Annotated in this window: 59 protein-coding genes (1 of these 59 cut by a window edge); 15 read left to right on the forward strand and 44 right to left on the reverse strand. The window is 63.8% G+C overall.

The genetic code is table 11. The features are described from left to right. Positions 1 to 63: 63 nt before the first annotated feature. Positions 64 to 600 (reverse strand): L,D-transpeptidase, encoded by a 537-nt coding sequence (locus FJ978_RS11090; protein ID WP_181176875.1) that lies wholly within the window; start codon positions 598 to 600, stop codon positions 64 to 66. Positions 601 to 744: 144 nt separating this feature from the next. Here FJ978_RS11090 and FJ978_RS11095 point away from each other — a divergent pair, with 144 nt between their 5' ends. Further along, positions 745 to 1,428, forward strand: a complete 684-nt coding sequence (locus tag FJ978_RS11095) for a response regulator transcription factor (protein ID WP_013892300.1) — start codon at positions 745 to 747, stop codon at positions 1,426 to 1,428. 122 nt (positions 1,429 to 1,550) lie between these two features. Further along, a complete protein-coding gene (locus FJ978_RS11100; protein ID WP_140572167.1) occupies positions 1,551 to 2,006 on the forward strand; it encodes a Crp/Fnr family transcriptional regulator in 456 nt (151 codons plus the stop codon). Position 2,007: 1 nt separating this feature from the next. On the opposite strand, the gene FJ978_RS11105 is transcribed toward FJ978_RS11100, so the two are convergent. The 7 genes from FJ978_RS11105 to tesB form a co-directional block, all read right to left on the reverse strand. Further along, positions 2,008 to 2,814, reverse strand: a complete 807-nt coding sequence (locus FJ978_RS11105) for an exodeoxyribonuclease III (RefSeq protein ID WP_140572168.1) — start codon at positions 2,812 to 2,814, stop codon at positions 2,008 to 2,010. 345 nt (positions 2,815 to 3,159) lie between these two features. Continuing rightward, positions 3,160 to 3,840, reverse strand: a complete 681-nt coding sequence (locus tag FJ978_RS11110; protein WP_013892296.1) for an outer membrane lipoprotein carrier protein LolA — start codon at positions 3,838 to 3,840, stop codon at positions 3,160 to 3,162. 134 nt (positions 3,841 to 3,974) lie between these two features. After that, positions 3,975 to 6,635 (reverse strand): DNA translocase FtsK, encoded by a 2,661-nt coding sequence (locus tag FJ978_RS11115; protein ID WP_140572169.1) that lies wholly within the window; start codon positions 6,633 to 6,635, stop codon positions 3,975 to 3,977. Positions 6,636 to 6,846: 211 nt separating this feature from the next. Beyond that, entirely contained in the window at positions 6,847 to 7,125 is a 279-nt protein-coding gene (locus FJ978_RS11120; protein WP_013892294.1) for a hypothetical protein, read from the reverse strand. A gap of 327 nt (positions 7,126 to 7,452) precedes the next feature. Next, positions 7,453 to 8,796, reverse strand: a complete 1,344-nt coding sequence (locus FJ978_RS11125) for an ammonium transporter (protein ID WP_013892293.1) — start codon at positions 8,794 to 8,796, stop codon at positions 7,453 to 7,455. Between the two features lie 31 nt (positions 8,797 to 8,827). After that, positions 8,828 to 9,166, reverse strand: a complete 339-nt coding sequence (locus FJ978_RS11130; RefSeq protein WP_023765926.1) for a P-II family nitrogen regulator — start codon at positions 9,164 to 9,166, stop codon at positions 8,828 to 8,830. 321 nt (positions 9,167 to 9,487) lie between these two features. After that, positions 9,488 to 10,348, reverse strand: coding sequence for an acyl-CoA thioesterase II (tesB, locus tag FJ978_RS11135; protein WP_140572170.1), 861 nt, complete (start codon positions 10,346 to 10,348; stop codon positions 9,488 to 9,490). Positions 10,349 to 10,446: 98 nt separating this feature from the next. On the opposite strand from tesB, the gene FJ978_RS11140 reads away from it, so the two are divergent. After that, positions 10,447 to 11,706 carry a ubiquinone biosynthesis hydroxylase gene (locus tag FJ978_RS11140; RefSeq protein ID WP_140572171.1) on the forward strand — a complete coding sequence of 420 codons (1,260 nt, stop codon included), beginning with the start codon at positions 10,447 to 10,449 and terminating at the stop codon, positions 11,704 to 11,706. Positions 11,707 to 11,745: 39 nt separating this feature from the next. Here the strand turns inward: FJ978_RS11140 and FJ978_RS11145 are convergent, their stop codons facing one another. The 3 genes from FJ978_RS11145 to FJ978_RS11160 form a co-directional block, all read right to left on the reverse strand. Then, a complete protein-coding gene (locus FJ978_RS11145) occupies positions 11,746 to 12,273 on the reverse strand; it encodes a hypothetical protein (protein WP_140572172.1) in 528 nt (175 codons plus the stop codon). Positions 12,274 to 12,495: 222 nt separating this feature from the next. Next, on the reverse strand, positions 12,496 to 12,852 hold the full coding sequence (locus tag FJ978_RS11155; protein WP_140572174.1) for a YciI family protein: 357 nt from the start codon (positions 12,850 to 12,852) through the stop codon (positions 12,496 to 12,498). Next, on the reverse strand, positions 12,849 to 13,076 hold the full coding sequence (locus FJ978_RS11160) for a hypothetical protein (RefSeq protein ID WP_013892287.1): 228 nt from the start codon (positions 13,074 to 13,076) through the stop codon (positions 12,849 to 12,851). The genes FJ978_RS11155 and FJ978_RS11160 overlap by 4 nt, the downstream gene beginning before the upstream one ends. Before the next feature lie 236 nt (positions 13,077 to 13,312). Here FJ978_RS11160 and FJ978_RS11165 point away from each other — a divergent pair, with 236 nt between their 5' ends. After that, positions 13,313 to 13,738: an OsmC family protein gene (locus FJ978_RS11165; RefSeq protein WP_140572175.1), complete on the forward strand. Its 426-nt coding sequence runs from the start codon at positions 13,313 to 13,315 to the stop codon at positions 13,736 to 13,738. A gap of 200 nt (positions 13,739 to 13,938) precedes the next feature. On the opposite strand, the gene FJ978_RS11170 is transcribed toward FJ978_RS11165, so the two are convergent. The 7 genes from FJ978_RS11170 to FJ978_RS11205 all read right to left on the reverse strand — a co-directional run bounded on the left by FJ978_RS11170 (position 13,939) and on the right by FJ978_RS11205 (position 19,350). Further along, positions 13,939 to 14,568: a DUF480 domain-containing protein gene (locus FJ978_RS11170; RefSeq protein WP_140572176.1), complete on the reverse strand. Its 630-nt coding sequence runs from the start codon at positions 14,566 to 14,568 to the stop codon at positions 13,939 to 13,941. A 238-nt stretch (positions 14,569 to 14,806) separates the two neighbouring features. Beyond that, positions 14,807 to 15,586, reverse strand: a complete 780-nt coding sequence (locus tag FJ978_RS11180; RefSeq protein ID WP_140572177.1) for a succinate dehydrogenase iron-sulfur subunit — start codon at positions 15,584 to 15,586, stop codon at positions 14,807 to 14,809. After that, positions 15,587 to 16,024: a DUF3052 family protein gene (locus FJ978_RS11185; protein ID WP_013892283.1), complete on the reverse strand. Its 438-nt coding sequence runs from the start codon at positions 16,022 to 16,024 to the stop codon at positions 15,587 to 15,589. Positions 16,025 to 16,026: 2 nt separating this feature from the next. Further along, entirely contained in the window at positions 16,027 to 17,862 is a 1,836-nt protein-coding gene (gene sdhA, locus FJ978_RS11190; protein WP_140572178.1) for a succinate dehydrogenase flavoprotein subunit, read from the reverse strand. A 1-nt stretch (position 17,863) separates the two neighbouring features. After that, entirely contained in the window at positions 17,864 to 18,259 is a 396-nt protein-coding gene (gene sdhD, locus FJ978_RS11195; protein WP_140572179.1) for a succinate dehydrogenase, hydrophobic membrane anchor protein, read from the reverse strand. 2 nt (positions 18,260 to 18,261) lie between these two features. Further along, a complete protein-coding gene (gene sdhC / locus FJ978_RS11200; protein ID WP_013892280.1) occupies positions 18,262 to 18,681 on the reverse strand; it encodes a succinate dehydrogenase, cytochrome b556 subunit in 420 nt (139 codons plus the stop codon). 243 nt (positions 18,682 to 18,924) lie between these two features. Continuing rightward, positions 18,925 to 19,350, reverse strand: a complete 426-nt coding sequence (locus FJ978_RS11205) for a hypothetical protein (protein ID WP_140572419.1) — start codon at positions 19,348 to 19,350, stop codon at positions 18,925 to 18,927. A 327-nt stretch (positions 19,351 to 19,677) separates the two neighbouring features. On the opposite strand from FJ978_RS11205, the gene FJ978_RS11210 reads away from it, so the two are divergent. Continuing rightward, entirely contained in the window at positions 19,678 to 20,040 is a 363-nt protein-coding gene (locus FJ978_RS11210; protein WP_013892278.1) for a hypothetical protein, read from the forward strand. An 87-nt stretch (positions 20,041 to 20,127) separates the two neighbouring features. Here FJ978_RS11210 and FJ978_RS11215 read toward each other — a convergent pair whose 3' ends face one another. Together FJ978_RS11215 and FJ978_RS11220 are read right to left on the reverse strand one after the other, a co-directional pair. Continuing rightward, complete coding sequence (locus tag FJ978_RS11215; protein WP_140572180.1) at positions 20,128 to 21,339, reverse strand: GGDEF domain-containing protein; 1,212 nt, start codon at positions 21,337 to 21,339, stop codon at positions 20,128 to 20,130. A 75-nt stretch (positions 21,340 to 21,414) separates the two neighbouring features. After that, complete coding sequence (locus FJ978_RS11220; protein WP_140572181.1) at positions 21,415 to 22,611, reverse strand: GGDEF domain-containing protein; 1,197 nt, start codon at positions 22,609 to 22,611, stop codon at positions 21,415 to 21,417. Positions 22,612 to 22,756: 145 nt separating this feature from the next. Here FJ978_RS11220 and FJ978_RS11225 point away from each other — a divergent pair, with 145 nt between their 5' ends. Next, positions 22,757 to 23,074, forward strand: coding sequence for a hypothetical protein (locus FJ978_RS11225; RefSeq protein WP_013892275.1), 318 nt, complete (start codon positions 22,757 to 22,759; stop codon positions 23,072 to 23,074). Between the two features lie 39 nt (positions 23,075 to 23,113). Here FJ978_RS11225 and leuC read toward each other — a convergent pair whose 3' ends face one another. The 7 genes from leuC to rplS form a co-directional block, all read right to left on the reverse strand. Then, complete coding sequence (gene leuC / locus FJ978_RS11230; RefSeq protein ID WP_013892274.1) at positions 23,114 to 24,523, reverse strand: 3-isopropylmalate dehydratase large subunit; 1,410 nt, start codon at positions 24,521 to 24,523, stop codon at positions 23,114 to 23,116. 558 nt (positions 24,524 to 25,081) lie between these two features. Then, positions 25,082 to 25,717 carry a class I SAM-dependent methyltransferase gene (locus FJ978_RS11240; RefSeq protein ID WP_013892272.1) on the reverse strand — a complete coding sequence of 212 codons (636 nt, stop codon included), beginning with the start codon at positions 25,715 to 25,717 and terminating at the stop codon, positions 25,082 to 25,084. A 55-nt stretch (positions 25,718 to 25,772) separates the two neighbouring features. After that, complete coding sequence (locus FJ978_RS11245; RefSeq protein ID WP_140572182.1) at positions 25,773 to 26,582, reverse strand: amino acid ABC transporter permease; 810 nt, start codon at positions 26,580 to 26,582, stop codon at positions 25,773 to 25,775. Between the two features lie 228 nt (positions 26,583 to 26,810). Then, positions 26,811 to 27,608: a transporter substrate-binding domain-containing protein gene (locus FJ978_RS11255; RefSeq protein ID WP_140572183.1), complete on the reverse strand. Its 798-nt coding sequence runs from the start codon at positions 27,606 to 27,608 to the stop codon at positions 26,811 to 26,813. Between the two features lie 178 nt (positions 27,609 to 27,786). Then, complete coding sequence (locus FJ978_RS11260; RefSeq protein ID WP_140572184.1) at positions 27,787 to 28,323, reverse strand: MarR family winged helix-turn-helix transcriptional regulator; 537 nt, start codon at positions 28,321 to 28,323, stop codon at positions 27,787 to 27,789. Then, positions 28,320 to 28,733, reverse strand: coding sequence for an organic hydroperoxide resistance protein (locus FJ978_RS11265; protein ID WP_140572185.1), 414 nt, complete (start codon positions 28,731 to 28,733; stop codon positions 28,320 to 28,322). The genes FJ978_RS11260 and FJ978_RS11265 overlap by 4 nt, the downstream gene beginning before the upstream one ends. A gap of 157 nt (positions 28,734 to 28,890) precedes the next feature. After that, a complete protein-coding gene (gene rplS, locus FJ978_RS11270; RefSeq protein ID WP_013892267.1) occupies positions 28,891 to 29,442 on the reverse strand; it encodes a 50S ribosomal protein L19 in 552 nt (183 codons plus the stop codon). 328 nt (positions 29,443 to 29,770) lie between these two features. Here rplS and FJ978_RS11280 point away from each other — a divergent pair, with 328 nt between their 5' ends. Next, complete coding sequence (locus FJ978_RS11280) at positions 29,771 to 30,523, forward strand: sulfite exporter TauE/SafE family protein (protein WP_013892266.1); 753 nt, start codon at positions 29,771 to 29,773, stop codon at positions 30,521 to 30,523. Here FJ978_RS11280 and trmD read toward each other — a convergent pair. Together trmD and rimM are read right to left on the reverse strand one after the other, a co-directional pair. Then, entirely contained in the window at positions 30,505 to 31,203 is a 699-nt protein-coding gene (gene trmD / locus FJ978_RS11285; protein ID WP_140572186.1) for a tRNA (guanosine(37)-N1)-methyltransferase TrmD, read from the reverse strand. The genes FJ978_RS11280 and trmD overlap by 19 nt on opposite strands. Beyond that, on the reverse strand, positions 31,200 to 31,799 hold the full coding sequence (gene rimM / locus FJ978_RS11290; protein WP_013892264.1) for a ribosome maturation factor RimM: 600 nt from the start codon (positions 31,797 to 31,799) through the stop codon (positions 31,200 to 31,202). The genes trmD and rimM overlap by 4 nt, the downstream gene beginning before the upstream one ends. A gap of 235 nt (positions 31,800 to 32,034) precedes the next feature. Between rimM and FJ978_RS11295 the strand changes: the two genes are divergently transcribed. Then, the gene (locus FJ978_RS11295) at positions 32,035 to 32,973 is read left to right on the forward strand and encodes a tyrosine recombinase XerC (protein WP_013892263.1); all 939 of its coding nucleotides are present in this window, start codon (positions 32,035 to 32,037) and stop codon (positions 32,971 to 32,973) included. Positions 32,974 to 33,035: 62 nt separating this feature from the next. Then, positions 33,036 to 34,106 carry a TraB/GumN family protein gene (locus tag FJ978_RS11300; RefSeq protein WP_140572187.1) on the forward strand — a complete coding sequence of 357 codons (1,071 nt, stop codon included), beginning with the start codon at positions 33,036 to 33,038 and terminating at the stop codon, positions 34,104 to 34,106. Between the two features lie 3 nt (positions 34,107 to 34,109). Here FJ978_RS11300 and FJ978_RS11305 read toward each other — a convergent pair whose 3' ends face one another. The 12 genes from FJ978_RS11305 to mdh form a co-directional block, all read right to left on the reverse strand. After that, a complete protein-coding gene (locus FJ978_RS11305; protein WP_348640306.1) occupies positions 34,110 to 34,442 on the reverse strand; it encodes a DUF2867 domain-containing protein in 333 nt (110 codons plus the stop codon). 845 nt (positions 34,443 to 35,287) lie between these two features. Further along, positions 35,288 to 36,694, reverse strand: a complete 1,407-nt coding sequence (gene lpdA / locus FJ978_RS11315) for a dihydrolipoyl dehydrogenase (RefSeq protein WP_140572189.1) — start codon at positions 36,692 to 36,694, stop codon at positions 35,288 to 35,290. 23 nt (positions 36,695 to 36,717) lie between these two features. Then, entirely contained in the window at positions 36,718 to 37,473 is a 756-nt protein-coding gene (locus FJ978_RS11320; RefSeq protein ID WP_013892259.1) for an SDR family oxidoreductase, read from the reverse strand. Continuing rightward, the gene (locus FJ978_RS11325; RefSeq protein ID WP_140572190.1) at positions 37,470 to 37,979 is read right to left on the reverse strand and encodes a hypothetical protein; all 510 of its coding nucleotides are present in this window, start codon (positions 37,977 to 37,979) and stop codon (positions 37,470 to 37,472) included. The genes FJ978_RS11320 and FJ978_RS11325 overlap by 4 nt, the downstream gene beginning before the upstream one ends. After that, positions 37,979 to 38,695: a DUF4241 domain-containing protein gene (locus FJ978_RS11330; RefSeq protein WP_140572191.1), complete on the reverse strand. Its 717-nt coding sequence runs from the start codon at positions 38,693 to 38,695 to the stop codon at positions 37,979 to 37,981. Before FJ978_RS11330 ends, FJ978_RS11325 begins: the two co-directional genes overlap by 1 nt. A 16-nt stretch (positions 38,696 to 38,711) precedes the next feature. Next, positions 38,712 to 40,004 (reverse strand): 2-oxoglutarate dehydrogenase complex dihydrolipoyllysine-residue succinyltransferase, encoded by a 1,293-nt coding sequence (odhB, locus tag FJ978_RS11335; protein WP_140572192.1) that lies wholly within the window; start codon positions 40,002 to 40,004, stop codon positions 38,712 to 38,714. Positions 40,005 to 40,049: 45 nt separating this feature from the next. Then, positions 40,050 to 43,037, reverse strand: coding sequence for a 2-oxoglutarate dehydrogenase E1 component (locus tag FJ978_RS11340; RefSeq protein ID WP_013892255.1), 2,988 nt, complete (start codon positions 43,035 to 43,037; stop codon positions 40,050 to 40,052). Between the two features lie 130 nt (positions 43,038 to 43,167). Next, on the reverse strand, positions 43,168 to 44,070 hold the full coding sequence (sucD, locus tag FJ978_RS11345; RefSeq protein ID WP_013892254.1) for a succinate--CoA ligase subunit alpha: 903 nt from the start codon (positions 44,068 to 44,070) through the stop codon (positions 43,168 to 43,170). A gap of 12 nt (positions 44,071 to 44,082) precedes the next feature. After that, positions 44,083 to 44,580 (reverse strand): DUF1579 family protein, encoded by a 498-nt coding sequence (locus FJ978_RS11350; protein ID WP_140572193.1) that lies wholly within the window; start codon positions 44,578 to 44,580, stop codon positions 44,083 to 44,085. Positions 44,581 to 44,583: 3 nt separating this feature from the next. Beyond that, positions 44,584 to 44,955 (reverse strand): cupin domain-containing protein, encoded by a 372-nt coding sequence (locus tag FJ978_RS11355; RefSeq protein WP_013892252.1) that lies wholly within the window; start codon positions 44,953 to 44,955, stop codon positions 44,584 to 44,586. A 4-nt stretch (positions 44,956 to 44,959) separates the two neighbouring features. Then, complete coding sequence (gene sucC / locus FJ978_RS11360; protein WP_140572194.1) at positions 44,960 to 46,153, reverse strand: ADP-forming succinate--CoA ligase subunit beta; 1,194 nt, start codon at positions 46,151 to 46,153, stop codon at positions 44,960 to 44,962. 30 nt (positions 46,154 to 46,183) lie between these two features. Then, complete coding sequence (gene mdh, locus FJ978_RS11365; RefSeq protein ID WP_013892250.1) at positions 46,184 to 47,152, reverse strand: malate dehydrogenase; 969 nt, start codon at positions 47,150 to 47,152, stop codon at positions 46,184 to 46,186. A gap of 235 nt (positions 47,153 to 47,387) precedes the next feature. On the opposite strand from mdh, the gene FJ978_RS11370 reads away from it, so the two are divergent. Beyond that, the gene (locus FJ978_RS11370; RefSeq protein ID WP_140572195.1) at positions 47,388 to 47,816 is read left to right on the forward strand and encodes a GNAT family N-acetyltransferase; all 429 of its coding nucleotides are present in this window, start codon (positions 47,388 to 47,390) and stop codon (positions 47,814 to 47,816) included. 25 nt (positions 47,817 to 47,841) lie between these two features. Here the strand turns inward: FJ978_RS11370 and zapE are convergent, their stop codons facing one another. The 3 genes from zapE to FJ978_RS11385 form a co-directional block, all read right to left on the reverse strand. Beyond that, a complete protein-coding gene (zapE, locus tag FJ978_RS11375) occupies positions 47,842 to 49,020 on the reverse strand; it encodes a cell division protein ZapE (protein ID WP_140572196.1) in 1,179 nt (392 codons plus the stop codon). 95 nt (positions 49,021 to 49,115) lie between these two features. Next, positions 49,116 to 49,655, reverse strand: a complete 540-nt coding sequence (locus FJ978_RS11380) for a protease inhibitor Inh/omp19 family protein (protein ID WP_013892247.1) — start codon at positions 49,653 to 49,655, stop codon at positions 49,116 to 49,118. A gap of 138 nt (positions 49,656 to 49,793) precedes the next feature. After that, entirely contained in the window at positions 49,794 to 50,237 is a 444-nt protein-coding gene (locus tag FJ978_RS11385) for a hypothetical protein (protein ID WP_140572197.1), read from the reverse strand. A gap of 121 nt (positions 50,238 to 50,358) precedes the next feature. Here FJ978_RS11385 and FJ978_RS11390 point away from each other — a divergent pair, with 121 nt between their 5' ends. From FJ978_RS11390 to mtaB, 5 genes are all read left to right on the forward strand, one after another. Further along, entirely contained in the window at positions 50,359 to 51,399 is a 1,041-nt protein-coding gene (locus tag FJ978_RS11390) for an MBL fold metallo-hydrolase (RefSeq protein WP_181176803.1), read from the forward strand. A gap of 96 nt (positions 51,400 to 51,495) precedes the next feature. Then, positions 51,496 to 52,062 carry a hypothetical protein gene (locus FJ978_RS11395; protein ID WP_140572198.1) on the forward strand — a complete coding sequence of 189 codons (567 nt, stop codon included), beginning with the start codon at positions 51,496 to 51,498 and terminating at the stop codon, positions 52,060 to 52,062. Between the two features lie 99 nt (positions 52,063 to 52,161). Beyond that, positions 52,162 to 52,323 (forward strand): DUF1328 family protein, encoded by a 162-nt coding sequence (locus tag FJ978_RS11400; protein WP_013892243.1) that lies wholly within the window; start codon positions 52,162 to 52,164, stop codon positions 52,321 to 52,323. Positions 52,324 to 52,396: 73 nt separating this feature from the next. Continuing rightward, positions 52,397 to 53,281, forward strand: coding sequence for a diaminopimelate epimerase (gene dapF / locus FJ978_RS11405; RefSeq protein ID WP_140572199.1), 885 nt, complete (start codon positions 52,397 to 52,399; stop codon positions 53,279 to 53,281). Further along, positions 53,281 to 54,004, forward strand: partial view of a tRNA (N(6)-L-threonylcarbamoyladenosine(37)-C(2))-methylthiotransferase MtaB gene (mtaB, locus tag FJ978_RS11410; protein WP_181176804.1) — the 5' portion only. Its footprint extends 617 nt past the window's final position; 724 of the gene's 1,341 nt are visible here — the first part of the coding sequence; it begins with the start codon at positions 53,281 to 53,283; its stop codon lies beyond the right edge, outside the window. The genes dapF and mtaB overlap by 1 nt, the downstream gene beginning before the upstream one ends.

Here is a 54,004-nt window from a genome sequence, read left to right on the forward strand (position 1 = left end):
CTACTGCCTACTGCCTACTGCCTACTGCCTACTGCCTACTGCCTACTGCCTACTGCCTACTGCCTACCTCACCACCCTGACCACCGTCCTGTCCGACAGCAGTGGCAGCAGCCGCGCCATGGTCCGCGCCGTCACCGCGACGCAGCCTTGCGTCGGCGTGAAGCCTGGCCGCGCCAGATGGAAAAAGATCGCGCTGCCGCGCCCGCGGCGGCGCGGGGCGATGTTCCAGTCGAGCACCAGGCAGGCGTCATAGAGCCGGTCGTCGCGCCGCATGCGCTCGTGGCTGGCGCCATAGGGAATCTTGACCGGACGGTTGTAGTTGCGGTCATCAGGCACCTCGCACCAGCCGAGATCGGGCCCGATCGGCGTCATCGCCAGCCGGGTCCGGCGCGCGCCGGCAAACTGATCCCCCCGGAAATAGCCTGACAGCACCCGCATCGAGCCGAGCGGCGTGGCGCCATCGCCCTCACGCTTGTCGGCCGAGATGCCGCCACGCCCCAGCGCGCAGGCAAACACCGTGTTTCCGGCCTGCACGAGGCCCTGGGTTGGGTGCCCGGGCCTCGCCCGCACGGTCAGCACACGCAGCCGTTTTACCAAAATTGCGCCGGCTGCATTGCGATCGTGTTTTTTCTTGTATGATCGTGCCACGGAACAAATCACTGTGATCGGCTGTTGTGCCGGCCAGCTTCCGCATAAATACGCAGCGGTCAACTGAATTCACTTTTCAAAACAACGGATTGATCCATGACTTCACGCACCATCCTGATCGTCGACGACGATGACGACCTGCGCGGCACACTGGTCGAGCAATTGTCCCTCTACGAGGAATTCGACGTGCTGCAGGAATCGACTGCGGCAAAAGGCGTCAACACGGCGCGCGGCGGCCTCATCGATCTGCTCATCATGGATGTCGGCCTCCCCGACATGGATGGCCGAGAGGCGGTGAAGATTCTGCGCAAGGGCGGCTACAAGGCGCCCATCATCATGCTGACCGGCCACGACACCGATTCGGACACGATTCTCGGTCTCGAGGCCGGCGCCAATGACTATGTGACGAAGCCGTTCCGCTTCGCGGTGCTTCTGGCACGCATCCGCGCGCAGCTGCGCCAGCATGAGCAGAGCGAGGACGCCACCTTCTCGGTAGGCCCCTACACCTTCAAGCCCAGCCAGAAGCTGCTTATCGACCCGCGCGGCGCCAAGGTGCGGCTGACGGAAAAGGAAGCCTCGATCATCAAATATCTCTATCGCGCCGACCAGAAGGTGGTGACGCGCGACGTGCTGCTCGAAGAGGTCTGGGGCTACAATTCCGGCGTCACCACGCACACGCTGGAAACCCATGTCTACCGGTTGCGCCAGAAGATCGAGCGCGATCCTTCCAATGCGGAAATTCTTGTGACAGAAAGCGGTGGCTACAAGCTGGTTCCTTAAACATTTCATTATCCAATGAGCGGTCTGGGCGGGACCGCTTTCGGGTACGATCCTGTCGGAGGGGATTCAGGGTCTGCTCGTGAAGGAGGGATTGGACTGACCGTTCGGGGACGCAGCTAGAGATGGCGTTGGATGACGACATCCGCATCCTGTCCGCCGTGAGGCTCTTCGAGGGCTTCACGCAGGAACAGTTGCGCCTACTCGCCTTCGGCGCCGAAACCACCTTTTTGCAGGCCAACCACAAGCTTTACCGTGAAGACGACGTCGCTGACTCGGCCTATGTCGTCGTCAGCGGCCTCATCGTGCTCTATCGCGAACAGAACGGTGAACGCATCCCGATCGGCAAGGTCGGCCCCGGTACCATGCTCAGCGAACTGGCGTTGATCGCCGACACCAACCGGTTGACCAGCGCGTCGGCCGAGATCGACTCGGAAGTGATCCGGCTCAGCCGCAAGATGTTCCGCCGCATCCTGGAGGAATATCCGGAAGTCGCGGTGAAGTTGCATGACCGCATATCCGAGGAATTCCAGGCGATGATCCGCCGCATCGAGAAACTGGCGCCGCGCTTTTCGGAGTGAGCTAGTCCAGGTCGAACCGCGCAATCACCGGCACGTGGTCCGACGGGCGTTCCCAGCCGCGCGCCAGGCGCAGGATTTCGTAGCCGGTGAAGCTTGGCACCAGGTTCGGCGACGACCAGACATGGTCGAGCCGCCGGCCCCGGTTCGACGCTTCCCAGTCCTGCGCGCGATAGCTCCACCAGGTGTAGAGTTTCTGTTCTGATGGCACGTTGAGCCGCATCAGGTCGATCCAATTGCCGGCCAGCCGCATCGCTTCGAAGTTCTCGGTCTCGACCGGCGTGTGGCTGACCACGTTGAGCAGTTGCTTGTGCGACCAGACATCATGTTCGAGCGGCGCGATGTTGAGGTCGCCGACCAGGACCGAAGCCGAGACCTCGTCATGCTCGGCGCGGATGGCGTTCATCTCGGCGACGAAATCGAGCTTGTGCTTGAATTTCTTGTTGATCACGGGATCTGGCTCGTCGCCGCCCGCCGGCACGTAGAAATTGTGCACCAGGATCGTCTTGCCGCCGGCCCGCACCGTCACCGACAGATGCCGGCTGTCCTCGATGTCGCAAAAGCGGCGCTTCTCGACCACCGCGATCGGCCGCCGCGCCACCGTCGCCACGCCGTGGTAGCCCTTCTGGCCGTGGAAGGCGATGTGCTCGTAGCCGAGCTTGCGGAACGCCTTTTCCGGAAACAGCTCATCGGGAACCTTGGTTTCCTGCAGGCACAGCACATCCGGCTCCTGCTCGACCAGCAAGCGCTCGACGATCGGCATCCGCAGGCGCACGGAGTTGATGTTCCAGGTGGCGATGGAAAAGGGCATGCGCGGGAATCCAGTCCGGGGCAGAGCAAGCCCCGCCAGCTCTAGGACGGCCCGACAGGACATTGTGCCCTATGAAGTTGGTTCCCGAACTACTGCCAGCCGCGCGATATAAAAACAAGCGGGTGCTAACCGCCAATCTCAGCGCCGCCCCTCATTGCCCTGCCGGGCATTTCTCCCCGTAAACGGAGAGAAAGAAGCTGGCCGGGCCGCAGCGCCTTCTTTCAACGCTTGCAACTAGCGAAATCGGCGATGACAGCGTCCTTCTCACCCGCTCACGGGGAGAGATGGCGGCAGCCAGATGAGGGGCAGCGCTAGCGCCCAAAAAACTTGCCGCTGCGACGGAAACTACCTTGTCTTCGTATTGAGCTCGCGGTTGGCCGTATAGTCGATGGCAAAGGTGTCGGGAGCGAAGCTGACGCCTTCCTTGGTGTTGAAGATCATCACCGTGGTGTCCTTGCCCTGGGCGTCGGTGATCGTCCACTGGCGCAAATCATAGGTTTTCGGATCGAACATCATGGTGATGCGCGCATTGCCGAACACCGACTTGTCGGAAAGCTGGATGGTGGTGAGATCATCCTCTTGCTTGACGCTTTTGACGCGATCACCGGAGAGGTCGATGCGGTCGTCGAGCAAAAGTTTCAGCGGCGTCTTCGACAGCGGATAGAGATCGGACGTGTTCATTTTCTTGTTGAGGATGACCACCGACTTGCCGTCGGAAATCACCTTGAAATTCGACGAGCCGTCATAGTTGAAGCGGATCTTGCCCGGCCGTTCGAGGAAGAACTTGCCGCCGGTCTGCTCGCCCTTGGGGCCGAACTGGACGAATTCGCCACTCATCGATTTGACTGCGGAAAAATGGTCGGCGATCTTCTGCGCGGCAGCGGGCACGGCCGCCTGCGCCGAGGCCAGCAGCTGGAACCCGGGCACCAAATTGATGGCGGCGGCACCCGCGAAGGCAAGGCCAAGGCCGAGCAGTTGGCGGCGCGTCGGGGCAAGATCGCTGAGCACTGAAAGATCGTTTTTCATATCGGTCACTCTCGTCTGATTCCTGATTTGGTGGCTGTGGTGGACCCCCAGTTGGGCTTAAGTTTGACCAGGCGAACGCTGCCTCCCGCCATGAACGCGCCAGAAAGTTCAAAGTTGCCGCGAACGCCCCATCGTCAGAACTTGTCGTCTTCGGTCGGCACCAGGATTTCGCGTTTTCCCGCGTGGTTGGCCGGGCCGACAATGCCTTCCTTTTCCATCTTCTCGATGATCGAGGCGGCGCGGTTGTAGCCGATGCCGAGACGGCGCTGGATATAGCTGGTCGACGCCTTGCCATCGCGCAGCACCACGGCGACCGCCTGATCGTAGGGGTCGTCGGAATCCTCGAAATTACCGCCGCCACCGCCGCCAGATCCGCCCTTGCCGGACGGTTCGTCATCATCCTCGTCGTCATCCTCGGTGATCGCGTCGAGATATTCGGGCACGCCTTGCAACTTCAGATGCGCAACGATCTTCTCCACCTCCTCGTCGGCGACGAAGGGGCCGTGCACGCGCTGGATGCGGCCGCCGCCGGCCATGTAGAGCATGTCGCCCATGCCGAGAAGCTGTTCGGCGCCCTGCTCGCCCAGGATGGTGCGGCTGTCGATCTTCGACGTCACCTGGAAGGAGATGCGGGTCGGGAAGTTGGCCTTGATGGTGCCGGTGATGACGTCGACCGACGGGCGCTGCGTCGCCATGATGACGTGGATGCCGGCGGCACGCGCCATCTGCGCCAGGCGCTGCACCGCGCCTTCGATGTCCTTGCCGGCGACCATCATCAGGTCGGCCATTTCGTCGATGATGACGACGATATAGGGCATCGGCTCGAGATCGAGATCCTCGGTCTCGTAGATCGCCTCGCCCGTCTGGCGGTCGAAGCCGGTCTGCACCGTGCGCGAAATCTTCTCGCCCTTCTTCTCGGCCTGTTGGACGCGTGCGTTGAATCCGTCGATGTTACGCACACCGACCTTGGACATCTTGCGGTAGCGGTCCTCCATCTCGCGCACGGTCCATTTCAGCGCCACGACGGCCTTCTTCGGATCGGTGACGACGGGCGTGAGCAGATGCGGGATGCCGTCATAGACGGAGAGTTCCAGCATCTTCGGGTCGATCATGATCAGCCGGCATTCCTGCGGCGTCAGCCGGTAGAGCAGCGACAGGATCATGGTGTTGATGGCGACCGACTTGCCGGAGCCGGTGGTGCCGGCGACCAGCACGTGCGGCATCTTGGCGATGTCGACGATGACCGCCTCGCCATTGATGGTCTTGCCCAGCGCCAGCGCCAGCTTGGCCTTGGTGGTCTCGAAATCACGGCTGGCCATGATTTCCCGCAGATACACCGTCTCGCGCTTGGCGTTCGGCAGTTCGATGCCGATGGCGTTGCGCCCCGGCACAACGGCGACGCGGCAGGCGATCGCGCTCATCGAGCGGGCGATGTCGTCGGAAAGGCCGATAACGCGCGACGATTTGATGCCCGGCGCCGGTTCGAGCTCGTAGAGCGTGACGACGGGACCCGGGCGGACGGCGATGATCTCGCCCTTGACGCCGAAATCTTCCAGAACGCCTTCGAGCAGGCGCGCATTCTGTTCCAGCGCGTCCTTGGACAGGCTTGGGTCTCGCGCGACGTTCTTCGGTTCGGACAGGAAATGCAGCGACGGCATTTCGAACGTGTCCGAGCCGATCATCGATGTCTGCGCCTCGCGCTGGACGCGGGCGCCCGGGGCCGGGCGCGGCGCCGGCGCCTCGACGCGGGTGGCGGCATCGGAACGGAACTGCTGCACCTTGGCCGTGGGCGCGGCACGGCGCTGGGCGACGGGCTCGTCGTCGAAATCCATGTCCCGGTCGTCACGGTCGAAGACGTCGTCATCGTCGGGATCGACGGAAACGCTACGGTCATTGACCATGGCGGCGAAGAATTCAGGCTCGACGCGGGCGCGGCCGTCCTGGCTCATGCGTGATTCTGCGAACTCGGCCGATTCGACCCGTTCGGCGGCACGGCGCCAGGCGCTGGCGCGCGGCTCCATCTCCGGCTCGTACTCGTCCCGCTCGCGCTGGCGGCGCACGGCACGGCGATGCATCCATGCACGCAACGAGAGCCACCAATGGGTGATCGCACCGAGTGCCAATATGCCCTCGTCGCCCTCATCCTCGTCATTGTCGAACAAAAGCTCGTCCTCGCGCGGGTCAGCGGCGGGCGGCTCTTCCATGACGGCGAAGCCGTTCTTGCGTCCGGTCAGCGCCGCGCCGTAGGCGAACAGCCAGAGCGCCGGCGCGGCCAAAAGCACGGCAAGCACGCTGGCGATCAGGCCGGTCGGATAGCCGCCGATGAGGACACCGGGAATCTTCAGCACCATGTCGCCGAACACGCCGCCAAGGCCGGTCGGCAGCGGCCAGGTCTTGGGCGGGACGATGCAGCCGGCGATCGCGGCGCAAAGCAGCGCGAAGCCGAACCAGTACAGACCGCGCTTGGGCAGCCTGTCGACACCGCGCGCCGAAAACAGCAGGTACCCCCAGATCACCGCCGGAACCAGCGCGGCAACCGCGGCGAGGCCGAAAAACTGCATGGCAAGGTCGGAGAACACCGCGCCGGCATAGCCCATGGCGTTGGTGACGATGTTGTTCGTCGCGTGCGAGAAGCTTGGATCGGCAACGTTCCAGGTGGCGAGGCTGGCGATCCCGAAGGCAACAGTCAGGAACAGGCCGACGCCGACAAGCCGACCGACCTGGCGTCGCGCGAAAGCCTGGATGCCGTGCCCCGTATCGGCCATCGCGAGCGGTGCTGAAGCCCCTGAACGCATGCTCTTCCCCGTCAGTGATTGCCTGGCCCGAGCGCATGACGCACTCCGGCAGATTCGGAGGCCAGACTAGCCGTGGGAAGGTTAAGGCTGCATTAACTATAAGGCCGGTGGAGCCACTCCCATTGCATGAAAATCTTCCGGCCAACCCAGCCGCATGAAAATGGCGGGCGCGTTGGCCCGCCATCCATTCGTTTTGGGATCGGGCAGCGCGTTACTTGTTGGCCCCGCCAAGCGCCTTCACATTGGCGCAGAACTCGGCATGAGGCTTGCTCATCGCCGCGTCCTGGCATTCCTTCATCATGGCGTCCTGCTTCTCCTTCGGCATGGCCATGAAGGCGGCCTTGAATTCTTCCATCGGCTTCATGGTTTTCATGCTGGAATCGGTGAAGAACGGCGCCATGTTGTCCGGTTCGTCGAGAGCACCGGCAAGTGCCACGCCACTGACCATGGAAAGCGCGAGTGCCCCGAGGCAGATATTCTTGAAGTTCATGTGAAAATTCCTTCCCTGTGTTTAAAAAAACGATCGTCGGAACGGCGATCGTCCCCATAGTTCGGGGCCAGGGCGGTCAATGTTTCTTCGAAAAGCTTGTTCACGCGAACGTGATTTCGTGAATCCCGGCAGCGACAGAATGCCTGCACCAAAAAAGAGGCCCGGATGCGATCCGGGCCTCAAGGCGTGAACTCCTTTCGGGAGTGTCACGACGGGATTTTCTTCGAAGCAATTCCAGGGTGCCAGTGCCTTGCCGCCCGCGACTGCGTGGAACAGGCAAGGGACCGGCGGGAGGAGGATCCGCCGGTCCCGTTGGCCAAGCAGGCCTTATGGCACCACTTCGCCATGCTGGGAGATGTCGAGGCCCTCGACCTCTTCCTGGGTCGTCGGACGCAGCCCAACCAGTGCCTTGACCACGTAGAGGATCACGAAGGTGGCGACGGCCGTCCATACGATGGTGACCGCGACGCCGTAGATCTGCTTGCCGAGCGAAGCGCCCGATGACAGGCTGTTGATCGCAGGATCGGCCAGCACGCCGGTGAGCAGAGCGCCCACCACGCCGCCGACGCCGTGCACGCCGAAGGCGTCCAGCGAGTCGTCATAGCCGAATATGTGCTTCACCTTGACCGCCGAGATGTAGCAGATGACGCCGGCAAGAATGCCGACGATGAAGGCGCCGGTCGGGTTGACGAAGCCGGAAGCCGGCGTCACCGCGACGAGGCCGGCGACGGCACCCGAGATGATGCCGAGCACCGAAGGCTTCTTGGCGACGATCCATTCGGCGAACATCCAGGCCAGCGCCGCCGCGGCGGTGGCAACCTGGGTGTTGAGCATGGCCGCACCGGCAAGGCCGTCAGCCGCCAGTTCCGAACCGGCGTTGAAGCCGAACCAGCCGACCCACAGCAGCGAGGCGCCGATCACCGAATAGACCAGGTTGTGCGGCGCCATGTTGGTGGTGCCGTAGCCTTCGCGCTTGCCCAGGACCAGCGCGCAGACCAGGCCCGCGACACCGGCATTGATGTGGACGACCGTGCCGCCCGCGAAGTCGAGCACGCCAGCTGAGCCGAGGAAGCCGCCGCCCCAGACCCAATGCGCGATCGGCACGTAGACGATGAGCAGCCAGAGCGCCATGAAGATCAGCAGTGCCGAGAATTTGAAGCGCTCGGCGAAGGCGCCGGCAATCAGCGCCGGGGTGATGATGGCAAAGGTCATCTGGAACATCGAGAAGACGAACTCGGGAATGTTCGCGACCCCCGGCAGCCACAACGACGAGGTCGTGATGCCGTGGTGGAAGAATTTCGAGGCGCCGCCGATATAGCTGTTCATGCCGCCGCCGTCTGAGAAGGCCAGCGAATAGCCGAACATGAACCACAGCACCGTCACCAGGCAGGTGATGGCAAAGCTCTGCATGACGGTGGCAAGCACGTTCTTCTTGCGCACCATGCCGCCGTAGAACAGCGCCAGCCCGGGGATGGTCATCATCAGCACCAGCGCCGTCGAGGTCAGCATCCAGGCGGTGTTGCCGGTGTCGAGCACTGGCGTTGGCGCGGCGGCCGCCGCGGCCGGAGCCGCTTCCTGCGCGAAGGCGGCGACGCTGCCCAACGCTGCGAGAGCGAGCGAGCCCAAAAGGGCGGCGCGTCCCGTCGTCTTCAAGGTAGAAGAAATATTCATTGAACTCTCCATTGGAATACGTGTTCGCCGCTCAGAGCGCGTCGGTGTCTGTTTCGCCGGTGCGGATGCGCACCGCCTGATCGATGCCGAAAACGAAGATCTTGCCGTCGCCGATCTGGCCGGTCTTGGCGGCCGCCGTGATGGCTTCGACGGCCTTGTCGACCATGTCGCCACTGACCGCGACCTCGATCTTGATCTTCGGCAGGAAACTGACCGCGTATTCCGCCCCGCGATAGATTTCCGTATGCCCCTTCTGACGCCCGTAGCCTTTGACTTCGGTGACGGTCAGGCCCTGGATGCCGACGGCGGTCAGCGCTTCGCGTACCTCGTCGAGCTTGAACGGCTTGATGATTGCCATCACGATTTTCATAAGGTTTCACCCTTTGCTGTTGCGGTGACCCGCGTTTGCACGACTTCACCGATCCCAAAGAGCCGGAGAGTGCCAACAAGGATTCAAGCTTCATGCCAATTGCGGAGGCAGAACATTAACCCGTTGTAAACAAAAGGATTGAGAGGCTGTCGGCCGCCTCGTGCACGCAGGCACGCCAAAGCATATGCACAAAAAATGTGCAATTTTTCGAAATTGCCTATTTCGCCGGCTTTGTGCATGGGACCGAAACACGGAGCCGGTTTTCGCGGACAAACGGTTTTCGTTTGTCCAGAGATCCTGCTCAAACAAGACTCGCATTGCTCAACGCTTGAGCCGGATCAAGCCTTCCTGGGCCATCGAGGCGATCAGCGTGCCGTCGCGTGCATAGAGCGTACCGCGGCTGAAGCCGCGCGATCCCGAGCTCGACGGGCTGTCCTGCGCATAGAGCAGCCAGCCGTCGAGCGCGTGCGGCCGGTGAAACCACATCGAATGGTCGAGGCTCGCCGCCTGGATATCGGGATCGAACAGGCCGCGCCCATGCGCGAAGGTCGAGGTGTCGAGCAGCGTCATGTCGGAGAGATAGGCGAGCAGTACCGACTGCAGCGCCCGGTCGTCGGGAACCGGCCCGGCAAGGCGGATCCAGACATTCTGGCGGGGCGGCAGCTTGTCGCGGCTTTCATAGTGCTGGAGATTGACCGGCCTGAGCTCCAGCGGCCGCTCGCGCGCCCAGAAACGGCGCACCGCGTCCGGCACGCGCTCGGCTTTTTCGAGCAACTGACGCTGCGTCTGCAGACCTTCCGGCGGCGGTACGTCGTCGGGCAGCGCGAATTGGTGTTCGAGCCCCTTCTCGTCGACCTGGAACGAGGCTTCCAGCGAAAAGATCGCCTGTCCGTGCTGGATCGCCAGCACGCGGCGGGTGGTGAAGGAACCGCCGTCGCGGATGCGGTCGACCTCGTAGATGATCGGCACCTTGATGTCGCCCGGCCGCATGAAATAACCGTGCAGCGAATGCACGAAGCGGTCGGACTCCACCGTACGCTGCGCCGCCACCAGGGCCTGGGCGATGGTCTGGCCGCCGAACACGCGCTGCCACTCCACTTGGGGGCTGCGACCACGATACAGATTGTGTTCCAGCCTCTCGAGGTCGAGAATGCCGAGAAGCTCGTCCATGGCCGCCGTCATGTTTTGTGACCTCGCCTCAAAATTGCTATGGCGGTTTCCGACAGGAAGAACGAGCCGTCAAGGGCGCAAGCCCCGGTCGACGCGCAAGGAGCCAAGACATGGAACGCAAGGCGGACGCCAAGACCAGATCCGGGCTCGATGTTCTCGTGGCCGGCGCCGGCTATGTCGGCCTGGCCACCGCCGTCTCGCTGAAGCAGGCCCGTCCGGGCCTTGCCGTGGCGCTGGTCGATGCCGCGCCCGCCGGCGCCTGGCAAAAGGATGGCCGCGCCTCGGCGATCGCCGCGGCCGCCTGCCGCATGCTCGATCAGCTCGGCGTCTGGGCCGAGATCGCGCCGCAGGCCCAGGCGATCACCGAAATGATCATCACCGATTCGCGCAGCGCCGATCCGGTGCGCCCGGTCTTTCTGACCTTCGGCGGCGAAGTGGCGCCTGGCGAGCCCTTCGCGCATATGGTCGCCAACCGGGCGCTGAACGGCGCCTTGCGGGCCAGGGCCGAAAAGCTCGGCATCGACATCATCGAAGGTGTTGCCGTGCAAGGCTTCGAAACCAATAGCGCCGGCATGTCGGTGCATCTGGCCGACGGTGCCGCGCTGACGGCACGGCTTTTGGTTGCCGCCGACGGCGTCAATTCGAAGCTGCGCGACATGGCCGGCATCAAGACGGTGAAATGGGACTATGGCCAGTCGGGCATCGTCTGCACCGTGGCGCATGAACGCCCGCACAATGGCCGCGCCGAAGAGCACTTCCTGCCAGCCGGCCCGTTTGCCACCTTGCCGCTGAAACCCGATGAGGACGGCACCAACCGCTCGTCGATCGTCTGGGTCGAACGCGCGGAGGATGCCAAGGCGCTCGTGGAAGGGGACGATCTCGTCTTCGAGCACGAACTCGAACTGCGCTTCGGCCTGAAGCTCGGCGAAATCCGCGTCGCCGACAAACCGCGCGCCTGGCCGCTCGGCCTCACTATCGCACGTGCCTTCGTCGCCCCGCGCATCGCGCTTGCCGGCGACGCAGCCCACGGCATCCACCCGATTGCCGGCCAGGGGCTCAATCTCGGCTTCAAGGATGTGGCGGCGCTCGCCGAGGTGATCGTCGAGGCGGACCGGCTCGGCCGGGACATCGGCGCGCTCGACGTGCTCGAGCGCTACCAGCAATGGCGCCGCTTCGACACGCTGCAGATGGGCGTCACGACGGATGTGCTGAACCGGCTGTTTTCCAACGACATCGCCCCGCTGCGCACCGTCCGCGACATCGGCCTCGGCCTCGTCGAACGCATGCCGCGCCTGAAGGATTTTTTTATCCGGCAGGCGTCGGGACTGTCAGCCGGCACGCCGCGCCTGTTGAAGGGCGAAGCGATCTGACCATCTCACGGACGGACACGCCAGAGAGTGCGGTCAAGCCTAGTTGACCTCGAAACCGAGCTTCTGCCGCAGCCGCAAAATGCGCTGGTCGGCGATCTCGAGGCGCTTCTCGCCGCCCTGGGCGGCGCGGTTGACCATCTGCAGGAGATCGTTGCGTTCCGACACGTCGAGACGCTCGCGCAGGAACGGCGCCAGTTTGTCGATGACGATCGTCGTGTCGTCGATCTGCGAGGCCGCCCATTTGGCGTAGATCACCGCCTCGTCAGTCTTCTTCTTGTCGGCGATTTCCGAGATCACCGACCGAATGACTGCCTCGCGCTGCGGCAGCACCGGCCCATTCTCGGAGACGATCGCGGTGATGAGCGTTGCCGCCGCCACCACCGGGTCGTCGATCGCCGTCAGCGGCGACAGGGCCGCCTGCTTGCGCAGTTTCTTGCGACGCACGGAGCCCTGGACCCGGCCGATCACATCGGCAACGTCACGCGCGGCCTCGTTCATGGCCTTCATCCGGTACCACCAGAGCGCCGCTGCTCCGAGCACGCCAAGAACGGCAATCAGGAAAGGCATGTCGGATTCCCCCAAGATCCCGGCGACGATAGGAGAACTCTCGGCTTGCTTCAACGGCGAAGAAATCTCGGCGGCTCCGCCAGGCACCTAGAGCAATTCCAGGAAAAGTGTGAAGCGGTTTTCCGTCCGGAATTGCGTCAAAACAAAGAGTTAGAGCAGTTCACCGTTTCCGTTAAACGGTGGACTGCTCTATCCCGTTGGGCCGCAGGCAAACAATCCTGCCTATGATCCCGGCACATTGTAGATCGCGCGCACCTCGATGGTGCCCAGTTCAGCCAGCGGAATGTCGCCGGCGATGTCCAGCGCCTCCTCGAGACTGTCGGCTTCGATCATCACGAAACCGAGCAGCTGCTCCTTGGTTTCGGCGAAAGGGCCGTCGGTGATCAGGCGCTTGCCCTCGCGCCGCCGCACCGACTTCGACGTCCTCACCGATTGCAGCGCTTGCGCGATGATCAGCTTGCCCGCTTGATCCAAGGACCTGTCATGGGCCAGCGAATCGGCATCGAGCTTGGCCATCCCCTCCGGGGTCAGCGCGTAGAGATCCTTCTCCTCACCATAGACCAGGCAGACATATTTCATTTCGAACTCCCGTGCTGGGATGAATCATAGGATGCCGCGACGAGCATGTCAGCCTTGCTGTCGACCGCCGCCGCATGGTCGAGAAAGCACGCCGCGACCGCGATGATGGCGATAGCCGCCAGCAGCCTGCCGAAACCGGACGCCGGCGGATCCAGCCACAAGTCTTGCCGTCGCTGAGCCTTGCGGCCCGGGCTCTTCCACTGTGCGAAAAACAGGTTGTCCATGTGAACCTCCATCCGGCCACAACCCCGTGGCCGCCCGCAGGACGGTCGGGCCGGATGGAAGTCGACATTTTTGCACGCACTTTTTTCAAAAAGTTCGAAACCGTCGCAGCCCAACACCGCGCAATGTCCAAAGAGCACAGTGGCCTTCGTGTCCGCGCGCGCTATAGTTGACCTGACGCCGGGCTCACCCAGGCAACCAGCCAAGACAACCGGCCACCGCAACCAAGGAGGACTTCATGGACCGCACTGCAAACGCCGTCTGGAAAGGCAATCTGAAAGAGGGCCAAGGCACGCTCGACACGCAGAGCGGGACGCTCAAGGGCACGCCCTATTCGTTCAAGGCGCGCTTCGAGGACGAGAGCGGTAAATCCGGCACCAATCCGGAAGAGCTGATCGCGGCGGCCCACGCCGGCTGCTACGCCATGCAGCTTTCGCACTTCCTGGCCGAGAACGGCACGCCCGCCGCCGAGCTCGACGCCAAGGCCGTGGTGACGTTGGCTCCCGGCACCGGCATCACCGGCAGCGCCATCACGCTGGTCGGCAAGGTGCCGGGCATCGATGCGGCGAAATTTGGGGAATTGGCCGAGAAAGCCAAGGCCGAATGCCCGGTCTCGAAGGCACTCGGCGCCATCAACGTATCGCTCGACGCCCGGCTCGGCTGAGCAGACGTGACCTGAGATGACGAACGCCGGCCTGAGAGCCGGCGTTTTCAGTACAGGCGCCGACGCCCCTGCGCGGCAACCTGGGATCAGAGCAATTCCAGGAAAAGTGTGAAACGGTTTTCCGTCCGGAATTGCGTCAAAACAAGAAACTAGAGTGGTTCGCCGTTTTCGTGAAACGGTGAACCGCCGCTCTGGCAGCCTCAACCGCCCAGCGCATCAAGCCGGGCGCGTAGTGCGGCGACTTCCTGCTCCAGTGCTTCCAATCGCGCTTCCAGGTCGGAGGCAGGCATGGCCGGCGCGCTCCGCTGGGCCGAAAGGGCGGCAACGTCCACCGGGCCGGCGAGGAGATGCACATAGCGGTCCTCGCGTTGGCCTGGCCCGCGCGGGATTTCCTGGATCAGCGGCGGGCGACGGCCGATCAGCATGTCGAGTTCACCGCGCAGATCCTCGATCGACGAAAACCGCGCCATGCGCTCAGTCCGCGCCAGGAGTTCATGCGCCGTCTGTGGCCCGCGCAACAGGAGCAGGCCGAGCAAGGCGGTCTGCGGCGTCGTCAGCGAGAAGCGCTGCGCCATCTGATGTTCGTAGCGCTCCACGCGCGAGCCGAACATCTGCCGCACCAGCCCCTTCTGCTCGAGCAGCTTCAATGCCCGGTGCACCTCTGTCTGCTCCAGCGCCATCACAGGTTCGCGCGCCGTCTTCTGGTTGGCGGCGGCAAGTGCGGCATTGAGCGTCAGCGGATAGACATCCGGCGTCAGCTCCTTCTTCTCGATCAGGCAGCCGAGCACCCGGGCTTCGATGGGGGAAAGGATGGGAAGGTCTTCGCTCATTGGATGAGTATCCTTTTTGAGGTCGAGGGACAGCACCCCCCTCTGTCCTGCCGGACATCTCCCCCGCAAGGGGAGAGATCAACAGCTTCAGCGCTGTCCATCCACTCTTGCAACGGTGGAAAGTAGCGAAAGTCGAGATGACGGCCAATCTCCCCCCTTGCGGGGGAGATGTCCGGCAGGACAGAGGGGGGTGTGACGGATCGCTACGGACGACAATTTCGTCGAGACTGACCTCCGCCTAGACCCGTCTCTCCACCATCATCTTCTTGATCTCGGCGATTGCCTTGGCCGGGTTCAGCCCCTTTGGACAGGTCTGGGCGCAGTTCATGATGGTGTGGCAGCGATAGAGCCGGAACGGATCCTCGAGATTGTCGAGGCGGTCGCCCGTGGCCTCGTCGCGGCTGTCGATCAGCCAGCGATAGGCCTGCAGCAGGGTTGCCGGGCCGAGATAGCGGTCGCCGTTCCACCAGTAGCTCGGGCACGAGGTCGAGCAGCAGGCGCACAATATGCATTCGTAGAGCCCGTCGAGCTTCTCGCGGTCCTCATGGCTCTGCAGCCATTCCTTGGCCGGCTCCGGCGACACCGTCTTCAGCCATGGCTCAATCGAGGCGTGCTGGGCGTAGAAATTGGTGAGGTCGGGCACCAGGTCCTTCACCACCTGCATGTGCGGCAGCGGATAGACTTTCACGGCGCCGGAAATGTCGTCGCAGCCCTTGGTGCAGGCCAGCGTGTTGGAGCCGTCGATGTTCATGGCGCAGGAGCCGCAAATGCCTTCGCGGCAGGAGCGGCGCAAGGCCAGCGTCGGGTCGATCTTGTTCTTGATCCACAGCAGCGCGTCGAGCACCATCGGCCCGCAATCGTCCATATCGACGAAATAGGTGTCGATGCGCGGATTCTCGTCGTCGTCGGGCGACCAGCGATAGATGCGGTATTCCCGCAGATTGGTGGCACCCTCCGGCTTCGGCCAGGTCTTGCCCTGCTGGATCTTCGAGTTCTTGGGGAGCGTCAGTTCGACCATTTACCTCAGGTCCTTTCGGATGACGAGCTTCAGCCCGGACCAGATTTCATTGACGGCGGCGACCTTCACATCGACAAGGTCGAGCTTCAGCGCTTCAGTGCGGACAACGCCTTCGGTGACGTCGGTCGGCACCTTCGACGCTTTTTTCGGCCAGGACACCCAGACCATGCCGCCGCGCTTGATCGCCGCCTCGACATCGCAAAGGCGATCCTCGATCTCGGCGCGCTGCCGGGTGAAGGCATGGACGGCGTCGTATCTTTGATGGCTGCCCGAAATGTCGGACCATTCGGCAAGCCGGTCGACCTCGGCAAAGGCCACGGCGTCAGCCAAGTCGTCGAGTTCTGGCGGCAGCGCGATGAAGGCAGCGGTCATACCGTCCTTCAGGCCGAGCTTGGCCGGAAGGGGCGTGCCGGAATATCCCGCTGCCACCAGCGCCATGGTCAATACACCCTGGCCTTTGGCGCGATCTTAGCCGGGTTGATACCGCCGTCGGCTTCCTTGCGCTGCAATTCGGTGTGCACCGGCCGATAGCTGAGCGTCACCTCGCCGGCTTCGTTGAGCCGCGCCAGCGTATGCTTGCGCCAGGTCACGTCGTCGCGCGCCGAAAAGTCCTCGCGGGCGTGTGCGCCACGGCTCTCCTTGCGCGCCGCGGCGCCATAGACCGTGGTGATGGCATTGGCCATCAAATTTTCCAGCTCAAGCGTCTCGACCAGGTCGGAGTTCCAGATCATCGAGCGGTCGGACACTTTTATGTCCTTGAGCTCGCCCCAGATCTGCGAGACGCGCTTGCAGCCATTGTCCAGCGATTCCTGGGTGCGGAACACCGCCGCGTCCTCCTGCATCGCCTTCTGCATCTTCTCCCGCAGCACCGCCGTCGGCGTCGAGCCGTTGGCGTGGCGCAGCCGGTCGAAGCGATCCATGGTCTTTTCGACAGAGGCTTCGTTGGGCGAAGGGATCGCCGAATTGCGGTCGATGACCTGGCCGGCCCGGATCGCGGCCGCGCGGCCGAACACGACCAGATCGATCAGCGAGTTCGAGCCCAGCCGGTTGGCGCCGTGCACCGAGGCGCAGCCCGCCTCGCCGACGGCCATCAGTCCGGGCGACACCCGGTCCGGGTTTTCAGCGGTAGGATTGAGCACTTCGCCCCAATAGTTGGTCGGCACGCCGCCCATATTGTAGTGCACCGTCGGCAGCACGGGGATCGGCTCCTTGGTCAGGTCGACGCCGGCGAAGATCTTGGCCGATTCCGAAATGCCGGGCAGCCGCTCATGCAGGACGGCCGGGTCGAGATGGTCGAGATGCAGGAAGATATGGTCCTTCTTCGGACCGACGCCGCGGCCCTCGCGGATTTCCAGCGTCATGCAGCGCGACACCACGTCGCGCGAGGCAAGGTCCTTGGCCGACGGCGCGTAGCGCTCCATGAAGCGCTCGCCTTCGGAATTGACGAGATAGCCGCCCTCGCCGCGCGCGCCTTCGGTGATCAGGCAGCCGGCGCCGTAGATTCCGGTCGGGTGGAACTGCACGAACTCCATGTCCTGCAGCGGGAAGCCGGCCCTGGCCGCCATGCCGCCGCCGTCGCCGGTGCATGTGTGTGCCGACGTCGCCGAGAAATAGGCGCGCCCATAGCCGCCGGTTGCCAGCACCACCATCTTGGCCGAGAACCGGTGGATGGTGCCGTCGTCGAGATTCCAGGCGACGACGCCGGTGCAGGTGCCGTCCGGCTCCATGATCAGGTCGAGCGCGAAATACTCGATGAAGAACTGCGCGTTGTGCTTCAGCGACTGGCCATATAGCGTGTGCAGCATGGCATGGCCGGTTCGGTCGGCGGCGGCACAGGTGCGCTGCACGGGCGGGCCTTCGCCGAAATTCATCATCATGCCGCCGAACGGCCGCTGATAGATCTTGCCCTCTTCGGTGCGCGAGAACGGCACACCGTAATGCTCGAGCTCGTAGACGGCGGCGGGCGCCTGCTGGACCATATACTCCTGCGCGTCGATGTCGCCCAGCCAGTCCGACCCTTTGACGGTATCGAAGAGATGCCATTGCCAGTTGTCCGGGCCCATATTGGCGAGCGAAGCGGCAATGCCGCCTTGCGCGGCCACCGTGTGCGAGCGGGTCGGGAACACCTTGGTGATGCAGGCCGTGCGCAGGCCCTGTTCGGCCATGCCGAGCGTGGCGCGCAGGCCAGCCCCTCCGGCGCCGACGACCACCACATCGAATTTGTGGTCGACGAAAGTATAGCCTGCCGTATTGGCCGATTTCGCGTCCTTGGCCAAATCAGCCTCCGAATGCCAGCTTGAGCAGGGCGAAGATCGAGGCGACGCCGACCGCTACGGTGAAAAAAGTATTGAGCGCGATGAGCGCCAGCTTCATGCCTTCGCCATGCACGTAATCCTCGATGATCACCTGCATGCCGATACGCATATGGATCAGCCCGGAGACCAGCACCAGGGCCACCACCAGCGCCACGAACGGATTGGCAAGCGCTGCCCGCACCTCCGCAAAACCGGCGCCGTTGAGCGCGATCAGGAACCCGACGAAGAACAGGATCAGCGGGATGTTGGCGATCGCGGTTAGGCGCTGGCGCCAGAAATGCCCGGTGCCTTCGCGGGCGGAACCCAGGCCGCGGACCCTGGCCAGCGGCGTGCGCATGTCGGTTTTGCCAGTGCTCATGATCAGGCTCCCCGCGCCATGTAACCGGCGACCCAGATCAGCAATGTCAGCAGGATCGAGCCGGCCAGCGTTGCCCAGGCGATCTTCGATGCCGTGTCCTTTTCAAGACCGGCGCCGGTGTCCCAGACGAGGTGGCGCACACCGCCCAGCATGTGGTGCATCAGCGCCCAGGTGTAGCCGAACAGGATGAGCCGGCCGAGCCAGGTGCCGAAGGCCCAGTTGACCCAGTCGAAGGCGCCTTGCGAGCTTGCCGCCGCCATCAGCCAGATCGCGACCAGCAGAGTGCCGAAATAGAGCGCACCGCCGGTGATGCGATGGATGATCGACATCGTCATGGTGATCGGCGGCCGGTAGATCGTCAGATGCGGCGACAGCGGCCGTTCACGTCTGGCATTGGCGCGGGTGGCTGGTGATCTGCTCATGGCTCCCCCAGTTCGACGTCCGGAGCCGCGATGGAAAGCGGCATTTGCCGCCCTTATGTATGACTTCGGACAGCGGGTTTCTAATGCTCTTTTTGCACCGCGTCAAAGCCAGAAAATCGTTTTGGAAACGTCATTTAGTCTGACAAAAAGGCAGGCTCGGGCTTCAATCGATTAGGGGCTGCTAGCCCCCGCCGCGCTCGATGTCGCTGCAGTGCAGCATACGCAAGTCGTTAGCCGTGCGATCTATCGCCTGCAGGTCCGCGGCGTCGAACCCCTCTTCATCACCAGCGCCTCGCGCCCGTCGATCACGATTGCGTTATGCGTGGCGGCTTCCTGATAGCGGCTGGACTGGTTGGCAGGCGACGCCACGAATTCTTCGGTCGCGCCATCCGGCTCGATCACGCGCAACGACGAGCCGAGATTCTGAATGGTGATCGCGCTGCCATTGCCGCATCCATAGGTTGCCGTACCCACTGCGGATCGCGGCGCGGTAAGGTCGGTGGTGATCTTGGTTGGCGATGTCGGAGGTGCCACGGCTGCCATGGATTGCTGAGCCGGCGCGGGCGAGACGGTGTTGGCCGCCTTCGGCGCATTGTCCTGCGGCACACAGGCGGCAACGATGGCGAGCAACGGAAGAAAGGACACCCAAACCGTCCGGCGTAACGCCATATGCTGTCCTCCCCTGCGGCAAACTAGCCGCGATGCTTTGCCAAGATCAAGGTCGACCCGATGGCTGGCGGCGATGGTGCGGCCAAGCATGGCCGAATGATGGCCACGGGTTTACCCTCAGGTCGGAAATTAACCATGTTTGGCGAGACATCGCCGGCAAACGCGCCGGCCTCTTAACAAAGGTTAAGAAAAGGTTAATTTCTGATTCGAGGAGCCAATGCATGTCGCCCAAAAACGCGTCAGCGGTTTTGGGACAATGGCATGCATCCAAACAAGGATTAAGGCGCGTCGCGACGCGCTTTGGCCTTTAACCATCAGGAGGACGCCATGCGTTCCAACTCTGGCAGCTCGCGCCTCGCGGCGCTCATCGTGGCGGCCTCGGTCGCCGGCCTGGCGACACCCGCACTTGCGGGGGCTCGCCACCAGGATCGCGTCTACGCCGATTCCTTCGGCAATCTCGTCATCGACAGCGCCGCCGGCTACAAACGCATCATCGTCGGCGAAGGCAAGCTCGCCAAGCAACTGTCCGACTACACCAGCGCCGGCCAGCCCAAGGTGATCTACCAGGACGAAGCCGATGAGATATCGGGCGACGGCGATTGCTACCGGCCGCCGGTCTTCGTCAAGGGTCGCAGTTACATGTACGGGCTTTCCGAAGGCGAGATGCCCGAACTCAGCCCCTGCCGCTAGAGCATGATCCCGAAAAGTGGGAACCGGTTTTCGGAAGAGATCATGCTCCAAGAAAGAGTTGGATCAGGATCACGGTCCAACCAAACGTCATCCTGATCTGGAACTCACGACGATTGCGTTAGCCGGCCACTCGCCTCCGGGTCCGGCTGAGACACGTACGCAGTCGCGACCGGCATTCTTCGCCAGATAGAGCGCCTCGTCGGCACGCCGCATGAGATCGGCAACGGTTTCGCCCGGATGTAGTTCGGCAACCCCGAAGCTCGCCGTACAGCGATTGTCGGCCGGCAGCCCGTCGATGGGCAGCGTGCCGAACGCGCTGCGCGTGCCCTCGGCGAACAGCCGGGCGCCGGCAAGGTTGGTTCCCGTCAGGATGATGGCGAACTCCTCGCCACCGATCCGGCCCGCGGCGTGGTGGCCGGCGGCGGCCTCTCGAAGGAGGCCGGCGAAGGTCTCGATCACCCGGTCGCCGGACGCATGGCCGAAACCGTCGTTTATGCTCTTGAAATGATCGAGATCGGCAATCACCAAGGCGACCGGCACGCCTTGCCGCACGGCGCCGAGCACCGCCAGCTCGGCCTGGCGCGTGAAGCCACCGCGATTGAACAACCCCGACAGCGTATCCACCTCCGACTTCGAGATCACTTCGACCAGCACATCGCGAGCCAGTATGGCCAGCGTCAGCAGTGCCAGCGCCAGCGCGAAGACGGTGCCGAGCGACTGCGACACCAACGCGTAGTTGCTTTGCAGGTAGGCCTGCGGATTGGCGCCCCAGCCGCCCAGCGCATGGGCGATGAACGGCTTGGAGGCGAACTGCAGGCCACTGGCCGCGAGCACCGCCATCAATATGAGATCGAGCCGGCCACGCCTTTGCCTTGACGACCAGACGATGGCCAGCCCGACGAACTGCATGATGGCATAGGGAAGCTGGTAGGCCATCATGCGGGCCAGCGACTGGCGCGGCAGGTCCTGGACGAAATAGACGGCGACGGTGGTGGCGAAAAGGAAGAACAGCATCGGCGACCATGGCGGCGCCACGCCGTATTTGCGGGCCAGCCCGCCATTGAAGGCGATGGTGGCGGCAAGGAAAACCGCGAAGGCGGCGACCACCGGGAGCCGCGCATCGGTGAAGGCGGGAATGCTGAATTCGATGGCCGAATAGACCATGCCCAGCAGGTAGCCGAAGGCAAACCAGCGCGCCGGCGCGCGGCCGGCATCATGCAACGCGACCGCCATGAAGGCAGCCGCCAGTAAGCCGGCAACCGACAGGTTGATCAACAGGATGAAGTTGGCGCCGCTCATCTTCTTTCAAACCCCGAGCCCCACCTAAGCATCGACGGGCGAAAAAGACGTTAACGCGAGGCCGGGCGCGCCGGATCAGCTCGCCTTGAGCGGCTCCGCCACGAACACCGTTTCCGGTCGCTCGTAAGACAGGCGCACACTGTCGCGGCCGTTCTTCTTGGCCTTGTAGAGCGCCTCGTCGGCGCGGCGCATCAGGGGCTCCAGCGCCTCGCCGCCGCTGCGCGCCGCCACGCCGAAACTGGCGGTGACCTTGGTGCCCGGAGGAAGCCCGTCGACGCTGCCGGCCGAATAAAGCGTGCGCACGGCCTCGGCGAACAATCGCGCCGATGCGAGATCGCTGAGCGGCAGGAGCACCGCGAACTCCTCGCCGCCGATGCGCCCCGCGGCACCCCGCGTCCCGGCCGCCGCCTGAAGCTTGGCGGCGAAGTCGGCGATCACGCGGTCGCCCGCCGCATGGCCATGCACATCGTTGAGCGCCTTGAAGTGGTCGAGGTCGGCCAGCACCAGGGCCACCGGGAATTTTGCCCTGGCGCAAGTCTCCAGCAGCCTCGCGGCGCGCTCCTCGAAACCACGGCGGTTGAGCAGGCCCGACAGCGGATCGGTAAACGTTTCGGTCTTCAGCGCCTTCATCACGTCGAGTGCGGCGGCGGTGAACAGGCAGAGCGCGATCAGCAGCGACAAAAGCGCGTGCGACAGCAGCGCCGTCGTCCAGTAGGACGAACCATAGAACCCGTCATAGCTGGCAAACGGGCCGTGCGCGATGACCACGACGAGAGTGCGCACGAAGAAGTTGACGCCCGACAGCAGCGACAGCACGAACAGGATTTTTTCCGTCGGGCCGTTATTACGCACCGGTCTGAGTTCGGCGGCGACCAAGAGACTGATGCCGCCGAAGGCGAAATTCATCGCCAGGATACGCCAGGTGAGATCCGGCACCACGAACAGGAACCAACAGAAGGACACCAGTCCGCCAAGCGCCAGCACGCCGATCCCGACATAAGGCACCTTGCGGCCGTAGCGGGCGACAATGGCGCTGGACAGGCAGCAGCCGGCAATGGCGAAGCAGATGTTGGACACCAGCTTGGTCAGCGCGATGCCGATGGGCAAGGTGAAATACTGGAACAGAAAGCCCGGCGCCGAGACGCAGTAACTTATCGCCAGCACGGCCAGATAGGGACGATGGCGCTGATGGGCCCATAGCACGAGGAAGGCCGCGCCGAGTGCCAGCGCGATCGTCGGATTGAGCAGCGCTATCAACAGACCGGTGTCCAAAGGACGGTGACTTCCCCTCGCTGACGTCGGGGAAGACCTTAGAGCGCAAGCCCAAACAAGCGGTTAAGCCGGGCCAAGTCTCGACATATTGTCAGGGAACCCCAACCCGCGGCCAGCGTTCTGAGGTCACAATCGGGAGCAGCCCATGGCCGACATGATTACACTGACCGACCACGAAGCAATCCGCTCGTGGGCTGCCGGACGAGCCGGTTTTCCCGCGATCGTCGATATATCGCCCGAAGCGGGAACACAGCCCATGTTGAGGCTGGTCTTTGGCCAGCATGCCTACCAGGATCAAGACCAGCCGGAACGGCCGATCAATGCCGGAGGCTATGAACTCGTCGAATGGGACGAATGGTTCAGGCTTTTCGAAGAGCAGCAGTTGGCGCTTGTGGTCGCTTCCGACCAGCCGGGACGCCGGGAGGAGTTCCACGAGCTCGTCCGCCGCGACGGAAAACCCTGAACCCGAGCCCGCGCGGCTCAGGTTCTGTTGAAGTTGGGATTATTTCCAGTCGCGGATGTCGACGAAGTGGCCGGCGATCGCCGCCGCCGCCGCCATCGCCGGCGACACCAGATGGGTGCGGCCCTTGAAACCCTGCCGGCCCTCGAAATTGCGGTTCGAAGTCGAGGCGCAGCGCTCATGCGGCTTCAGCCGGTCGTCGTTCATGGCCAAGCACATCGAGCAGCCCGGCTCGCGCCAGTCGAAGCCGGCGGCGAGGAAGATCTTGTCGAGACCTTCCGCTTCCGCCTGTTCCTTGACCAGGCCGGAGCCCGGCACGATCATCGCATCGACATGTGCGCTGACCGTCTTGCCTTCGACCACCTTGGCGACGGCGCGCAGATCCTCGATACGGCCATTGGTGCAGGAGCCGATGAAGACGCGGTCGAGCGCGATGTCGGTGATCTTCGTCCCCGGCGTCAGGCCCATATAGTCGAGCGCGCGCTGCTTGGAGGTGCGCTTGTTCTCATCGGTGATGTCGGCCGGGTTCGGCACGATGCCTTGCACCGAGACGACATCCTCGGGCGACGAACCCCAGGAGACGATCGGCGGCAGCTTGGCCGCGTCGAGCACGATCACCTTGTCGAAATGCGCCCCTTCGTCCGACTGCAGCGTCTTCCAGTATTCGAGTGCTGCATCCCAGGCAGCGCCCTTCGGCGCGCGCGGCTTGTCCTTGACATAGGCGAAGGTCGTCTCGTCGGCGGCGATCAGGCCGGCGCGCGCGCCGCCCTCGATCGACATGTTGCAGATCGTCATGCGGCCTTCCATCGACAGCGAGCGGATCGCCTCGCCGGCGTATTCGATGACATAGCCGGTGCCGCCGGCGGTGCCGATCTCGCCGATGATGGCCAGGATGATGTCCTTGGCGGTGACGCCTTCCGGCAGCACGCCGTCAACACGCACCAGCATGTTCTTGGCCTTGCGCTGGATCAGCGTCTGCGTCGCCAGCACATGCTCGACCTCTGAGGTGCCGATGCCGTGTGCCAATGCGCCGAAAGCACCGTGGGTCGAGGTGTGGCTGTCGCCGCAGACGATGGTCATGCCGGGCAAGGTAAAGCCCTGCTCGGGACCGATGATGTGGACGATGCCCTGGCGGATATCGTTCTCGGAATAATATTCGACGCCGAAATCCCTGGCGTTCTTGGCCAGCGCCTCGACCTGGATGCGGCTTTCCTCGTTCTTGATGCCGAACTTGCGCTCGGGCGAGGTCGAGACATTGTGATCGACCACGGCCAGCGTCTTTTCCGGATGCCGGACTTTCCTGCCGCTCAGGCGCAGGCCTTCGAAGGCCTGCGGGCTCGTCACTTCATGGACGAGGTGGCGATCGATGTAGAGCAGGCAGGTGCCGTCGTCCTGGCGGTCGACGACGTGGTCGTCGAATATCTTGTCGTAGAGGGTGCGCGGTGCGCTCATGTGCGTAAATCCGTCGATATGAGAATTGGGGAGAGCAGATGCCGGCAGGTCGGGTCCGGCGCAACGACCTGGACAGGTCGGCCTAGCTAAGTCGGCTGGTCAGCGCGCCGCTGACGCGCGCGGAAAAGCGCGACGGCAGGCGTTTTCTGTCCTGCAGCACGAACCCCTTGTAGGCCGGATCGCCAAAAAGCTCTTCCATGGCGTGGCTCATATCAATGTTTTGGCTTTTCGGCAATTGCGGCGTGGCGCGGCGCGAACCTGGGTTTCTCGCACTCGCTTCCACACGTTCAGGGAGAGGACGGGCGCCAAATTTGGCAAACTCGCGCCTTTCCTCTCCCCCCTCGATCGGGGGAGAGGTGGCGAGCCCAGCTCGACGGAGTGGGGGTCGACCTGCTTTCGACCGATTGCCGCTTGCTCCAGTTCTCGCTCGCCAGCGTGTGCCTATCTTGCGGCGGTGCGACTGACGAGCGGCTTCCCCCACTCCGTCGCCGCTTCGCAGCGCCACCTCTCCCCCCTCCGGAGGGAGAGGAAGGGAGCCATGGTCGGAGAACTCGCAGCTCACAGCACCTCGAACACAAACGTCTTCACCAGCGCATCCGGCTCAGCGATCGCGTAACAGCGAAACCACGGGCTTTGCTCGACCGGCCGCCATTTCCTTGTCCGCTCCAGCTCATCGAACGCCGCCTGAAAACCGCCGTTTTCGAACACCTGGTCGCGCACGGTGAAGATGGCGTGGCCGCCCTTTCTGGTGATACGCACCAGCTCGTGCAGGCCCGAGGCCGGCGCGTGGCTGATGGTGAAGACGCCAGTCGAGAAGAAGGCGCGGAAATACCCGTCCGGCCATGGCAACGGCCCGCCAAGCATCGCCTGCTTCAGCTCGCCATAGGCGTTGCGGCTGCCGGCGATCTTCAGCATATCGTCCGAGAGATCGAGCCCGGCAATGTCGCCGTAGCCCAGCGCCTTCAACGACGGCCCCGACAAGCCCGTGCCGCAGCCGGCGTCGAGCAGCGGGCCTTCACCCGCTGGCACATGCCGCGCCACCCAGGCGGTGATCAGGAACGGGAGCAAATAACCGAGCGAGGCGGTTTCGCTGTCATAGGTCGCGGCCCATGCGGCGTAGGCCTCTTCAAGCGCTTCCGGCGTGTCGGCGCCGTAGACGGAATCCAGCGCGGCATTGGCCTTGTCGACGATCATGAAACCTCCCAACCAGATATGTCGGGATGATCCTAACGCCGTCCTTGTCCAAAAACTATTCGTCGTGCTGGCGACGCAGCCGCCGCTCCAGCGCCCTCAGCGCCAGCGACAGGCCGACGGTCAGGATGAGATAGATGTAGGCTGTTATCGAATAGGTCTCGAAGAAGCGAAAGGAGCCGGCGGCATAGACCTTGCCCATCTGGGTGATATCGGCGACGCCGAGCACCGAGACCAGTGAGGAATCCTTGACCAGGGCGACGAAATCATTGCCCAGCGGCGGCAGGATGGTGCGGATTGCCTGCGGGAACACGATCAGCCGGAAGCGTTGCGCGCGGCTCAGCCCGAGCGCCTTCGCCGCCTCGATCTGGCCTTTTTCGACAGCCTGGATACCGGCGCGGAAAACCTCCGAGATAAAAGCCGAGTAGCCGATGGTCAGCGCCATGACTGCGCGCCACAAAAGCGACACGTCGCGCACCAGAAGCTCGCCGAACAGGCCGGCATTCTGCAGCGGCGCGGTCAGCGCGTTCCAGGCCGCGACGAAGGCCGGCGCGCCGGCGAAGGCGATCCAGAACAAAAGCACCAGGATCGGCACGCCACGGATGATCTCGACGTAGAAGCGGGCGATCTGGCGTAGCCAGCGCGAGCCCGACAATCCCATCAGCGCAATACCGAGACCAATGGCGGACGCCAGCGCGAAGGCGACCACGGTGACGAAGACGGTGACGCCGATGCCCTTGGCGACCGTGGCGAAGACCTGGGCATAAAGGTTGCTGGTGGCGATGAACAAGGCGGCCGCCAGGGCCAGGACGGCGGCAACCGCAAGCCACCAGGGGAAGTCGGGCTTGGAGGAGGACAGAGGTGCCATCAGGCAATGCTGACAAGGCAGATATCGCGAAGGTCAGGTGCCAAGGCGCCCCCCTCTGTCCTGCCGGACATCTCCCCCTCAAGGGGGGAGATTGGCAGCCTCGTCGGCGGTACTCTTCTTACAACATTGCTGATTAGCGAAATCGGAAAAGACATCCGATCTCCCTCCTTGAGGGGGAGATGCCCGGCAGGGCAGAGGGGGGCGTTCAAGCGCAAAGTCAGCGGGAAATCACTGCCCCATCTTGTAGTCAAGGAACCACTTCTTGTTTAGCGCATCGAACGTGCCATCCGCCTTCAGCGCCGCGATCGCCGCGTTGACCGGCTTCACCAGGTCGGACCCCTTCGGGAAGATGAAGCCGAAATCCTCGGTGCCGAGCGGGCCGCCGATCAGCTTCAGCTTGCCCTCGGAAGCATCGACATAGCCCTTGCCGGCGGTGCCGTCGGTCAGCACCACGTCGACGTCGCCGGACTTCAACGCCTGCACCGTGGCGCCGAAGGTCTCGAACAGTTTGATGCGCGGGTTCTGCTCATTGCCATCGAGCACGCTGTAGACGGCGGTGTAGAAGGGCGTGGTGCCGGCCTGCGCGCCGATCAACCCGTCCTTGAAGGCGCCGAAGGTCTTGGCATCGGTGAAGCGGCTTTCATCGCCACGCACCAGCATGAACTGTTCCGAGCGCATATAGGGGTCGGAGAAATCGACCTTCGCCTTGCGGTCGTCCTTGATGGTGATGCCGGTCATGCCGATGTTGTACTGGTTGTCGGAAACCGCCTGGATCATCGCATCCCAGGAGGTGTTCTGGTATTCGACCTTGAAATTGAGCCGCTTGGCGATTTCGTCCATCGCGTCATATTCCCAGCCGATCTGCTTGCCGGTCTTGGCATCGATGAATTGCAGCGGCGGATAGGCGTTCTCGGTCACCACCACTACCTTCTTGCCGCCGAGATCAGGCAGCGCCTGCGCGAGGGCGGCAACGGGCGTCAGGATGAGGGCAAGCAGGCCGGCCAGCAGCAGTTTCGATTTGGTCATGACACACTCCCGAAAATTGAAAGCGCCCGGTCGTCGGCCGGGCTTGCAGGAAAATCCGCGCCGACTTTAGCTTGCCGCAAGCGCCACGCAAGACGGTCCGCTGCGTCAGTGCAGGCGAAAAGGGATTCCGATGCCCTCAATCGATGAATTTCGGGCCGGGAATTTCGGGGGTGATCGGTTACACCGCGGCAGGGGTCAACGCTTCCGCGTCCGCCGGCCGGTCATCGGCGATGGCGCTGCGCATGCTTGAAACGAGGCGGGTGAGCGTCGCGTGCAAGGCTTTCACGTCGCCCGGCTCCAGCGGCACGGCGCAAGCCAATGCGGTGGACACGTCCTTCATGCGCGCGCGCAGCGCCTGGCCCTTGGCCGTCGGTTCCACCAGCACGCGGCGCTCGTCCGCGGCATCGCGCCGGCGAGTGACGAGACCGCCTGCTTCCATCCGCTTGATCAGCGGCGTCAGCGTGGCGGAATCCAGGCCCAGCGCCACGCCTAGCTCACCAACCGTGCTTGGCGTGCGCTCCCACAGCGCCAGCATCACCAGATATTGCGGATAGGTCAGACCAAGCGGCTCGAGCAGCGGCCGATACACCTTGGTCATCAGCCCGCTCGCCGAATAGAGCGCGAAGCAGAGCTGCTGGTCGAGCCGCGGCACGGGAAACGTCCCGACTGCCTCCGCCGGGACGTCGCTCGCGCTCCTTGTGGTCTTTCCCGTCATGCCGCCTTTACCGAAAGCGCTACGTCGATGTTGCCTCTGATGGCGTTCGAATAGGGGCAAACATTATGCGCCTCCGATACAAGCGCTTCCGCCGCCGCCTGATCAAGGCCTTTCGTCTCCACCGCGAGCGCGACGCCGAGCTTGAAGCCTTCGCCATTGGGAAGAAGGCTGACGGTAGAGGTTATCGCGGCATCCTCGAGCGGCAGCTTCTGCTTGCGCGCGATGAAGCGGACGGCGCTTTCGAAGCAGGCGGCGTAGCCAACGGCGAAAAGCTGTTCGGGATTGGTGGCGCCTCCCGGCCCGCCGAGCTCCTTGGGCATTGCCAGATCGACCTTGAGCAGGCCGTCGCTGGTCTCGCCATGGCCGGCGCGGCCGCCGGTGACGTGAGCCCGTGTCGTATAAAGTGCCATATCAAATCTCCAATTACCTTGTGCACGATTGTTTAGTACACAAGATAATATGCCGTCAACGCCCCGCATCCGATTTCCGGGGCCGAAAGCGTTCACGGTCTGGTGAAACGAAAAAAGGCGGCCGAAGCCGCCTTTTCGAATGTACTTTCCGAAACCCTTATTCGGCCGGGGTCGCTTCCGCGGCGGCCTTGGCTGCTGCCTCGGCCTCGGCGGCTGCCTTCTTCTCGGCGGCTTCCTTGGCGGCAGTCTCGGCGGCCAGCGCCTGGGCAGCGGCGACCTTCTCGGCCTCGATGCGGGCCTTCTCGGCGTTCAGCGCATCGCGCTCTTCATCGTTGAGCTTGCGGGCGCGCACGCCGGTGTTTTCCGAAATACGGGCCGACTTGCCGCGACGGTCGCGCAGGTAATAGAGCTTGGCGCGACGCACCTTGCCGCGACGCACGATCTCGACGCCCTCGACCATCGGCGAGTAGACCGGGAACACGCGCTCGACGCCTTCGCCGTAGGAGATCTTGCGGACGGTGAAATTTTCCTGGAAGCCGGAACCCGCGCGGGCGATGACGACGCCCTCATAAGCCTGAACGCGGGTGCGGGTGCCTTCGGTCACGCGGACCTGGACGCGCACGGTGTCGCCGGGCTGGAACTCGGGAAGCTTGCGCTTGGCTTCGATCTTGGCGGCCTGTTCGGCCTCGAGCTGACGGATGAGATCCATCTCAATAATCCACTTCTTGTTCTTCCGACAGTCAGAGCGTCCGACACTCGCCTTGCAGTTCCAATGACCGCTCGGCTATGTCCTTTGTCGAGAAGACATCCATCTTCAGACATCGGACAGGGGCGACTACACCGTCATTGTTGACGGGCCCGGCAGATTTTTCTTGCCGGTACGGGCGGGCACATACAGCTATTTCAGCACTTTGTCACGCCCGCGCCAGAGACTTTTTTGCCGGCATGGCCCCATTGTAATACCGGCCGTGCCGGGTTGCGCTGGTCACCGGGGCTTTCTAAGCCTGACATAACACAGTTTTCCACGGCGGCACTCCATGTCTGTTCTCGACGCCACCCTGCTTTTCCTGGCGGGCTTTCTGTCAGGCGCCGCCAATGCGGTCGCCGGCGGCGGCACCTTCATCACCTTCGGCGCCATGACATTGGTCGGCGTGCCGCCGATCGTCGCCAACGCGACCTCCTCGGTCACGCAATTTCCGGGCTACATCACTTCGACGCTCGCCTATTGGACCGACATCAAGCATTTCTGGCGCGGCGCCCTGCTGCTATGCCTGATCTCGGCGGCCGGCGCACTGGCCGGCGCCTTCATCCTCCTGGCGCTGTCCAACCCGTCCTTCCGCGCCATGGTGCCGTGGCTGCTGCTGGCGGCGACGGCGCTTTTCGCCGCCGGGCCTTGGCTGAAGCCGGCACCGAAACCAGGGCATGAGGCGGCCGTCGGCTCACTTGCCGGTTCGCTGGCGCAGTTCGCCACCGCCATTTATGGCGGCTTCTTCGGCGCCGGCATGGGCGTGATGATGCTGGCGACGCTCGGCCTGACTCAGGCCGGCGACTACCACCGGCTGAACGCGCTGAAGAACATGCTGGCCGTGGTCATCGCCGCGGTCGCCATCGTCGTCTTCGTCTCGGGCGGCGTCGTCGCCTGGCCGCAGGCGATTGTCATGATCCCCGGCGGGGCGCTCGGCGGCTATGCCGGCGTGTGGATCGCCAAGCGCGTGCCGCAGAACGTGGTGCGCGGCTTCGTCATCGCGGTCGGCCTGTTCCTAGCCTTCTACTATTTCAGCAAAGGCTGATCGCCGAACAGATCCGGCCGGCGTTCTTTCGTCAGTTTCTCGGACTCCGCCCGCCGCCAAGCGGCGATCTTCTTGTGATTGCCCGAAATCAGCACTTCGGGGATCTCCCGACCCTCGAATTCCTGCGGCCGCGTGTAATGCGGGTGTTCGAGCAGGCCGTTCTCAAAACTCTCTTCTTCGCCCGACACCGCATTGCCCATGACCCCGGGCAACAGCCGCACAACCGCGTCGAGCAGCACAAGTGCTGCCGGCTCGCCGCCAGAGAGGATGAAATCGCCGATCGAGACTTCCTCCAATTCCCGCGCGTCGATCACTCGCTGGTCGACGCCCTCGAAGCGGCCGCACAGGATGACCGCGCCCGGCCCGGCGGCGAGTTCGCGCACGCGCGCCTGCGTCAACGGCTTTCCGCGTGGGCTCATCAGCAGGCGCGGACGCAAATCGCCTTCAGGAGAGGCGTGGTCGATCGCCCTGGCCAGGACATCGGCGCGCATCACCATGCCGGCGCCGCCGCCGGCCGGCGTGTCGTCGACGGTGCGATGCTTGTCGGTGGCGAAGTCGCGGATCTGGATTGCTTCCAGCGACCAGGTGCCGGCCTCGAGCGCCCGCCCGGCCAGCGACAGGCCGAGCGCGCCCGGGAACATCTCGGGATAAAGCGTCAGTACCGAGGCCTTGAACGTCACCGGTTGCCCCCGGCATCGCGCGGCCCGCGCGGCCGGCCCTTCGGGTCGAAATCCTCTTCACGCGGCGGCTCGCCATCCTCGTCCTCGACAAGCCCGGCCGCAGCCGGGTCGATGCGGACAAAACCCTCGGCGATCGACACCTGCGGCACGGCGGCCTGCGTGAACGGGATCAGCACGCCCTTGCGCCCGCCCAGCGTCACATCGAGAATGTCGCCGCCGCCGAAATTGTGCACCGCGACCACCTTGCCGAGCGCCGCACCCGTATCGTCGCGGACCTCCAGCCCGATCAGGTCGGCATGGTAGAATTCGTCCTCCTCGCCGTCGTCGGGCAGCATCGAACGGTCGACGAACAGTTCGGTGCCCGCAAGCGCCTCGGCGGTATTGCGGTCGGTGACACCCTTGAAACGTACCACGACGACCGTGTTGGCGGGTCGGATGTCGATGATCTGGAAGGCACGGCCGTCCCGGGAATAGAGCGGCCCATAGTCGGCCAGCGCCATCGGCTCGCCGGTGAAGGTCTTCACCCTGAGTTCGCCCTTGATGCCATGGGCGGCGCCGATCACGGCCATCTGGACGGGGTTTTGCGGCTTGCTCATGGCGCTTTACTTTCGTCATCCACGGGCGGAGCAGGCGCGAAGCGACTGCGCAGACCCGAGGATCCATTCCGTTACGGTGACCAGTACGCAAGGCGGTTCAGGAGCCAATCACCAAGGTTTGGATTTGCCACCGATCGACTGTCTCCTAGCCCCACAGGGCTGCGATTTCAATGACGGCCTCTTCACCGCTTCCTAACCCGGGTGCCCGAAAATGGCAGCGAACCGGAACGACACCATGCAGGAATTCCTCATCCCGGCAAAACCCGATCTGCAGGCAGCACGCGAAGGCTGGCTGAAGATGCTCGCGCGAGAACGTCGGCTGTCACCCGAGACGGTGGAAGCCTATGAGCGCGACACCCGCCAGTTCCTGCATTTCCTCACCGGCCATTGCGGCGGATCGCCCGGCATTTCCGACATTGCCAATCTGCGCCCGGCCGACCTGCGCGGCTTTCTCGCCGCCCGCCGCAATGCCGGCGCCGGCGCCCGCACGCTCGGCCGTGGTCTCGCCGGCATTCGCTCGCTGCTGCGGTTCCTCGAACGGCGTGGCCTCGCCAACGCCGCCGGGGCGGCAGCCTTGCGCGCGCCCCGCCAGCCCAAATCCCTGCCCAAGCCGCTGACGGCAAGCGATGCCAAACATGTGGTGTCGGTGGAAGGCCAACTTGCCGAAGAACCTTGGATCGCCGCCCGCAACGCCGCCGTGCTGACGCTGCTCTATGGCTCCGGCCTGCGCATTTCCGAAGCACTTGGCCTCGCCGGTGCCGACCTGGCGTCGGAAGCCGACACCGTGCTGCGTGTTACCGGCAAGGGCGGCAAGACACGGCTGGTGCCGGTGCTGCCGGTGGCGCTCAGGGCAATTGCCGAATACCGCCGGCTCTGCCCCCATCATCTCGACCCGAAGGGGCTGTTGTTTCGCGGTGCGCGCGGCGGCCCGCTCAACCCGGCCATCATCCAGCGCGACATGGCCAAGCTGCGCTCGGCGCTCAACCTGCCGGACACCGCGACGCCGCACGCGCTGCGCCATTCCTTCGCCACGCACCTGCTCGGCCGCGGCGGCGATTTGCGCACCATCCAGGAACTGCTCGGCCACGCCAGCCTGTCGACGACGCAGATCTACACCGGCGTCGACACGACGAGGCTGCTGGAAATTTACGAATCGGCGCACCCTAGGGCGTGAACCCTTCAATTTTGCAGTGCCAGTTAACCGTTTTGCCGCTTTTTGCGCTTACCAACGGTGTCATGAAACGCGTCATCGCCATCGCCGACCGCGCAGCGCACGTCTCGCTGAAACTGCTCGTCGCGCTCAACATCCTGTTTTTCCTGTCGTTCCTCGCCGTCCTGCTGTTCGCGGCCGGCAGGGCGCATGCCGAGATCCCGACTTGCACCGGCGCCGACATGGTGTCGGCCCTGCAGAAGAATGACCCGGCCGCCTACCAGAAGATCGAGGCCGAAGCCGCAGCCACGCCGAACGGCAAGGGCCTGCTGTGGAAGCTCGAGAAACCGGGCGAACAACCATCCTTCCTGTTCGGCACCATGCACATGACCGATCCGCGCGTCACCACGCTGCCGACGGCCGCGCAGAAGGCTTTTGACGCCGCCGGCACCATCATCATCGAAACCACCGACGTGCTCGACAAGCAGAAGATGATGACGGCGATGCTGAAGGAGCCGGACCTGATGATGTTCACGGACTCCACGACGCTGTCGTCCCTGCTGAAGCCGGACGAAGCGGCCGCCATGAACGCCGCACTCGACGCACGCGGCATCCCGCCGGCCACCGTCGCCAAGATGAAGCCGTGGATGCTGTCGGCCATGATGGCGCTTCCGGCTTGCGAACTCGCCCGCCAGTCCGGCGGGGCACCGGTGCTCGACGTCAAGCTGGCCGAAGGCGCCAAGGCTGCCGGCAAGCCGGTGGAGGGATTGGAAACGGCCGAGAGCCAGTTGCGCGCCATGGCATCCTTGCCGCTCGCCTTTCACATGAAGGGTCTCGTCGACACGCTGAAGCTGGGCGACAAGGTCAATGATATCAACGAAACCATGATCGTGCTCTACCAGCGTGGCGATACCGGCATGTTCTGGCCGCTGTTCCGCGCCGCCATGCCGGAAGAGCAGAACGACGCCTCAGGCTATGCCGCCTTCGAGGAAACCATGATCACCAGCCGCAACAAGGTGATGGTCGACCACGCCGAGCCGATCCTGGCCAAGGGCAATGCGTTCATGGCGGTCGGCGCCCTGCATCTCCCCGGTCCGCAGGGACTGGTCGAGGATTTCCGCAAAGCTGGCTATACCGTCACTGCCGTGGGGCTTTAAGCCCTATTTGATCAAGACCTGAGCCAGCATCGCCGGAACGATCATGCGGTGGAACGGCATGATGATGGCGAGATACGTCCGCCCAAACAGATTGTGCGTCTTCACGATCGTCGACGCCGCCACCTCCTGCCGGCCCGCGCCGAGGTCGTTCACCTCCACCAGGATGCGGAAATCGAGATGCCGGTCGTCCAGGCCAAGGACGACCCTGCCATGTGCCTGGCTGATGAGCGGAAATATGCCGATCCTGGTTTCCGGCGGTGCGTCGGGTGCTGCCCCGTTTTCAGCCCAAATGGCCTCGCGGCGAGGTTGCGTAGCCGCGTAAGCCGGTCGACCCATAGAGGTGTCCGCCCCAGGACGCGTTCGGCCGCGCCAATGGCGGTCAGGGCAAGACCATCGGTTGTCAGCACGTATCGGTCGGCGAACTGAGCGCCGGCAAGATCGCCTTCGGGATCGGGAAAAGTCTGTGCAGTGATCGTCATGCCGGCAATCCCTAACAACCAACGATAGCATCCGTTGGCTTGGCTCGCTGCGTGGCGAAACGCCGCCGTCCGGCGAGGCACCAGTGCTCGAAATCAAGCTGGCGGGAGGCGCCATCTTCCAGTCCTGAGCGACTGGTCGAGGATTTCCGCAAAGCCGGCTATACTGTCACCGCCGTCAATTGAGTCGGACGGCAGCGGAGGTTCACAGGCGCCGCGTTTCCGGCGGTTTGCTCCGCTAGCGTGAAACCCATTCAACGGTTGCGCGTTGATGGCTGTTGATTGATCATTTTCATCCACGGAGGACACTTTTATGGCGAATCCATCAAACGACACTCCCAGGCCGAGTGGCGGCAGCGGTGGCAGTCCCTGGCTGATTGCGCTGGTCGTGGTTATCCTGGCGATTGTCGCTTATTATGTTTTCGGAAGAAGTGGCGAACACCCGGCACCCGCCGAACCGCCAGCGGCCAGCACACCGGCCCCGGCGCCCGCGCCGGCTGAACCGATGAAGCCAGCCGAACCAGCGCCCGCTCCGGCACCGGCACCGGCGCCAGCACCGGCTCCGGCTCCGGCGCCCGCCCCTGCGCCAGCACCGGCTCAGTAATCGGCTCGAAATCGAATACAAACGGCCCGCCGAAAGGCGGGCCGTTCTGTTTTGGGCCGTTGGAGACTTTGACGCCAAGCTACTCCGCGCGTTGGTCGCCTTTAAATGTGGATCGGCTTGAAGAATGTCGCCAGCGCCGCTTCCTTCACCGCTTCCGACATCGTCGGATGCGCGTGACAGGTGCGGGCGAGGTCTTCCGACGAGCCGCCGAACTCCATCAGCACCGCTGCCTCGTGGATCATCTCGCCGGCGCCGAAGCCGACGATATGCACGCCGAGCACGCGGTCGCTCGTCTTGTCGGCAAGGATCTTCACGAAACCGTCGGTATGCAGCATCGCACGCGCACGGCCGTTGGCGGTGAACGGGAATTTGCCGGCCTTGTAGTCGATGCCGGCCTTCTTCAGCTCTTCCTCGGTCTTGCCGACAGAGGCGATTTCCGGGCTGGTGTAGACGACGCTCGGAATGACGTCGTAGTTCACATGGCCGGCCTGCCCGGCAATGGTTTCGGCCACCGCCACGCCCTCGTCCTCGGCCTTGTGCGCCAGCATCGGCCCAGCGATGACGTCGCCGATGGCGTAGATGCCGGGCACATTGGTCCTGAGATGACCGTCGGTCTTGACCCGGCCGCGCTCGTCGGCCTCGACACCCGCTTCCTTCAGGCCGAGCGTGTCGGAATAGGCGCGGCGGCCCGTGGCGATCAGCACCACGTCGGCATCGATCGTCTCGGCAGCGCCGCCCTTGACCGGCTCGAAGGTGACGCTGACGCCCTTCTTTGCCTTGGCGACGCCGGTGACCTTGGCGCCGAGCTTGAACTCGAAGCCTTGCTTGGAGAGCAGGCGCTGGAACTGTTTGGAGACCTCGCCGTCCATGCCGCCCAGGATGGTGTCGAGGAACTCGACCACGGTGACCTTGGCGCCGAGCCGCGCCCAGACCGAGCCGAGCTCGAGCCCGATGACGCCGCCGCCGACCACCACCAGATGGTCGGGAACCTTCGCCAGCGACAGCGCGCCGGTCGACGACACGATGACCTTTTCGTCGAAGTCGACCTTGACCCCGGGAATGCCGGCGACGTCCGAACCGGTGGCGATGACGATGTTCGCCGTCTCGATCTCCTCGACCTTGCCGTCCTCGCCGGTCACCGAGACCTTGCCGGCCGCGACCACCTTGCCGGTGCCGTGGAAAGAATCGATCTTGTTCTTCTTGAACAGGAAGGCGACGCCGTTGACGTTGGACGTCACCGTCGTGTCCTTGTGCGCCATCATCTTCTTCAGGTTGAGCTTCGGCGCCGGTATCTCGACGCCCAGCGTATCGAAGGAATGGCCGGCCTCGGCGAACATTTCGGAGGCATGGAGCAGCGCCTTGGACGGGATGCAGCCGATGTTGAGGCAGGTGCCGCCGAAGGTCGCGTTCTTCTCGACCACCGCGACCTTCAGCCCAAGCTGCGCCGCCTTGATGGCGCAGACATAGCCGCCCGGTCCCGATCCGATGATAACGACGTCATAAGCCATGTTAATTTCCCTTTGCTTGGCGCTCAACGGCCGCCGCTGACATTCAGGATCGCGCCCGTCGTATAGGACGCGGCGTCGGATAGAAGATAGAGGACCGCGCCCGCGACTTCATCCGCCGTGCCGGCTCTTTTCATCGGCAGCATATCGCGGAACCGTTCCACCCGGTCTGGCTGTCCGCCGGAGGCGTGGATTTCGGTGTCGATAATACCCGGCCGCACCGCGTTGACACGAATGCCTTCCAGCGCCACCTCGCGGGCGAGCCCGATGGTGAGCGTGTCGACGGCACCCTTGGAGGCGGCATAGTCGACATATTCGCCGGGCGAGCCCAAAGTCGCGGCCGCCGACGAGATGTTGACGATGGCGCCACCCGAACCGCCATAGCGGGTCGACATGCGCTTCACCGCCTCGCGGGCGCACAGGAACGCACCGACGACATTGACGCGCATCATGCGTTCCAGCCGCGCGACATACATCTCGTCGACCCGCGCCTTGAGATCGACGATGCCGGCATTGTTGACGAAGGCATCGAGCCGGCCATAGGCGCGGTCGACGGCACCGAACATGGCCACGACATCGGACTCCACGCCGACATTGCCCTTGACCGGAAACGCTTCTCCGCCGGCGGCCCTGATCTGGGCAACGAGCGCGTCGGCGGCATTCCGGTTCGTGGCGTAATTGACCGCGACGCGGTAACCGGCCTTGGACCCGAGCCGGCAGATCGCGGCGCCGATGCCACGGCTGCCGCCGGTAACCAGCAGCACCTTTTGCGCCTCACTCATTCCTGGCACCCCTTCAAGGCAAACACATCCCACGGCACTTTCGAAAACCCGCCGCCGCCATACAGTTTGGACTGGCGCAGCGCCGAACCGAGATCCGGCAGGATGAGCGTCTTCGGCGCTTCGACACCCTCGGCCGGTAGCAGGCCAATGCCGCCCTTGTCGTCCGACGTGTAGATGACGCCGTGCCAAAGCGTGCAGGCGGCAAGTTCATCACCGGTGACATCGCCCTCCGGGCATTTGTACATCAGCGCGCCATTCGGCCGCGCCACGCCTTCGTTCCACATGACGATTCCGTTCAGCACCACATTGTTGTCGAGGATCATGCGGAATGTGTTGGTGACGGTGGCAGAGGTGCCGGTCGGCGTGAAGTCTATTTCGCTGCCGCTTTGAGCATCGCCATAGACGGCGAGTTCGATGGGGCAGGCAGCATGAGCAACGGAAGCCGCTACGAGAGAAACTATCGACCCAGCGATAAATCCGATCATGGGCGAAGCGACGTTTGTCATCAGCTAGCCCGATCACCTTCTCGGCCGTCGGCGTTCTCCAGCACCTCGAAATCGGTCATCAAGACCAGTGGTTCGCCAGTGGCGTCCAATCCCCAGAAGGACTTATACCCGCCGTCACCGAAACCAGTATCGAACATAGCGACGTTGAGCGGGTTTCCTTCCATCGGACTATCCATGCCAAACCTGTCGAGAGACCACGCAACATCAGCAAGATAGTCGTCAAGTTCTTCCTGGTCGGTCATCAACGTCAGGAGCGACTTGTCCATGAACGACGCGACAGCGTCATCCACGATAAATTCAAGAAATTCCGACTCATAAACCGGTGGGCGATCGCGAGCGAAGGTGGCCAATTCCCAGCTCACCGGCAAGCCGGTACCAAATCGCAAGACTGCCGCGGCAATGCGGCCCTGCGCCTGAAGCAGCATGACTGGGTAGCGTCCTGGCTTCACCTTGCGGCTGAACGCAGGCCGTCCTAGTCCGGTGATCAGCGGATCGCAGGCGACGATTTTGCCGGTCGGCAGCTCAAGCTCACCGATTGTGGTGGCGGTGATCTTCCGCTCCGCCATCTCGGCTTCGCTTAGGGCGAAGACGCCGAGATTGCTGCTGACCTCGGAGGCGTCCCAATCGGCGGGCGAAGCGACCAGAGGCCGATCGTAGAAAAGCCAGACGCGTCCACGCCGAAACCATCGGCGTAGTGTATCCGGCCAGCCGCTCATTGCGGATCAGCTCCGATCACAAATCCAGCACCAGCCGTTCCGGATCCTCCAGGCTTTCCTTGACTCGCACCAGGAAGGTCACCGCTTCCTTGCCGTCGACGATGCGGTGGTCGTAGCTCAGCGCCAAATACATCATCGGCCGGATCACGATCTGGCCACCGACCACCACCGGCCGGTCCTGGATCTTGTGCATGCCCAGAATGCCCGACTGCGGCGCGTTGAGGATCGGCGTCGACATCAGCGATCCGTAAACGCCGCCATTGGAGATGGTGAACGTGCCGCCCTGCATGTCGGCGACCGACAGCTTGCCGTCGCGCGCGGCGATGCCCAGCCGGCCGATGTCCTTCTCGATCTCGGCGATCGACATCTGGTCTGCATCGCGCACGACCGGCACGACCAGGCCCTTCTCGGTGCCGACGGCGACGCCGATATGGGCGTAGTTCTTGAAGATGATGTCGGTGCCGTCGATCTCGGCGTTGACCGAGGGAATTTCCTTCAGCGCGTGGGTGACGGCCTTGGTGAAGAAGCCCATGAAACCGAGCTTCACGCCGTGCTTCTTCTCGAACACGTCCTTGTACTTGGTCCTCAGCGCCATCACCGCCGACATGTCGACCTCGTTGAAGGTGGTCAGCATGGCTGCGGTCGATTGCGCTTCCTTGAGCCGGCGCGCGATGGTCTGGCGCAATTTGGTCATCCGCACGCGCTCTTCGCGCGAGGCGTCGTCGCCGGAGGATGGCGCACGCATGGCAACCGGTGCTGGTGCCGCCTTCGGCGTCTCGGCCGGCTGCGACGGCGCGCCCTTCGAGATAGCATCGAGCACGTCGCCCTTCAGCACCTGGCCGCGCTTGCCCGAGCCGGAAAGCTGATCAACAGACAGATTGTTCTCGGCGATCAGTTTGGCGGCGGCCGGCGCGGGCGGCATGGTGCGCGGCTCGACCGGGCCGGCATCGCCGGCGATCCTGGCGGTCTCGGCGGCGGCCTGCTTGGTGGTGTGCGCCGCGTCGGGGCTCGACGCCTGCGCTACCGCTTGGGGCTTGGCCTCCTGCTTGTTCGCGGGGGCAGCGCCAGCACCGCCCGCCGAAATCATCCCCAGCAAGGCGCCGACGCCGACCGTCTCGCCTTCCTTGGCGGTGATCTCGCCCAGCGTGCCTGCGGCGGCGGCCGGAACCTCCACCGTCACCTTGTCGGTTTCGAGCTCGACCAGCGGCTCGTCGACGGCAATGGCATCGCCGACCTTCTTGAACCATTTGCCGATGGTCGCCTCGGTGACGGATTCGCCGAGAGTGGGAACGCGGATTTCGGTAGTCATTGTGCCTGTCCGTTCTTTCGGTTTTGTTGTTCGCCCAGATCTTCTCTATTCACCAAGCGCGTCTTCGAGCAGGGCGGCGAGCTGGGCAAGGTGCTTGGACATCAGCCCGGTCGCCGGCGACGCGGACGCCGGCCGGCCGGTGTAGCGCACCCGCTGATGCTTGGCGTCGATATGTGCCAGCACCCATTCCAGATAGGGGTCGATGAACGACCAGGCGCCCATGTTCTTGGGCTCCTCCTGGCACCACACCATCTCGGCGTTGCGGAAACGCGACAATTCGGTGATCAGCGCCTTGGCCGGGAATGGATAGAGCTGTTCGACGCGCAGCAGGTAGATGTCGTTGATGCCGCGCTTCTCGCGCTCCTCGTAGAGATCGTAGTAGACCTTGCCCGTGCACAGCACGACGCGGCGGATCTTGGAATCCTTGGTGAGCTTGATCGGCTGGTTGGGCAAGAGCTGGGCGTCGTCCCACAGCAGCCGGTGGAACGAGCTTTCGCCCGAGATTTCCGGCAGCGTCGACACCGCCCGCTTGTGGCGCAGCAGCGACTTCGGCGTCATCAGGATCAGCGGCTTGCGGAAGTCCCGCTTCAGCTGCCGGCGCAGGATGTGGAAGTAGTTGGCCGGCGTCGTGCAATTGGCCACTTGCATGTTGTCTTCGGCGCAAAGCTGCAGGAAGCGCTCAAGGCGGGCCGAGGAGTGCTCCGGGCCCTGGCCTTCATAGCCGTGCGGCAACAGGCAGACGAGGCCCGACATTCTGAGCCACTTGCGCTCGCCCGAGGAGATGAACTGGTCGAACACCACCTGGGCGCCGTTGGCGAAGTCGCCGAACTGCGCTTCCCACAGCGTCAGCGCCTTCGGCTCGGCCAGGCTGTAGCCATATTCGAAGCCGAGCACTGCTTCTTCCGACAGCATCGAGTTGATGACTTCGTAGCCGGCCTGCGCCGCCGACAGATTGTTGAGCGGGATGTAGCGGGTCTCGTCGCGCTGGTCGTAGAGCACGGAATGGCGCTGCGAGAAGGTGCCGCGTTCGGAATCCTGCCCCGAGAGGCGGATCGGGTTGCCGTCGAGCAGGATGGCGCCGAAGGCCAGCGCCTCGGCCGTCGACCAGTCGATGCCTTCGCCCGATTCGATCGCCTCGCGGCGGTTTTCGAGGAAGCGGATGATCGTCTTGTGCGCCTCGAAGCCCTTCGGCACCTCGGTCAGCTTCTTGCCGATCTCCTTCAGCGTCTTGACCGGCACAGCGGTCTTGCCGCGCCTTTGTTCGTCCTGGTTGTCGGCCGTGCGCAGGCCCGACCAGGCGCCGTCGAGCCAGTCGGCCTTGTTGGGCTTGTAGTGCTGGCCGACTTCCCATTCGGATTCCAGATGCGCGCGCCAGTCGGCCTTCATCTGGTCGAGTTCGGCCTGGCTGATATGGCCCTCGGCGATCAGCCGCTCGCCATAGATCTGCACCGTCGTCTTATGGGTGCGGATGTTGCGGTACATGATCGGCTGGGTGAAAGCGGGTTCGTCGCCCTCATTGTGGCCGAAGCGGCGGTAGCAGAACATGTCGACCACAACCGGCTTGTGGAACTTCATGCGGAATTCGATCGCCACCTTGGTGGCGTGCACCACGGCTTCCGGATCGTCGCCGTTGACGTGGAAGATCGGCGCCTCGATCATCTTGGCGACGTCGGACGGATAGGGCGACGAGCGCGAGAAGCGCGGATTGGTGGTGAAGCCGATCTGGTTGTTGATGATGAAATGCAGCGTGCCGGCGACGCGGTGGCCGCGCAGGCCCGACAGGCCGAGGATTTCGGCGATCACGCCCTGGCCGGCGAAGGCGGCGTCGCCATGCAGCAGCAGCGGCAGCACCTTGGCGCGCTCCTCCAGCGGCACGATCTCCTCGCGGCCGCGACCGAACAGAGAGTCCTGCTTGGCGCGCGCCTTGCCCATCACCACCGGATCGACGATCTCCAGATGCGAGGGGTTGGCGGTCAGCGACAGATGCACCTTGTTGCCGTCGAACTCGCGGTCCGACGAGGCGCCGAGATGGTACTTGACGTCGCCCGAGCCCTCGACCTCGTCGGGTGCGGCGGAGCCACCCTTGAACTCGTGGAAAATGGCGCGGTGCGGCTTGGCCATCACCTGGCTGAGCACGTTCAGCCGGCCGCGATGGGCCATGCCGAGCACGATCTCCTTCATGCCGAGCTGGCCGCCGCGCTTGACGATCTGTTCCAGCGCCGGGATCAACGCTTCACTGCCGTCGAGGCCGAAACGCTTGGTGCCCTTGTACTTGACGTCGATGAACTGCTCGAAGCCTTCCGCCTCCACCAGCTTCGAAAGGATCGCCTTCTTGCCGGTGGCGGTGAAGGAGATTTCCTTGTCGGCGCCTTCGATACGAGCCTGGATCCAGGCCTTTTCCTCGGGATCGGAGATGTGCATGAACTCGACGCCGAGCGTCGAGCAATAGGTGCGGGTCAGGATCTCCAGCATTTGCCGGATGCTGCCGAATTCGAGCCCAAGCACATTGTCGAGGAAGATCGGCCGATCGTAGTCGGCTTCGGTGAAGCCGTAATTCTCGGGCGACAATTCATTGTAGTCCTCGAGCGGCTTGGCGATGCCGAGCGGGTCGAGATTGGCGTGCAAATGGCCGCGCATGCGGTAGGCGCGGATCATCATGATGGCGCGCACGGAATCGCGCGTCGCCTGGTGCACATCGGCGTCGGACAGGACCACGCCGTTGGTGACCGCCTTGTCCTTGACCTTCTTTTCGATCGTCTTCTCGACGATGCCCCAATTGCCGTCGAGCGCCGACACCAGTTCGCCATTGGCCTGCAGCGGCCAGGAGGGCTTTGCCCAGGAAGCGCCCTTGGCGTTCCTGCGCACATCGCCGGCATCGTCCTTCAGCCCGGCGAAGAACTCCTGCCATTCGGGATTGACCGAGGCGGGATCGTCCTCATAGGCGGCATAGAGCGCGTCGATGTAATCGGCGTTGCCGCCATAGAGGAATGAGGTGAGAGAAAACTGGTCGTTGGCCTGATCTTGTCTTGCCATGTCACTTAGCGGAGCCGCGCTCCGTCTCCTTGTCAGAGCAAATAGGGAGTAGCGAATAGCGAGTAGGGGTTTCCCTGGGTCGCGCGCTACTTTGTTCTTCCCTATTCGCTATTCACTACTCGCTACTCACTTAACCCTTGATCGCCTCGACCAGCGTCGTGCCCAGCCGTGCCGGCGAAGGCGATACCTTGATGCCGGCCGATTCCATCGCCGCGATCTTGTCTTCCGCGCCGCCCTTGCCGCCGGAGATGACCGCGCCCGCGTGGCCCATGGTGCGGCCGGCCGGCGCCGTGCGCCCGGCGATGAAGCCGGCCATCGGCTTCTTGCGGCCACGCTTGGCTTCGTCCTTGAGGAACTGCGCGGCGTCTTCCTCGGCCGAACCGCCGATCTCGCCGATCATGATGATCGACTTGGTCTCGTCGTCGGCGAGGAACATCTCGAGCACGTCGATGAACTCGGTGCCCTTGACGGGGTCGCCGCCAATGCCGACGGCGGTGGTCTGGCCGAGGCCGACATTGGTGGTCTGGAACACTGCCTCATAGGTAAGTGTTCCCGAGCGCGAAACAACGCCGACCGAGCCCTTGCGGAAGATGTTGCCGGGCATGATGCCGATCTTGCATTCGTTGGGGGTGAGCACGCCCGGGCAGTTCGGCCCGATCAGCCGCGAGGCCGAGCGGTCGAGCCGCGCCTTGACCTTGATCATATCCATCACGGGGATGCCTTCGGTGATGCAGATGATCAGCGGGATCTCGGCCTCGATCGCTTCCAGGATCGCTTCGGCGGCACCCGCCGGCGGCACATAGACGACGGACGCATTGGCGCCGGTCTTTGCCTTGCCCTCGGCGACGGTGGCGAAGATCGGCAGGCTCTCGCCCTTCGAGCCGGTCCAGGTCTCGCCGCCCTTCTTGGGATGAATGCCGCCCACCATCTTGGTGCCGTGATAGGCCAGCGCCTGTTCGGTGTGGAACGTGCCGGTCTTGCCGGTCAGGCCCTGCACCAGCACCTTGGTGTTCTTGTCGACGAGAATGGACATCTGAGCCCTTTTCTAAAAACCGTTGATCGAGGAAGGCGAGACGCGCCGGTAGACGCCGCTCACCATGTCTTGCCAGCTATCGCTGCCGGCAGGTTTGAAATGCAGTCGCATGCGGTAGGTGTCGGCATCGTCAAAAATATATGTCACGCGCGCCGCGCCGCGCCGCGACGACCGTTCCAGAACCAGTTCGCTGCCGTCCCACGTGCCCGAGGCCGGCGATGCCGGCACAAAACCCATCGAATCGAACTGGTGCATGGTCACCGCGCCGCTTTGCTGGTCGAAGCCGAACACATTGTGCGCGCCGAACGAAACCGTGCCGTCGCGGCGCTGGCGATAGCGCTGCACCACGAACAGGCCGCCGAACTGTGCCTCCGCCAGCACTTCGGAAGTCGCAGTGCCGGCATCGGCCCATTGCGTGCCCGACACCTCTTCCTCGCCGCGCCACGCGCCGACCAGCGCCTGCAGGCGCTGGTGGTCGGCCGAGAGCGAGGAGAAGGGCGACGCATTCATGGCTCAGAGCCGCTTCAGGTCGGTGACGGTAAGATCGCTCTTGGCATTGCCGGTGTTGAGCGTCGTCGCCGGCTCGAACATCAGCACCACTGGCTCGGCGGTCAGCGAGCGCGGCCGGTGCTCGACGCCACGCGGCACGACGATGAAATCGCCCTCGCCGAGTTCGACCGGACCATCGCGGAAATCGATGGCGATACGGCCGCGCAGCACGAGGAAGGCTTCGTCCTCATTGTCATGCGCGTGCCAGTCGAAGGCCTCGCCGAACTTGGCGACCTTGGCCTGGCTGTCATTGACGTCGCCGGCGATATGCGGATCGAAGACCCTGGTGATCTTTTGATCCGCCGCCTCGACCAGGTTTATCTTGCGCGGAGGCACCGGCTCAGCCCGTCACCGCCGCCACGATCTTCTTGGCCGCGTCGTCGAGATCATCGGCCGAGACGACATTCAGGCCACTGTCGTTGATGATCTTCTTACCGAGCTCGGCATTGGTGCCTTCCAGGCGCACCACCAGCGGCACCTTTAGCCCAACTTCCTTGACCGCGGCAATCACGCCCTCGGCGATGATGTCGCACTTCATGATGCCGCCGAAGATGTTGATCAGGATGCCCTTGACCGCCGGATCCTTGGTGATGATCTTGAACGCCGCCGTCACCTTCTCCTTCGACGCGCCGCCGCCGACATCGAGGAAGTTGGCGGGCTCGGCGCCATAGAGCTTGATGATGTCCATCGTTGCCATGGCAAGGCCTGCGCCGTTGACCATGCAGCCGATATTGCCGTCGAGCGCGACGTAGGCGAGGTCGTATTTCGACGCCTCGATCTCCTTCTCGTCCTCTTCGGTGGTGTCGCGCAATTCGAGCACGTCGGGGTGGCGGAACAGCGCGTTGTTGTCGAACGACACCTTTGCGTCGAGCACGCGCAGCCGGCCGTTCTTCATGACGATCAGCGGGTTGACCTCGAGCAGGCTCATATCCTTCTCGACGAACGCCTTGTAGAGGATCGGGAACAGCGTGTTGCCATCGTTGGCAGCGTCGCCGTCAAGCTTGAGCGCGCCGTTGAGCGCCTTCAGATCGGCCGCGGTCACACCCTTTTCCGGATCGATGGCGACGGTGATGATCTTTTCGGGCGTATCATGCGCGACCGCCTCGATGTCCATGCCGCCCTCGGTCGAGACGACGAAGGCGACGCGGCCGACCGACCGGTCGACCAGAACAGACAGATAGAGTTCGCGCTCGATGTCGGCGCCGTCCTCGATGTAGAGGCGGTTGACCTGCTTGCCGGCAGGCCCGGTCTGCTTGGTGACCAGCGTGTGGCCAAGCATCTCGTTGGCGTTGGCGACGACATCGGCGACCGACTTCGCCAAACGCACACCGCCCTTGGCATCGGGGCCAAGTTCCTTGAACTTGCCCTTGCCGCGGCCGCCGGCGTGAATCTGGCTCTTCACCACATAGAGCGGGCCGGGAAGCGCTTGTGCCGCGGCTTCCGCCTCATCGGCCTTGAACACCGGCACCCCTTCGGCCACCGGCGCGCCAAAGCTCTTCAGCAGCGCCTTGCCCTGATATTCATGGATGTTCATATGGATGGTCTCCAGATCGGCTGCTGGGGTTCACTTAGAGGCGAGTTGCGGCGCGATCTTGACGCAGGCCTCGGTCAGGCCCTGCACCGTCGCCACCGAAGCGTCGAACATCTTCTGCTCGGCCTTGTTGAGGTCGATCTCGATGATGCGCTCGACACCGCCGGCGCCGATGACCACAGGAACGCCGACATAGGTGCCCTTGACGCCATACTGGCCGGAAAGGTGCGCCGCGCACGGCAGCACGCGCTTCTTGTCCTTGAGATAGGCTTCGGCCATCGAGATCGCCGAGGCGGCCGGGGCGTAGTAGGCCGAGCCGGTCTTGAGCAGGCCGACGATCTCGGCGCCGCCGTCGCGGGTGCGCTGCACGATCTGGTCGAGCTTCTCCTTCGAGGTCCAGCCCATCTTGATGAGATCGGGCAGCGGAATGCCCGATACCGTCGAATAACGGATCATCGGCACCATGGAATCGCCGTGGCCGCCGAGCACGAAGGCGGTCACGTCCTCGACCGAGACCTTGAATTCCTCGGCCAGGAAGTAGCGGAAGCGCGAACTGTCGAGCACGCCGGCCATGCCGACGACATGGGTCTTGGGCAGGCCGGAAAACTTCTGCAGCGCCCACACCATGGCATCGAGCGGATTGGTGATGCAGATGACGAAAGCCTTCGGCGCGTATTTCTTCAGGCCGGCGCCGACCTGTTCCATGACCTTGAGGTTGATGCCCAGCAGGTCGTCGCGGCTCATGCCCGGCTTGCGCGGCACGCCGGCGGTGACGATGCAGACGTCGGCGCCCTCGATGCCGGCGTAGTCGTTGACGCCGGTCAGCCGGGAATCGAAACCATCGACCGGCGACGACTGCGCGATATCGAGCCCCTTGCCTTGCGGGATGCCCTCGGCGATATCGAACAGCACCACGTCGCCGAGGTCCTTGAGGCCGATCATGTGGGCGAGCGTGCCGCCGATCATGCCCGAGCCGATAAGCGCTATCTTGTTGCGTGCCATGTGAGGATGTTTTCCCTTTGTCTGTGACGGCGCCCCAGTCTTTGACGACTTGATGACGGTGCCGAGGAAGGAGGCCGGAATGTTGCGGGAAACCGCGAGATTTCGCCGCACCCAATAGCCCCGGTGCGAGGTAAATTCAAACGATTATTTTAGGGCGAGCATTTTCAATCGGTTAGATGGTTTGGGATTTACGTAAACGTCAAAGTTTGTAAGCCGACTTGGAGGTATCTACACAATGAAGATGGAGATCGTAAGGCTTGAAGCTGGCGATGACGCCCTTGTGATGCGGGTCGCCGAGGATGTGTTCGACGAGCCGGTCAGGGCGGATCGGTTGGCAGCCTATCTCAGTCAACCCGGCCATTTCATGATCGTGACGATCGCCGACGGCGTGGTCGTCGGTCAGTGCGCCGCCGTCATCCACCGCCATCCCGACAAGGTGAGCGAACTCTACATCGACGAAGTCGGCGTGTCGCCTGCCTTCCAGCGCCAGGGTATCGCACGGGATATGCTCGACGCGATGTTCGTGATCGGCAGGGAGCATGGTTGCGAGGAGGCGTGGGTCGGCACCGAGCCGGACAATGGCCCAGCCCGCGCGCTCTACGAGACGCGCAAGGAGCCGCATGGCCCGGCGGAGGATTTCGTCATGTATGTGTATGAGCTTTGACGATTGGCCGACCTTCGCAAGGCCGCTATTCAGCCGCCTTCGCCTTCCGCCGCTCTGCCCAATCCTCCAGCCAGTCGCGGCTCTGCATCTCGATCAGGCGTGAGGCCGTGCGTTCGAATTCGAACACCTCTACGCCGCGCTTGGCCACATAAAGCTCTTGCGGCGGAGCGTCGGCGCTCACCACCAGCCGTGTGTGATGGTCGTAAAGCGTGTCGATCAGCAGGATGAAGCGCTTGGCCTCGTTGCGTTTGCCTTCGCCCAGCACCGGCACATGGTCGATGAAGACGGTCGAGAAGCGCCCGGCAATGGCCAGGAAATCGCGAGCGCCGAGCGGCTTTTCGCAGAGATCGGCGAAGGAAAAACGCGCCGCGTCGCCGGCGGCGGCCGGCACGATCACTTGCCGGCCCTTCAGCGTCAGCGACGTCGCGGCCGTCGGCGCGCCGCGCGTCATCGTTTGCCACGCCGCGTCGAGCATATGGTCGGCGGCAGCGTCCGCCGGCGTGACATAGACCGGCGTGCGGGCGAGCTTTTCGAGCCGGTAGTCCTTGTCACTGTCGAGCGACAGCACCTGCGCGTGCCGTTCCAGTATGGCGATGAAAGGCAGGAACAGCTGGCGGTTCAGCCCGTCGCTATAAAGGTTCTCCGGCGCCACGTTCGAAGTGGCGACCAGCACCACGCCGCTGGCGAACAATGCCGAGAACAGCCGCGACAGGATCATCGCGTCGGCGATGTCGGTGACCGAGAACTCGTCGAAGCACAACACCCAGGCCTGCTCGGCCAGCGCCTTGGCCACCGGCGGGATCGGGTCGTCTTCCCTGACCTCGCCATTCTTGCGCGCCTGCCGGTGCTTCTGGATGCGGTCCTGCACGTCGGCCATGAAGTCGTTGAAATGGACCCGGCGCTTGCGCCGCACCGGCAGCAGCTCGAAGAACATGTCCATCAGCATGGTCTTGCCGCGACCGACGCCGCCATGGATGTAGAGGCCCTTGACGACGTCCCGCGTCTCGCGCTTGCGGGCAAACAGCCAGCCCAGCGCGCTCGACTTGTGCGCCAGCCGTTTTGCCGAGATCTCCGATGTCAGCCGGTCGAGTGCCGCGGCGATGCGTTCCTGCGCTGGATCGCGTTCGATCCCGCCGGTCTCCACCAGATGGTCGTAGCGCTGCCTGACGGTCGCATGGGTCTGGAGGCCGTCACGCAGATGCATCGGTCACGTCGTTTGTACAGAGCAAGAATCCTCAGGGACTAGGTGTATTGAGATTCAGGTCAGGCCGGCATCACCTGAATATCGGCATACATAGCCTACCTTGTAAGCGAAATCGCCTGGCCGCTGGAAGTCTGGCCGTCGAATTTCGAGCCGCCCGAGGAATAGAGCCGCGCCAGCGAACCGCCATTCTCGTCATAGAGCGTCAGCTGCTTGCCGGCGACGTTCCAGGACTTGATGCCGTCGATCGGCGCCGGGCAATGCAGCGGTCCGGCGCGGAAGCCGGCGCCGAACTTGGTCTGCGGCGTCGCCACCTTGCAGCTCTGGCCGGCAACGCTGACGTTCCATACACCGGCGACGCTGGCCGCGCTGAGGTCCGCGGCCCCTGCCGGCGCTGTGCCATCCGGCGGCAAGGACGCGACCTGCGTGTTCGCCGGCGCTGTCGGGAATTGCGCTGGGTCGGTGGTGCCGGGCGCGGCCGGCGGAGGCAGCTGGTTGGAGGTCACCTGGCCGGCCGGGGCCGGCTGCAGCGGCGCCGGCTGCTGGTCGTCCATCGACGAGAAGCGTGAGGTCGAGCAGCCGCCCGCAAAAAGCGCTGCCAACGATACGGCCACCAGACCGCTTTTCGAAAAATTCATTACAACCTCCGTCGGATCCGGCTGGGGGGATGCCGTCCGCGCAATCTCACCTCCACCAAGATGGAGAAGGTGGCGAAATTTCAACCCGATATGGTTAAAATAGGGTTTGCAGCAAGATTTGTTGCAAATTTATCGCATTTACGGCGCTAGACGCGCGCTCGGCACGAACACATATCCGTCCGGCCCGACGATATGGCATTCGCGCAAGCCATGCGGCTTGTCGATCGTGCCGGCCAGCACGATGTGGCCATGTTCCAGTGCCGCCGCCTCGACCGCATCAGGATCCGCGCCATAGAGACGCAGTTCGATGCCGGCGCCGCGCGTCTCGATGCCGGCGACGACCCCGGTCATCGGATTGTCGAGATAGGAGTGGTCGGCGTGCAGCATGAACACCGATCCCAGAAGCTCGATCGCCGCGAAATCTTCGTCGGCATAGATCATATGGGCGCCGAGCACGTCCCGGCAGAAGGCCTCCATCGCCGCCATGTCGCTTACCAGCAGGTTGACGCCGATGCCGCGCGCCAGCGAGCGGCCGAAATCCTCGGCCTTCATCCATGGCGTCTTCGTCCGCTTCATGGCCATGGCGTTGTCCTCGCTCCCAATCCTTGGCGATCCCACTCGAACCGGGGCGATCCTAGTCGGACCGGCTGCCTCACCCTTGGCATTCGCTCGCCAAATGCTTGCGCCAGCCAAGGCAGCGCTTATGTCTAGAAATCCAACCCTGCCGGAGCGCAAGAATTTGGCCGCGAGACCGAAAGTCGCCAACCGCTATTACAGCGGCCCGCCCAGCGACCATTTCGACGGCAGCCTGTTCTTCAATCCCGGCGGCCAGCCGCCCGGCCGCTTCGCCGATCTGCTGAAATGGCAGTTCAGCGGCCAACGCGCCAAATGGCCGGCCACCGATCCGAGCCCCCTGCCGCAGGCGAGGCCGGCGGGGCGAGTAAACGGCTCCGGTCTGACCGTGACCATGGTCGGCCATTCGACCTTGCTGGTCCAGACGGCCGGCCTGAACATCCTCACCGATCCGGTCTGGTCGCCGCGCGCATCGCCGTTTTCCTTTGCCGGCCCAAAGCGTATCAATCCGCCGGGGATCGCCTTTGCCGACCTGCCGCCGATCGACCTCGTGCTGGTCAGCCACAACCATTACGACCATCTCGACCTCGCCACGCTCAGGCAGTTGAAAGCCAGCCATGACCCGCTGCTGATCACTCCGCTCGGCAATGACATGCTGATTGGCCAGGCGGTTCCCGGCATGCGGCTGGCGGCGCATGACTGGGGCGACAGGATCGAGCTCGGCAATGGCGCCTTCATTCATGTCGAGCCGGCGCATCATTGGTCGGCGCGCGGCGCCCGCGACCGGCGCATGGCGCTGTGGGCTGGCTTCGTTGTGGAGACACCGGGCGGCAAGACCTACTTCGCCGGCGACACCGGCTTCCACGATGGCATCAACTACCGGCTGATGGCTGGGAAGCATGGTGGCTTCCGCTTCGCCATCCTGCCGATCGGCGCCTACGAGCCGCGCTGGTTCATGGCACCCCAGCACCAGAACCCGGAGGAAGCGGTGCAAGGCATGAAACTGTGCAATGCGGCTTTCGCCGCCGGCTGCCACTGGGGCACCTTCCAGCTCACCGATGAGCCGATCGACGAGCCGGTCCGGAGGCTGGCCGGGGCGCTTGCGGCCGAGCAGCTGCCGCCGGAGCGCTTTCGCGCCTTGCGGCCCGGCGAAGTCTGGAACGTGCCCTGAGGTCAGGCCTTGGCATCTGCCAGGATTGGCGTTTACCTCACGCCGGTTTTCGCCCACCATGATGTCGTGATGTTTCGAGGAACGGAGTCGCGTCTCATGAAAACAATCCTGGCAGCCCTCATGGCCGCCGCAATCTCCACCTCGACGGCCTTTGCCGGTGAGATCGGCGACCGTGCCGCCGAAGCCGAAAAGCTGCTCCAGTCCGGTGATTCCGCCGGCGCGCTGGAAAAGTTCCGCGGTGCCGAGGACGCGCTGTGGGACGCGATGCCGCTCGCTGTGCTCAACGTCAAGCACGTCGACACCGCGGCGGGTTTCGGCATCTACACCGAGCGCGCGAACCACATCTACAAACCCGGCGAGAAGATCGTGCTCTACATGGAGCCGGTCGGCTACGGCTACGGCTCCGACGGGCTCGGCAACAAGCAGATCTCGCTTTCGGTCGACCTGACCGTGGTTTCAGCCTCCGGCGAGGAACTCGGCAAGATGGAGAAGATCAGCCGCGTCCAGGTCGCCTCGCGCTCGCGCAACCGCGAACTGTTCTTCAAGCTGGACCTGTCCCTCGATGGCTTGCCGCCCGGCAAATACCGCTGCGACTTCCTCATGCATGACGAGAATTCGAGCAAGACGGGGCCGTTCAGCACCGACATCGAGATCGCCGGCTAGATTTTGCCGCTGACATTACCTCGCGAGCGACGGAACCCAAGCGCGACAGCGGCGTTTCCATGCAGTTACAAAAAATCTGTCGGCTCGCGAGGCATTTCCATGCTCAGATGGATCATCATTCTCCTGATCATCGCCGCCGCCGCCAGCCTGCTCGGCATGCCGGCGTTGGCCGGGGCCGCAGCCACTGGCGCGCGCATCCTTATCGGTATCGTGCTCATCATCTTCCTGCTGATCTTGTTTGGGGTCTTCGCGGTGACGTAAAGCGGCTGCGCACTGGTAATTCCCGCCCGTTTCCGCCATATAGCGCCAAACGGACACGGAACTTTTCGGAGCGATGGCAAGCACGACCCCTTTCGCCAAGATGAACGGCATCGGCAACGAGATCATCGTCGCCGACATGCGCGGCCGCGCCGATCGGGTGACGGCGGCCGCGGCGATCGCGCTCAACGCGGATGCCGCGACCGGCTTCGACCAGATCATGGCGATCCACGACGCGAGGACGCCAGGCACCGCCTTTTTCATCGACATATTGAATTCCGACGGCACCGGTGCGCAGGCCTGCGGCAACGGCATGCGCTGCGTCGTCCAGGCGCTCGCCGCCGAGACCGGCCAGAAGAGCTTCACTTTCGAGACCGTCGCCGGCATCCTCAACGCCAGTGAACATGCCGACGGCTCGATCTCGGTCGACATGGGCGTGCCGCGTTTCGGCTGGCAGGACATTCCGCTGGCCGAGGAATTCCGCGACACCCGCATGATCGAATTGCAGATCGGCCCGATCGACGCGCCGGTGCTGCATTCCCCCTCCGCCGTCTCGATGGGCAACCCGCACGCCATCTTCTGGGTCGACCGCGACGTCTGGTCATACGAGCTCGACCGTTTCGGCCCGCTGCTCGAGAACCACCCGATCTTCCCCGAACGCGCTAACATCACCATCGCGCAGGTCACGTCGCCCGAGAGCATGATCATTCGCACCTGGGAACGCGGCGCCGGCCTGACCAAGGCCTGCGGCTCCGCCTCCTGCGCCGCCGTGGTGGCAGCGGCCCGCACCAGGCGGACCGGGCGCAGCGTCAGCCTGCTGACCCCCGGCGGCGGCACGCTGCATGTCGAATGGCGCGACGATGACCACGTCATCCTGACGGGTGCCGCCGAATGGGAATTTTCCGGCAGCTTCGATCCCTCGACCGGCGCCTGGGCCCGCGACACCGAAAGCGCGGCCTGATGTCGGTTGCTCTGTCCAAGAGCCCGAACGTCGATGGCTCCCTTTCCGAGGCCCCTAGCCGCATCGACGTGGTGACCTTCGGCTGCCGGCTGAACACCTATGAATCCGAGGTGATGCGGCGCGAGGCCGAAACGGCGGGTCTCGGCGCGCTGGCCGGCGGTGCCGTGATCTTCAACACCTGCGCCGTCACCGGCGAGGCCGTGCGCCAGGCCAGGCAGGCGATCCGCAAGGCGCGTCGCGACAACCCGCAGGCGCGCATCATCGTCACCGGCTGCGCCGCGCAAACCGAGCCTGAAAAATTCGCCGCCATGGACGAGGTCGATCTCGTGCTTGGCAATGAGGAGAAGTTGCGGGCGCATTCCTATCGCGCGCTGCCGGATTTCGGCGTCAATGACACCGAGAAGGCCCGCGTCAACGACATCTTCTCGGTGCGCGAAACCGCCGGCCATATGGTCGACGCCATCGAGGGCCGGGCGCGTGCCTTCGTCCAGGTGCAGAACGGCTGCGACCATCGCTGCACCTTCTGCATCATCCCTTACGGCCGCGGCAATTCGCGCTCGGTGCCGATGGGCGCCGTGGTCGAGCAGGTCAAGCGTCTCGCCGGCAATGGTTATGCCGAGATCGTGCTGACCGGCGTCGACATGACGTCTTTCGGTGCCGACCTGCCGGGCGCGCCCAAGCTCGGCAAGCTTGTGAAGACGATCCTCCGGCAGGTGCCGGACG

Source organism: Mesorhizobium sp. B1-1-7, from assembly GCF_006442705.1.
Lineage (GTDB): Bacteria > Pseudomonadota > Alphaproteobacteria > Rhizobiales > Rhizobiaceae > Mesorhizobium > Mesorhizobium opportunistum.

What these genes read in the sequence shown, in the direction of transcription:
- FJ978_RS11095 (WP_013892300.1), top strand. Translation starts at nt 745, where the DNA reads ATGACTTCACGCACCATCCTGATCGTCGACGACGATGACGACCTGCGC.
- FJ978_RS11100 (WP_140572167.1), top strand. Translation starts at nt 1,551, where the DNA reads ATGGCGTTGGATGACGACATCCGCATCCTGTCCGCCGTGAGGCTCTTC.
- FJ978_RS11105 (WP_140572168.1), bottom strand. Translation starts at nt 2,814, where the DNA reads ATGCCCTTTTCCATCGCCACCTGGAACATCAACTCCGTGCGCCTGCGG.
- FJ978_RS11110 (WP_013892296.1), bottom strand. Translation starts at nt 3,840, where the DNA reads ATGAAAAACGATCTTTCAGTGCTCAGCGATCTTGCCCCGACGCGCCGC.
- FJ978_RS11115 (WP_140572169.1), bottom strand. Translation starts at nt 6,635, where the DNA reads ATGCGTTCAGGGGCTTCAGCACCGCTCGCGATGGCCGATACGGGGCAC.
- FJ978_RS11120 (WP_013892294.1), bottom strand. Translation starts at nt 7,125, where the DNA reads ATGAACTTCAAGAATATCTGCCTCGGGGCACTCGCGCTTTCCATGGTC.
- FJ978_RS11125 (WP_013892293.1), bottom strand. Translation starts at nt 8,796, where the DNA reads ATGAATATTTCTTCTACCTTGAAGACGACGGGACGCGCCGCCCTTTTG.
- FJ978_RS11130 (WP_023765926.1), bottom strand. Translation starts at nt 9,166, where the DNA reads ATGAAAATCGTGATGGCAATCATCAAGCCGTTCAAGCTCGACGAGGTA.
- tesB (WP_140572170.1), bottom strand. Translation starts at nt 10,348, where the DNA reads ATGACGGCGGCCATGGACGAGCTTCTCGGCATTCTCGACCTCGAGAGG.
- FJ978_RS11140 (WP_140572171.1), top strand. Translation starts at nt 10,447, where the DNA reads ATGGAACGCAAGGCGGACGCCAAGACCAGATCCGGGCTCGATGTTCTC.
- FJ978_RS11145 (WP_140572172.1), bottom strand. Translation starts at nt 12,273, where the DNA reads ATGCCTTTCCTGATTGCCGTTCTTGGCGTGCTCGGAGCAGCGGCGCTC.
- FJ978_RS11155 (WP_140572174.1), bottom strand. Translation starts at nt 12,852, where the DNA reads ATGAAATATGTCTGCCTGGTCTATGGTGAGGAGAAGGATCTCTACGCG.
- FJ978_RS11160 (WP_013892287.1), bottom strand. Translation starts at nt 13,076, where the DNA reads ATGGACAACCTGTTTTTCGCACAGTGGAAGAGCCCGGGCCGCAAGGCT.
- FJ978_RS11165 (WP_140572175.1), top strand. Translation starts at nt 13,313, where the DNA reads ATGGACCGCACTGCAAACGCCGTCTGGAAAGGCAATCTGAAAGAGGGC.
- FJ978_RS11170 (WP_140572176.1), bottom strand. Translation starts at nt 14,568, where the DNA reads ATGAGCGAAGACCTTCCCATCCTTTCCCCCATCGAAGCCCGGGTGCTC.
- FJ978_RS11180 (WP_140572177.1), bottom strand. Translation starts at nt 15,586, where the DNA reads ATGGTCGAACTGACGCTCCCCAAGAACTCGAAGATCCAGCAGGGCAAG.
- FJ978_RS11185 (WP_013892283.1), bottom strand. Translation starts at nt 16,024, where the DNA reads ATGGCGCTGGTGGCAGCGGGATATTCCGGCACGCCCCTTCCGGCCAAG.
- sdhD (WP_140572179.1), bottom strand. Translation starts at nt 18,259, where the DNA reads ATGAGCACTGGCAAAACCGACATGCGCACGCCGCTGGCCAGGGTCCGC.
- sdhC (WP_013892280.1), bottom strand. Translation starts at nt 18,681, where the DNA reads ATGAGCAGATCACCAGCCACCCGCGCCAATGCCAGACGTGAACGGCCG.
- FJ978_RS11205 (WP_140572419.1), bottom strand. Translation starts at nt 19,350, where the DNA reads ATGGCGTTACGCCGGACGGTTTGGGTGTCCTTTCTTCCGTTGCTCGCC.
- FJ978_RS11210 (WP_013892278.1), top strand. Translation starts at nt 19,678, where the DNA reads ATGCGTTCCAACTCTGGCAGCTCGCGCCTCGCGGCGCTCATCGTGGCG.
- FJ978_RS11215 (WP_140572180.1), bottom strand. Translation starts at nt 21,339, where the DNA reads ATGAGCGGCGCCAACTTCATCCTGTTGATCAACCTGTCGGTTGCCGGC.
- FJ978_RS11225 (WP_013892275.1), top strand. Translation starts at nt 22,757, where the DNA reads ATGGCCGACATGATTACACTGACCGACCACGAAGCAATCCGCTCGTGG.
- leuC (WP_013892274.1), bottom strand. Translation starts at nt 24,523, where the DNA reads ATGAGCGCACCGCGCACCCTCTACGACAAGATATTCGACGACCACGTC.
- FJ978_RS11240 (WP_013892272.1), bottom strand. Translation starts at nt 25,717, where the DNA reads ATGATCGTCGACAAGGCCAATGCCGCGCTGGATTCCGTCTACGGCGCC.
- FJ978_RS11245 (WP_140572182.1), bottom strand. Translation starts at nt 26,582, where the DNA reads ATGGCACCTCTGTCCTCCTCCAAGCCCGACTTCCCCTGGTGGCTTGCG.
- FJ978_RS11255 (WP_140572183.1), bottom strand. Translation starts at nt 27,608, where the DNA reads ATGACCAAATCGAAACTGCTGCTGGCCGGCCTGCTTGCCCTCATCCTG.
- FJ978_RS11260 (WP_140572184.1), bottom strand. Translation starts at nt 28,323, where the DNA reads ATGACGGGAAAGACCACAAGGAGCGCGAGCGACGTCCCGGCGGAGGCA.
- FJ978_RS11265 (WP_140572185.1), bottom strand. Translation starts at nt 28,733, where the DNA reads ATGGCACTTTATACGACACGGGCTCACGTCACCGGCGGCCGCGCCGGC.
- rplS (WP_013892267.1), bottom strand. Translation starts at nt 29,442, where the DNA reads ATGGATCTCATCCGTCAGCTCGAGGCCGAACAGGCCGCCAAGATCGAA.
- FJ978_RS11280 (WP_013892266.1), top strand. Translation starts at nt 29,771, where the DNA reads ATGTCTGTTCTCGACGCCACCCTGCTTTTCCTGGCGGGCTTTCTGTCA.
- rimM (WP_013892264.1), bottom strand. Translation starts at nt 31,799, where the DNA reads ATGAGCAAGCCGCAAAACCCCGTCCAGATGGCCGTGATCGGCGCCGCC.
- FJ978_RS11295 (WP_013892263.1), top strand. Translation starts at nt 32,035, where the DNA reads ATGCAGGAATTCCTCATCCCGGCAAAACCCGATCTGCAGGCAGCACGC.
- FJ978_RS11300 (WP_140572187.1), top strand. Translation starts at nt 33,036, where the DNA reads ATGAAACGCGTCATCGCCATCGCCGACCGCGCAGCGCACGTCTCGCTG.
- FJ978_RS11305 (WP_348640306.1), bottom strand. Translation starts at nt 34,442, where the DNA reads ATGGGTCGACCGGCTTACGCGGCTACGCAACCTCGCCGCGAGGCCATT.
- lpdA (WP_140572189.1), bottom strand. Translation starts at nt 36,694, where the DNA reads ATGGCTTATGACGTCGTTATCATCGGATCGGGACCGGGCGGCTATGTC.
- FJ978_RS11320 (WP_013892259.1), bottom strand. Translation starts at nt 37,473, where the DNA reads ATGAGTGAGGCGCAAAAGGTGCTGCTGGTTACCGGCGGCAGCCGTGGC.
- FJ978_RS11325 (WP_140572190.1), bottom strand. Translation starts at nt 37,979, where the DNA reads ATGACAAACGTCGCTTCGCCCATGATCGGATTTATCGCTGGGTCGATA.
- FJ978_RS11330 (WP_140572191.1), bottom strand. Translation starts at nt 38,695, where the DNA reads ATGAGCGGCTGGCCGGATACACTACGCCGATGGTTTCGGCGTGGACGC.
- odhB (WP_140572192.1), bottom strand. Translation starts at nt 40,004, where the DNA reads ATGACTACCGAAATCCGCGTTCCCACTCTCGGCGAATCCGTCACCGAG.
- FJ978_RS11340 (WP_013892255.1), bottom strand. Translation starts at nt 43,037, where the DNA reads ATGGCAAGACAAGATCAGGCCAACGACCAGTTTTCTCTCACCTCATTC.
- sucD (WP_013892254.1), bottom strand. Translation starts at nt 44,070, where the DNA reads ATGTCCATTCTCGTCGACAAGAACACCAAGGTGCTGGTGCAGGGCCTG.
- FJ978_RS11350 (WP_140572193.1), bottom strand. Translation starts at nt 44,580, where the DNA reads ATGAATGCGTCGCCCTTCTCCTCGCTCTCGGCCGACCACCAGCGCCTG.
- sucC (WP_140572194.1), bottom strand. Translation starts at nt 46,153, where the DNA reads ATGAACATCCATGAATATCAGGGCAAGGCGCTGCTGAAGAGCTTTGGC.
- mdh (WP_013892250.1), bottom strand. Translation starts at nt 47,152, where the DNA reads ATGGCACGCAACAAGATAGCGCTTATCGGCTCGGGCATGATCGGCGGC.
- FJ978_RS11370 (WP_140572195.1), top strand. Translation starts at nt 47,388, where the DNA reads ATGAAGATGGAGATCGTAAGGCTTGAAGCTGGCGATGACGCCCTTGTG.
- zapE (WP_140572196.1), bottom strand. Translation starts at nt 49,020, where the DNA reads ATGCATCTGCGTGACGGCCTCCAGACCCATGCGACCGTCAGGCAGCGC.
- FJ978_RS11380 (WP_013892247.1), bottom strand. Translation starts at nt 49,655, where the DNA reads ATGAATTTTTCGAAAAGCGGTCTGGTGGCCGTATCGTTGGCAGCGCTT.
- FJ978_RS11385 (WP_140572197.1), bottom strand. Translation starts at nt 50,237, where the DNA reads ATGGCCATGAAGCGGACGAAGACGCCATGGATGAAGGCCGAGGATTTC.
- FJ978_RS11390 (WP_181176803.1), top strand. Translation starts at nt 50,359, where the DNA reads ATGTCTAGAAATCCAACCCTGCCGGAGCGCAAGAATTTGGCCGCGAGA.
- FJ978_RS11395 (WP_140572198.1), top strand. Translation starts at nt 51,496, where the DNA reads ATGAAAACAATCCTGGCAGCCCTCATGGCCGCCGCAATCTCCACCTCG.
- FJ978_RS11400 (WP_013892243.1), top strand. Translation starts at nt 52,162, where the DNA reads ATGCTCAGATGGATCATCATTCTCCTGATCATCGCCGCCGCCGCCAGC.
- dapF (WP_140572199.1), top strand. Translation starts at nt 52,397, where the DNA reads ATGGCAAGCACGACCCCTTTCGCCAAGATGAACGGCATCGGCAACGAG.